This window comes from Hymenobacter sp. GOD-10R (assembly GCF_035609205.1).
GTDB lineage: Bacteria > Bacteroidota > Bacteroidia > Cytophagales > Hymenobacteraceae > Hymenobacter.
Genome location: NZ_CP141186.1, coordinates 57,672 through 115,342, shown reverse-complemented (window position 1 = coordinate 115,342; position 57,671 = coordinate 57,672). Strand labels below are relative to the sequence as shown.

Below are 57,671 nucleotides of genomic sequence, written 5' to 3'. Positions count from 1 at the left end.
CGTTTTTTGCGCAGTTGCAACACGCTCGTTTGGTAGCGTGTTCAGCCTATTCTATAAAGCTTTTCTGTATGCCCTCTGATTTACTGGCCGATCATGTGACGTGGCAATTCCATCCACAGTTTAAGATGTTGATTGCCCGCTGGCAACGCTCGCTTACAGCCGAACAGCAACAGCAGGTATACGCGGCCTTACTGCCGATCGCTCAACAGCATGAGAACTGCCGCTACTGGCTACTGGATGTGCGGCGCCTGGCGGCGGCCCCACCCTTGCTACTGAGTTGGGCCGTGGAGGTGTACCAATCTACCCTCGCCCCCACGCTCGGCGGACCGGTGTATGCCGCGTTTGTGACCGTGCCCCATCAGCAGGAGAATATTGACAGCTCAGCTATGCACACTTTAGTCGCCAAGGCCAACACACACCACTATTATCCAGTGTTCTACGATACAGAAGCGGCGGCTGTTAACTGGCTACAAGTTCAGCAGCAACGTCCCTGAAAGGCCATACACGGCTAGCTTGTTCTCTTGTAAGAAATGTTCGAATTACCCACGAAAAACGGTTCCTAAAATCTGCATTCTAGGGACCGTTTGCTTAGGAACGAAAGCGTTCAGCAAAGTATTGTGACTGTTTTAGAAATCTATTGGTATTCTGAGAAACTATGTTTAATCCATTGTTTACGGAGAACAAGGGCAGCAAGGTCTATTTTAGCCTGTTTCAAACGCTTTTCTGTCCAGCAGATTCCCTATTGAGCGTTCTGCAACAGCCATGTTAATTTAAGTGAACAAGACAGTTGAAAATAGTCCTCTAGTTGAAAGAGAGCTGTTTTTGTTCGGCCTAGCTGGTAAAGAGCCGTAGCCAGTGTTAAATGCCGCCTGCATCTTAGCTTTTTACCTTGAGCGCCTTGACACTCGCGCCGGCTTTCGCCTCGATGGGCGTGCGTCCTTTGCCCGCCTCGGTGCGAGCGGCGGTAATCTTTTCGGTGCGGTTGCCGCTCACGCTGAACAAAGCCTGGTTAGTAGGCGCGTTTACTTGCATGCCGTCGAAGCTGATGTTGCGGCTGTTTTCCACGTACACCACGGGTGCTGCCGCTTTGGTTTCGAGCCGCAGATTGCTGATGCGAATGTCTTGGGCCTCAATCAGCTCCACACCCTTGTTAACCTTTAAGACGAGGTGGTCGAGGCTGATTTGCCGGACGCTCATTTCGGGCAGGCCCCGCAGGAAAATGCCACGCTCAGCCCCGTCGCACACGACGTTGCGGATGGTGAAGTTCTGAAAGCGCGGGGTGGCTTCCGTCACAGCCGGAACCGACTCGGGTGCTGCTTGGCCGTCGGCTAGCTTAGCGGGCGGCTTCATGAAGTAGTACATGTCGAACAAGATGGCGTCGTGCACAATGTCCTTCATGGCGATGTTGCGCACGTGGATGTTCTCCACCACGCCGCCCCGGCCGCGGGCCGTTTTGAAGCGCAGCCCGATGTCGGTGCCCATGAAGGTGCAGTTCTCCACGAACAGGTTGCGGGCCCCGCCCGACATTTCCGAGCCAATGACGAAGCCGCCGTGCGCCCGGTACACCACATTATTGCGAATCAGCGCGTTTTCGGTGGGGATGCCACGCTTGCGGCCTTCCTCATCTTTGCCCGATTTGATGCAGATACCGTCATCGCCTACGTCGAAGGTGCTGCCTTCCACCAGCACGTTGCGGCACGATTCGATGTCGAGCCCGTCGCCGTTCTGGGCGTAGTCGGGGTTGCGGACTAGCGCGTTGCGCACGGTCAGGTCTTGGCACATGATCGGGTGCAGGCACCAGGCCGGCGAGTTCTGAAAGGTCACGTCCTGAAGCAGCACCTTTTTGCAGCTGGTGAGCACCACCATGTTGGGCCGCAGGTAATCCTTTACGGCCTCGTACTCGGCTTTGGTCCGGCCCGGCGCGCTAGCATTCGGGGTTTTGGCACCGAGCCGCGACTTTTCCGAAGGGTACCACACCTTGCCGTCCTCACTGACCGAGCCACCCGAGGCTACCTTGCTTTTCCACTCCCGTTCCGTCAGCTTGTCGCGGCCCACCATGCGCCAGGCATCGCCGTTGCCATCGACGATGCCGTGCCCGGTAATGGCCACGTTCTCCAGCCCCGTGCCCGAAAGCGGCGACTGGTTGCGGTAGGAAGGCTGGCCTTCGTAGCTGCCCAGCACCAACGGGTACTGGTTGAAGTCGGCGGAGAACTGCAACACGGCGGCCCGCACCAAGTGCAGGTTCACGTTGCTTTTCAACTCAACGGGCCCCGTCAGCCACAATCCTTGCGGCACCAGCACCACGCCTCCGCCCTTGCTGCTGCAATCGGCAATGGCGGCGTTGATGCTTTGCGTGTTCAGCGTGAGGCCGTCGGGCTTGGCGCCGTAGCGCGTGATGTTGAACGTATCGGCTTTGAAGGTGGGCTGCTGCGCCGTCGGCAGGTGCGACCAGGAAAACTCGGTGGACGACTGTGCGTGAGTTGACTGTGCAGCGCCTAACAGCGCGGCCGTCAGCAGCGCCACGGGCAGGGAGAGAGAAAGCTTCATGGCGAAAACCTAGGTTGAGCTATTGCTGGGCAGCCGTTGAGGACGGCGTTGGTTTTGTTTCGGGCAGCCAAGGCTCAGCGCCCGCGAAGATGTTTTTGAGCGTGTATTGTTTGGCCTCCTTGTTGGTAAGCTGTTTGCTCCACTTCACTCGGTCTTTGGTGTTAGCACCGGGACCCTTCGACTGGTACTCGGCGTAGTAGGCAGTCTTTTCATTGTCAGGCTGGAGATGCTTCAACAGGCTCAGCATGACGGACAGTTGACTAACCTATAAAAGCTAGGTTAGTCAATTGGGCCTATTGATAACCAAGATTTTGCGTGAACTCACTCTTGTTGGTCACGGCATCTAGCTGCGTTTGCGGAATGGGCCGTAGCGTGTGATAGGATTGAATGTTCACCGCATTATCTGGCGAGTAGAGTTTGATGCGGTCCACTAGCTTGCCGGTGCGCTTTAGGTCAAACCAGCGGAGCTGCTCGCCGGCCAGTTCACGAGCCCGCTCATCCAGCATAAAGTCCAGGGACATTTGCGCGGCATTCACCTGCATGGCGGCGGCGCGGCCGGGTTTGGCGGCGCGGGTGCGCAGCACGTTCACGTAGTCGGCAGCGGCTTGCGTGTTACCTAGCTTCAGCTGCGCTTCGGCGGCAATCAGGTACACTTCGGCCAGTCGGATGACGAATACGTCGCGGGCACTTTGCGCTTCGTTCAAGCTGGGCCGGGTGGGGTCCATAAACTTGGTGAGGCTAGGGTAGCGCAGGCCGTCTTTCACCGTGCCGTTGGCGTTGTAGATCTTGCTGCGGTCCACCGTCTGGTACTTGCGGGTGGCCTCATACGCATCCGGAACTTCGCGGCGGGTACAGTACACGGCCGTGTCGCCCAGGGCCATGCCGGCGGGCCGGGTGGTAGAGTTGGCGTACCACACCTCGTTGAAGGAACCTTCGTAGCGGGCGTCGTTGGTGCTGTACAAATCGAGCAGGAAGCGGGTGGGCATGTAGCGGTTGAAGGGACGCCCGTTCGGGATGTCGCGCACCATGCCGGGCCGGTCGTCGTACTTCATGATGTACAGCAAGTGGGCGTTGTTGCCGCCTCGGCCGTGTCCGTAGGGGTTAAACGTGGTGTTAGCGAGGTCGTTGAGAGCTAGGTTAGACGAGTAATCCACGACGTAGATGGCTTCCCGGGTTTTCAGATTGCTCATCTTCCACAGGTCAGCGTAGTTGGGTTCGAGCCGATACGCAGTGTTGGCTATTACCGCCTGGGCCATAGTCAGGGCTTCCTGGTTCATGCCCCGCGTCAGGTAAATGCGCGCCAGAAAGGCCTGCGCGGCGCCTTTGGTCACTTTGCCATATTGCGGCTGGGTAGCGGGCAGCTTGTCGACGGCTGCGAGTAAGTCTGAGATAATCAGCTCGTAAAACGTACTTTCGGGCGTGCGGTTAGCGGTAGAAACTACCCCACTGGTTTCCTCAGTGGTGAAGTGCACGCCGCCCCAGGTTTCCACGATGTGCCAGTAGTAGAAGGCGCGCAGAAACCGCAGCTCGCCCTCCCGAATGGGCCGCAGCGTGGCCGAGAGGCCGGCTTTGTCAATGCGGGCTAGGCCGCCGTTGCACAGGTTCACGGCCGCGTACAGCTCGCGCCATTCGGTGGCCAGGTACGTATTGGTGCCTTGCAGGTTGAGGTACTGGCTCAGGCCTCGGTCGGTGTCACCAGAGGCACTGGTCCAGATGTCGGTGCCCATTTCGGCAATGTTGTGGGCTTCCTCCTTGCCGTACCACCAGCGCTGGTACGAATACGCCGCATTGACCAAGGTTTCGAAGCCCTCGGGCGTGGTGTACACGGTGTCGGCGGTCAGCCCGCTCGGGTTATATTCCTCGAGCGTTTTGTCGCACGAAAACAGCGTGAGCAAGGAGAGGGTTAGCACCCCCTTTTTAGTGAAAAAAGCTTTCATGGGATGGATGGGATGCTAGGGTTAGAACGTGGCATTCAGACCAACTACATACAGCTTGGTCATGGGGAAGCTTTCGCCGCCGCCCCGCTCCGGGTCGTAGTTTAGCTTGGTGAAGGTGTACAGGTTCTTGCCCGTCACGTACAACCGAACCCCGCTAATCGCCTTGGGCAGCAACGTCTTAGAGAAGTTGTAGCCGATCGTAACATTCCGGATGCGGCCAAACGAGCCGTTCTGGTAAGCCAGCGTGGAGAGGTATTTCCCGCCCCCGTTCTTGTTGGGGCGCGGGTAGGCATTGGTCGGGTTTTCGGGCGTCCAATAGTCGAGGCCGGCCGTGCTGTTGCCAATGCCCTGGTAGTCGAAGCGCGCCGAGCGGTCGGAGTTAATCATCTGGCCGATGCGGGCGTAGATGAAGAAGTTCAGGTCAAAGCCCTTGTAGCGTATCGTGTTATCAAGACCGCCGCTCCACTTCGGGCGCGGGCTGCCCAAGATGATCCGGTCGTTGATGGCGTCAATCTTGCCGTCGCCATTCTGGTCCTTTACCTTGATTTCGCCCGGCACCTGGGTGGGCTGGATTTTGGCGGCCTGGTCGGCTTCATTAGTTTGCCAGATACCTAGCTTCTCGTAGTCGTAGTGCACGCTGATGGGCTGCCCGATAAACCAGCCATTGCCCACGTCGTTGCCATTGGTTACGAGTTCGGTAATCTCCTCTTTGTTGCGCGTAAAGGTGAGCGTGCTGGTCCAGGTCAGGTCTTTGGCTTTGATGTTGGTGCTGGTCAGCGAGACTTCCACGCCCCGGTTGCGCGTGCGGCCGATGTTCTGCTTCACCGTGGTTACGCCCGTCGTGGGAGGTAGGCCCCGATCCAGCAGCAGGTCGCGGGTGCGGGTGTCGTAGTAGTCGACAGAACCCGCCAGCCGGCCATTGAATACACCCACATCTAAGCCGATGTTCTTGGTGTACGACAGCTCCCAACCGAGGGCCGCGTTGCCCACGTTGCGCGAAAACGTGTAGGCCGGATACGGCACGTCGTCGTAGCCAAAGGCAATGCGCGTGAGCGTGGTCTGGGTGGCATAGGGCCCGGAAGGGTCGTTGCCGGCCACGCCGTAGCTGGTGCGCAGCTTTAGGTCGGTCAGACCTTTGATACCCTGCATAAACGGTTCATCCACAATACGCCAAGCGAGGGCGGCCGACGGAAAGAACGTCCATTTGTTGCCCACCGCCAGCTTCGACGATCCGTCTTCGCGGGCCGTCACCGTCAGCAAATATCGGTCGCGGAAAGCGTAGTTGATGCGTGCCGCAAACGATACCAGGTTGTTCTGCGAATAAGCCGAGTTGATCTTGATTTCCTCGGTGGCGCTACCCAGCGCGTAGAAAAGCTGCGAAGGCAGCAACTGGTTGACGCCCGAGGCCGCTGCGTTGTCGGAGGTGTTACCTAGGTAGCTGGCGATGCCCGTCACGGTGAGGGCGTGCTTGCCAAACTCCCGCTGGTAAGTAGCCACGTTTTCCCAGTTGATGCCACGGCTGTTGCTGGTGTTGTACGTAGCCAGCGACTTGCCCGAGAGTGACCGGTCGATGGATTTGGGCGACATATACGCGCCGTCGCGCGCCGACGACAGGTTGACCCCTAGCGTGCTGCGAATCATGAGGCCCTGCACGGGCGTCAGTTCCACGTAGCCGTTGGTCAGCGTGCGCGTGGTCAGCACCTGCCCCTTAAACACATTCGGTTGCTCGTCCGAAAGGGGGCTGGCGGTTTGGCCGTCCAGCATGATAAAGTTGAAATTGCCGTTGGCGTCGTAGAGCGGACCTAGGGGACTGATCTTGTTGGCTTGGTTCAGCGGGTCGCGCCGCACGCTTTGGTTGTAGTACGTCAGCTGGCTTTGCAGGCCCACCTTCAGCCAATCGGTGGCGATGAAGTCGACGTTGAGGCGGCCGGTGTAGCGCTTCAGTTCATCCATTTTCAGGATACCCTTTTCGTTGAAGTAGTCGACGGAAACGTACCCCTTCAGGCGGTCGGTACCGGCCCGCACGCCCACTTGATAATCTTGTTGGAAGCCGTTGTGAATGAGCTCATCCTGAAAGTCCGTCCACACGCCATCCTGCAACGCCTGGTACTCGGCTCCGTTGGTGAAAATGGCGGGGTCGTCGGCCGGGCTCTTCCACACGCCGGCCGCGCGCCACGCTTCGCGCTTCAGGTCACGGTAGCCGTACAGGTCCATGGCCTTTGGGTACATCGTGACCTCCGAAACGCCCGCGTAGGTGTTAAAGGAGATTTCCGGCTTGCTCGACTTGCCCTTTTTGGTGGTAATCAGAATGACGCCGTTCGAACCGCGCGAGCCATAAATGGCAGTCGACGAGGCATCTTTCAGCACGTCCATCGTCTCGATGTCGTTGGCGTTGATGTCCTGCAGACTGTTGTACTGAATGCCATCGACAATAATCAGGGGCGAGTTATTGCCGCCGATAGAGCGGTTGCCGCGGATATTAATGTTGACGGCCGCCCCAGTCTGACCACTGCTCCGGGTGATATCGGCCCCCGCAATCTTGCCCTGGGCAGCTTCTAGCACGTTGGCGGCCGGAATTTCCTTCAGCTCCTCGCCCTTGAGTTGGGATACAGCTCCGGTCAGGTCCTTCTTGCGCACGGCCCCGTAGCCGATTACCACGACCTCGTCGACGGCATTAGTGGAGGGAGCTAGGGCCAGTGTAATCGTTTTCCGATTGCCGACCACTATGTCCTGGCTTTTGTAGCCGATGTAGGAAAAAGTAAGCACCACCTCGCCGGTTTCGGGCACCGTCACCTGAAACTTGCCGGCTACATCGGTGGTCGCGCCCTGCTTTGTGCTTTTTACCACGACGGTCACGCCGGGCAACGGCTCATTTTTCTCGTCGGTCACAAAACCGGTTATCACCCGGTCAGCGAATGAATGGGCAGCCTCTTCGGCTGCCCATTCATTCGCTTCGTGGCTGCCACGCGCCAGCGAAACCGACGGGCAAGTAGCCACCAAAAACAGCGAAAGAAATGATGTACAGGTTAGGTTTCGCCAAGCTCCCGTGGGGCGAGCAGGCGTTAGCCTCATTGGTAAAAGTAGTTTTCTTCTCATAATAGTGGGGATTTTAGTGGGCGCTGTGTGTGAGAAAGATTGTTAGTGTCGATACCGGCCCCATTATAGCTTAGGCGATTTTCGCGAATCGCGCAAGCTATTAGAGCTGTAGAAGAGCCCAGCTAGGCTTAAAAAATAAAAGGCAGCCTTATAAAGAATTCCCTTACAAGGCTGCCTAGGTAGTGGCTTTCCTGCGTCCCACCGCGAGGGCCACTAGTAGCCGTAGTTCTGCTTCAGGTTCGGATTGGTATCCACGACGGTCTGTGGGAAGGCGAGCAATTCGTCGCCGGTGCCGGGCACGTAGGCCGAGGCTACGTCGGCAATGCTGGTGGCCGTCACGGCTTGTCGCCAGCTCACGCGCCGAGCGGCGTAAGTCGTGCCGTTCACGGTCACGTTGAAGGTAGTGGCCGTGCTGGGCGCAGGCCGGTATAAGGAACGGGCGTAGCGCAGCTGCTCCGGCATGATGTTGTACTCATACAGGTACTGCGGCACCCTGGCGTAAGCCCCCGTGCCACTCATGAAGGCAGTCAGGTTGGCTTTGGTCTCAGCAATCTTGGTAGCCAGCAAATTCCAGCGAATCAGGTCGTACTTGCGGATGCTTTCCCCGCCAAACTCCAGCCACCGCTCGTTCACCAGCGCTGTGAAGAAGGCATCTTTCGTTCCCGTCTGACTAACGGGCAGCGCCTTGTAAGTGGCGGCAGGGAAGGCTCTTTTCCGAACTTCTTCCAAGGCTTGCACCGGCGTGGTGCCATTGTAAGCCGCCGTTGGGCCGGCCAACTCATTTTGGGCTTCGGCAAACATCAGCAGCACATCGGCAAAGCGCACCACGGGCCAGTTCATCCCTAGGTTCTGTGAGGTGCCGGACAGCAGCGGCACGCGCCAGTCGCGGCGGAACTTGCCGTCAGTGATGCTAGTGGCCGTCACGCTGTTGAGGGTGTTGGGCGTAGCATCCACGGACCGGTACAGGGTGATGGTCACATCCCGGCGGGTGTCGGTGGAGTCGAAGGCGTAGAAGTAGGTGGGCAGAATGCTGATGGCCCCACCCGTCTGGCCCCAGCGCGAGAGCTGCGAGAGACGCGGTCCGTTGTTGAAACCTAGCTTGCTGTCGGAAGCCGCCGAGCCCGAGCCCATGGCTACCTCAAACATGATTTCGCCGTACTGCGTGTCAAACTTCAGCCCCGAAACGTTGCGCCAGATGGTTTCAAAGCTAGGATTGAGCGTATGCTGGTCGCGGTTGCGGATGAGCGTATCGCACTCGGCCCGCGCAACGCGGTACGCATCAAGGTAGTCGCCGGCGCGCACCATCTTGCCCTCCCGCGACTGGTAGCCGCCGCGGTATAAGGCAATGCGTGCGCGCAAAGCTTTCACGGCCCCTTTCGTGAAGCGTTCATACGCATTATAATCAGCCTGATTGCGCCAGGGCAAGTAGCGTGAAGCTAGACCTAGGTCGTCTAGTAGTCGGTCGTAGATGATGTTGCGGTCGGTAGACGCAATGGCGACATCACCGTTCAGTGGCGCCGGCTCGAAAGGGGCCGGCACATCGCCCCAGTTGCGCGTAATTTCCAAGTAGTAGAGTGCGCGCAACGCCAAAGACTCAGCATACAGCCGGCGTAGCTGCTGTTGCTCCTGCAGCGTGCCGCTCGTAAACAGGGCCATTTTGGGAATCTGCTCGATGCAGATATTCGCCCGCTCCACACCTTGATACAGGGTGTTAAACGGCGCCGTTAGCTCTGTGGTACCAGCCGTGACTCGGTAACGATTCACGTCGCGGCTGCCACCGTCTGGCGCGCCAGCGCGGTTCTGGCCTTCATCGGTGTCATAGGCATAGCCCGTTGAAAGCCGCACGCCGTAGCCGTTGTCGCCAGAAAGTGGGTCGTAGGCTCCGATGACGGCGCTATTCACGTTGGAGACGCTGTTGAACGTCATCTCGTTTGTGTAGGCCGAACCCGGAAGAACGTCGAGGTAGTCTTTGCAGGAGAAAGTGCCTGCTGCCGCCGCCAAGGAAGTCGCAGCCAAGAGGGCGCGGAAAAAATAACGTTTCATATGAAGTAGCGGTGGGAGCTTACAGGGAAAGGTTCAGACCAAAGAGGTAGCCACGGCTGCGGGGGTAGGCCGCATAGTCGACGCCGGGCGTAAGTGGTGTGCCGCGGCGGGTGTTCACCTCGGGGTCGAAGCCCGAGTAATTCGTGAAGGTGTACAGGTTGTTCAGCGTCACGTAGAAGCGCAGCTGTTGAATCTTGGCGCGAGTGGTCAGCGCTTTCGGCAGGGTATAGCCGAGCGTGATGTTGTTCACGCGCAGGAACGAGCCATCTTCGATAGCCCATGAGTGGAGCAGGTAGCGGCCCCGGGTAGGGCGCCAGATCTTGGCGTCTTTGTTCAGCTCACGTAGCCCGTCGGGGTCGTTTACCGCCACGCCATCCGCGTTGACGGTGCGCCACCGGTCACGCACCAAGCCTAACATGTTCTGGTTGGGCAGGTAAGCGCTGGTGAAGTCTATCTTGTTGGCGTTGTAGATATCATTGCCGTACACGAAGTTCAGGAACACGCTGGCATCAAAGCCTTTGTAGGTAAACTGCTGGTTCAGGCCACCCGTGAACTTAGGGTTGGCGTTCCCAATAATGGTGCGGTCATTGGTATTCACGACTCCATCACCATTGATATCCTTGAACTTAATGGCTCCCGGCGTGGGCTGAATAATGCCATTCACCGAAGTACCGATGTTGTCGGCCACTACGCCGTTGTTGCTTGGCACCCCTTCTTTCAGCACGTAGCTCCAGGTGCCGTTGGTGGCCTGCGTCGCGTTGAAATCATCCACCGTGTAGAAGCCATCAGAGACGTAGCCATACATCATGCCCACGGGCTGGCCCGGGGCTACCCAGTAGTCCTGGCCCGTGTCGCTGGTCCAGCCGGAGTTGATACCGGGCAGGTAAGGCTGACCACCTAGGTCTTCCACCCGGTTCCGGTTGAACGACATGTTGTAGGTAGCCGTCCAGGAGAACTCCGGCGTCTGGATCACGTTACCGCTCAGTTGCAGCTCAAGCCCTCGGTTCGACGTTTTGCCAATGTTGCGCAGCTGCGAGGTGTAGCCTGAAGTAGGCGTAATGGGCTGTGCCACTAACAAGTCGTAGGTGTGGTTCAGATAGGCATCGGCGGTAAACTGCACCCGGTTATCGAACAAAGCTAGGTCGATACCTACGTTGCGAGAGGTGGTGCTCTCCCATTTCAGATCGCTGTAAGCCAAAGAATTAGCTGCTAAGCCCGGCGTGCGCCCACCATCAATAGCGTATTCAACCCCGCTGGTGGTGAAGCTGCGTTGGTAGAGGTTGCTGCCAATGCGGTTGTTGCCAGCTAGGCCATAGCTTAGGCGCAGCTTGAGGTCCGACACTTTGGTGAGCGACTGCATGAACGGCTCTTTGGAGAGGCGCCACGCTACCGAGGCCGCCGGAAAGACGCCAACTTTATTGCCGGGACCAAACTTAGAGGATCCGTCGGCGCGCATCGTGGCCGTTATCAGGTACTTGTCGTCGAAGCTGTAGTTCAGGCGAGTAAAGCCGGATAGGATGCGGTTGGGCTCGTCGCTGGTCGTGGGCGAGGGCTGAATGAAGCCCGCCGGAGCCTGCGCTTGGTTGAGGTTCGCAAACACGCTCGTGGGCGTGATGTCCAGGGGTAGGTAAAACACCGAAGCATTCAAGCTCGTGCTTTGCGTTTGGTACACCTCATGGCCCACCAGCGCATCAAACGTATGTTTGCCCTTCTGGATGTTGTAAGTCAGAACGTTAGAGTTGTTGAGCGTCACCTGCGAACCGGTGTTCAACGACGCCGTCGGGAAGCCCCCGTTCTGCCGGGCTACGCCAGTGGTTTTGTTATTAAACGCTTCGGCACGGCTATTTAGGTAATCAATGCCTACCGTCGAGCGAAGCGTCAGGTTCTTGAGAATGTTGAAGCTCGCAAACGCACTGGCGTTGGCTAAGCGCGAGTTGTTCCGCCGGTACTCGGATTGCGCTATCACAATCGGGTTGATTAGCCCGCTTGACCCGCCGCTGAGTAGATAATATTCCTCATCGGGCTGCGTGGGGTCGATGCTAACCCCCGAACCTAGGTTGTTAGTGAAGGGACGGTACTGCACCGTGTTTTTCAAGCGTGAAGAGCTCGACAAGCCGCCGCTGGCCGTGCCTGCACCGAGCGTATTTTGGTCGTTGGCGCGCACGTTGAAGCCGAAGCGAAACTTATCACTGGCTTTGTGGTCGAAGCGGAAGTTGACCAGCTTGCGGTTGTAGTCGGATTGCAGCTGTATCCCTTGCTCCCGGTTGTAGGTCAGGCTCAGCGAAAAAGTGGTGCCTTTACCCCCACCGGCTACCGTCACGTTGTGGGTTTGTTGGAAGGCATCGCGCCCAAACACCTCCTTTTGCCAATCGGTGAATGGCGACTGCCGGGCGAGGTTCAGTGTATCACCTGTGTAGTTGCGCGAGCCGTAGAGGCTACGGAACGAAGCTAGGTCGGCACTGCTGCGCGAGGCCCGTTCGTACTGTAAATCAATGAATTCGCCCGGCTTCAGGACGTCCAGCGTTTTCGTGATTTTGCGGAAGCCGGCGAAGCCGTTATACGTAACGGTGGTGCGCCCTTCGAAGCCTTTTTTGGTGGTGATGATCACGACGCCATTCGCCCCGCGGGCGCCGTAAATGGCCGTAGAAGCCGCATCCTTCAGCACGTCGACCGACTTGATATCCTGCGGCGAAATCACCGACAGTGCATTTTCCACCTGGATACCGTCGACCACGTACAGCGGCGAGTTATCCTGCGTGATCGAACCGCCACCGCGTACCCGTACGCGTGCATCAGCCCCGGGCGTGCCTTCAGAGGTAGTCACCTGCACGCCGGCAAGGCGACCAGTTAGGGCTTCCGCCGCTGAGTTGACGGGAATATCCTTTATCTGCTGCGCGTTTACTGAGGATACTGCACCTGTTACCTCGCTACGGGCAATTTCACCGTAGCCAATAACCACCACATCATCCAGTGTCTTACTATCCGTTTCGAGTTTGATAGTGAAATTGGTTTTATCACTCAACTGCACATCTTGGCTGACGAACCCAACATAGCTGATACGCAGGGCAGTAGCACCTGCTGGAACAGACAAGTTGAATTGCCCCTTACCATCGGTAGTGGTACCAACCGTTGTGCCCTGCACGACAACCGTTACCCCGGGTAGAGCTTCGTTTCTGTCGGCAGAGGTAATCGTACCTTGGATGCGCCGTGTCTGCTGCGCCGACGCCAAGGTGGCGACACACACTAACGGGGTAAGCAAGAGTAAGTGGTTTCTCATAAGTGGGAACAGGTGGGAAAAGAGATAAAGAATGAGAAAGAGACGCGAGAAAGAGCTAGGTGTTTTTCTGAAGGCTAAGCTCTGGAAGTGAGACTTTAGCGAAGAAAACCAACAGGCTCTGGGCCGTGGAATAAATATCTCTGCTTGCTCGGTAGCAGCGTGATCAAGAAGCCGGCATCACTGCTACCATTCCTTGGTGACCTAGTAAGTAGTTTAATGGCTGTCATTACCACTATTAGCTCTTCGGTTGGTCAGTCCTCTACTCAGCCGGGGTTTGATTATTTATGGTCGTACTGACCTCAGTATCCAGCTCCAGATTCAAGTGAGTTGGTGGAATTACTTGGCTCATCACGACTAGAGTAACAATGGGCGTGTCACCCCTAACTCAGCTCAATTAGTCTCGTTAAGGTTGTGGTACTTTTATTACGTGTGCAGATACACGTGCAGAAAAGCTACTGTCTGCGTGGTATGTGTATGCTTATTAATCAAGGTTTTTGAAGAGGAGAAAAAACAAGTACTTCTGAGCATTAAATGCATCATAGAAAACCTAGAAATACTATAAAAGAAAACTATACCGGTATCGATTCCGATACGACAATATGAATAGGACTTATCCTTTTGTCAACTGTTTACTGTAAATAACTTTCGGCATCGTTCCCGGGAACGATGCCGAGAGTTAATCGCAAGTGTATAATATGTCATTTTAATCTTGTTTTAACATGCTTTAAAATGTCTTATTTATCGTGATTTATTATATAATTGTCTTTATATAAGCAATTTATGTATAAGAAGAAGAAAGTACACATTTGCCAATACAGCCAGCTATTTATCATTATATACTTGAAAATATTCAATTTGGCTGTACTCTGCCTTGAGCATATAGAAGCTCGCTTTAAGATTGCGCATACTGTATTATGATTGCAGCGGTATCGATTCCGAATAGGATTTATCAACAGTAATCGTTTACCTTGCCCAACATCCTTGACGATCTTTTGAAAAATCGAGTTTACTCCATGCACAGCATACTTATACATCCTCATACAAACCCTATCTTTGATTGGAGAAGGCTTCTCAGCTATCTGAGCCGCTTACTTGTTGGCGCTATTTGCACTTTAGTATTGCCCTGTAGCACTCAAGCGCAAACCCAAGCCGCATCAACGTTGTCGAAGGTGTGGGTGCCGGACCTCGGCAATGGCACCTACAAAAACCCGGTGCTCTACGCTGATTACTCCGACCCGGACGCCATCCGCGTGGGCGAGGACTTTTACCTGACGTCTTCTAGCTTCAATGCCGTCCCCGGCTTGCAGATCCTGCACTCCAAGGATCTGGTGAACTGGTCGCTGATCGGGGCCGTGTTCCAGCAGCAGCCCCCGCTGGCGCGCTACCGAGAGCCGCAACACGGTAATGGCGTGTGGGCCCCTGCCATTCGCTACCACCACAAAAAGTTCTACATCTACTATCCTGACCCGGACCTCGGCATCTTCGTCACCACGGCCACGAACCCGGCCGGACCCTGGTCAACGCCGGTGTGCCTGAAGGAAGCCAAGGGCTGGATTGATCCCTGCCCACTCTGGGATGAAGATGGCAACGCGTACTTAGTACACGGCTTCGCCGGCTCGCGCGCCGGCATCAAGACGATCTTGGCTGTGAGCCCGATGTCGCCCGACGGCCTGCACCTGCTTGGCGACGACCGGCTCGTGTTCGATGGCCACAAAGACCAGCCCACGCTGGAAGGCCCCAAGTTTTATAAGCGCAACGGCTACTACTACATCTTTGCCCCGGCCGGTGGGGTGCCCACCGGGTGGCAGCTGGTGTTGCGTTCCAAAAATGTGTATGGCCCCTACGAGGAGCGCATCGTCATAGACCAGGGCAAAACGCCCATCAATGGCCCGCACCAAGGCGCCTGGGTCGATACGAATACCGGTGAGGACTGGTTTCTGCACTTCCAGGACCAAGGTCCGTATGGCCGGGTGGTGCACTTGCAACCCATGGTGTGGAAGAACGACTGGCCCATCATCGGGGAAGATCCGGACGGCGACGGCAAAGGCCAGCCCGTGCTCATGCATCGCAAGCCCACGATCAAGGGCAAGGCGCAGCCGCTGGCCACGCCGCCTACCTCTGACGAGTTCAGCAGCAATACCCTAGGTCTGCAATGGCAGTGGCATGCTAATCCGCAGGACTACTGGGCCTACCTGAACGGCCCGCTGGGCTACTTGCGCCTCTACTCCGTCCTGTTGCCGGAGAACTATAAGAACCTCTGGCAGGTCCCCAACTTGCTGCTGCAGAAGCTGCCGGCGGAGGTGTTTACCACGACCACCAAGCTCACCTTCACCCCGCGCGTAGAAGGCGAGAAGCTCGGGTTGGTGATTATGGGGCTAGACTACGCTTACCTGAGCCTCACCAGCCAAGGCGGCAAGCTCTACGTGAGTCAAGCGGTGTGTCAGAACGCGGATAAGCTCACGGCGGAAACAGTTTCGGCACCTCTTGAACTGCCCGCTGCTGCCGCGGGTCAGCCGATTTACTTGCGGGTGGCCGTGCAGGCGGGAGCCAAGTGTCAGTTCAGCTACAGCCTGGATGGGCAGCGTTTCCAGCCGGTAGGAAGCATGTTTCAGGCCCGGGAAGGTAAGTGGATCGGGGCCAAAGTGGGCCTGTTCTGCACCCGTGCCGCCAAGTTTAATGATGCTGGCAACGCCGATATTGATTGGTTTCGGGTGGAGTAGGTAGCTTCGCCGCTGAAAACGGGAAGCCGGCCATTCTCAGCGGATGCTAGGAATACCTGAGAAACCTTCCTACTTGCTTTTCGAGCAAGTTGCTACGTGGGTAAGGAAGAAGCTGAACTTGCTTCTAGACCAGCAAAGGCGGAGAAGAACGGGCATGCTCTCTTCAAAACAACTACCTGATTATCACTAATCGCTACCATGTTTTATCACCGCTTTGCTTACGTGTTAGGGGTTTCGCTTTCCCGCCTGCTGCCGCTAGTTGGCCTGTCCTTGTTGAGTGTAACCGCCCAGGCGCAATCGGTCCGCGTCGTGCAGGACTTGTCGAATCAGGATTGGCGGCTGTGGCTGGACCGGGCCGCGCCGTGGGTACAAGACCGCCTGTATGCGCCACCGGTAAACGTAGCCAAGCTGCCCATTAACCCGCCTACGGGCGGCTGGGGCGTGCTGCAAAGCACCTCGAATCCGATTGTGCACTTGCCCGCTACGGTGGAGCAATATTACTGGGGGGCCAACGGCAACACGTTCGGGCTGAGTGGCAACTACTTAGGGGTGTCGTGGTTTAGTACCAAGCTGGCCGTACCGGCCACGATGCAGGGCAAGCACGTGGTGCTGCGCTTTGAGAGCGTGCGGCTGCGGGCAGAGGTCTTTGTCAATCAGCAGCTCGCGGGCTACGACCTGGTCAACAGCACGCCGTTTGAAATCGACATCACCAAGTTCGTGCGCTACGGGCAGGACAATGAGGTGGCCGTGCGCATCACGGACCCCAATGGCAACTTCGATTGGCGCGACTCGCAAACTTTCATGTGGGGCGATTACCGCATTCAGCCGACGCACGGCTTTGGGGGCATCACGGGCAAGGTCGAACTCGTGGCTACCGACCCGGTGTACGTGCAGGACGTGTTCGTGCAGAACAAGCCTAGGCTCGACGAAGTAGACGTGCAGGTAACCACGGCCAATCAGACCAAGAAGCCGACCGCCGGCACCCTGCACGTGGAAGTGAAAGAGCAAGGTGGCGTGCAGCAAACGGTGTTTGCCCAGGACTACCCGCTCACGCAAGTCCCGACGGGGCTCAGTACCAATACCATAACCGTGCGCGTGAAAAACGCCAAACCGTGGAGCATTAACCAGCCTAACTTATACATGCTGACAGCTAGCTGGAAGGGCACCGATAACACGCAGGACAACTACCGGCAGCGGTTTGGCTTCCGCTGGTTTGAAATCCGGGACGTCGTCGGCGGGGATAGGCAGTTCTTTCTGAACGGCAAGCGCATCGTGCTGCGCACCTCCATTTCGTGGGGGTTCTGGCCCGTCAACGGCATTATGCCGAGCGATGCACTTGCCCGCAAGCAAGTAGAGACGGCCAAAAAGCTAGGGTTGAACATGCTCAACTTTCACCGCACCATTGGGCAGACGAACGTGCTGGACTACGCCGACGAGCTAGGTCTGCTCTACTTCGAGGAGCCGGGCGGCAATCAGTACCCAGCCAACGGGTTCAACCCCACCGATTCGCTCGGCAAGAAACAGGCAGACTTCTACTTTCCCGCTCGCACAGAGAAAGTGATGCGCATGATCCGGCGCGACCGGAACCACCCATCGCTCGTCATTTACAACCTGCACAACGAGCGCGGGGCGCCGCCGCAAGCCAAGGACAGCACCGAAATGCGCGCCGCGCACCGGCTCGACCCGACGCGCCTACTGACGTATAACTCGTCGAACGGCGACCCCACATTAAAGCCAAATCCGCGCTTCAAGCTGCACTTGCTGCCGTACGATACCACGTTTCGCGCCTACGGCTGGTTCGACCAGCACCACGCGGGCGGCCCAGGAGTGTACCACGACAACCTGTATTCGGGGCCTGGTAAATACCTGCGCTTCACAGATCATAAACATGAAATCGTTTACTATGGTGAGGAAGGGGCCATTGGCACGCCCCCGCGCTTGCAGCTCATCCGCGACGAAATCCTGAGAACGGGCAAAAACATCGGATGGGAAAGCGCCAGCTACCTAGCTTGGTACGATGCCTACGATCAGTATCTGAAGAACACTCCCGGCTTCGCACAAATCTTTCCCACGGTCGACGCGTTGACGACAGCCATGGGCAATACGGCCTATTACTACCAGGGCCGTGCCATCGAGAACATCCGCCTGAACAACACCGTCGACGGCTACGCGGTGAACGGCTGGGAGAGCATGATGCTGGAAAACCACTCCGGTATCGTCGACAATTACCGCAACCCCAAGGGCGACGTGCAGCTGATTGCCCGCTACAACCGCCCCGTGTACGTGGCCGTGAAGCCCACGCGCAAGGTCTTGGGCGTCGGCGACACGTCGCGCGTAGACTTTCACCTTATCAATGAAGTTAACCTGAAAGGCAGCTACCGCCTGCGCGTGCAGGCCACCGATGAGCAAGGCCGCACGGTACTCAATAAAACGCTGCCGGTGCGCGTGACGGGTGGCACCCGGTATGGGGAGCTGCTGTCGGCCGGGTTGCCGCTGATTCCTACTAGTGCGGGCTATACTACCATCAAAGCCGAGCTGCTGCGCGGTAGCAGCATCGTGGCTACCGGCGACGACAAGCTGTACGCCGTAAAGCTCAACACACAAGCAATTCCGGCGGCTGGCATGGTGGCCGATACCAGCGGGGTGCTGGCTAATTATCTGCGCTCAGTGGGCGTGAACTCGTTTAAGGAGTTCAAATCAGGGAGGCCACAGGGCAAGTACTTGTTGGTCGGCGCCTTCAATCCACAGCAAACCGGCAACCCCCTGGTGACCGATATCCTGGAATGGGTGAACGAGGGCAACACGTTGGTGGTGGTCGGCAACCTCGACAAGTGGGCCACGCACCTAGGGCGCAAGGAAGTAGTGGACTACCGCGGCTACAAAGAGCTAGGTACCTCGTGGTACGGCGGCAACTACTTCGCGAAAAGCCATCCGCTGTTCACGGGCTTGCCGCCGGCTGGCGTGTTCAACTGGGAGTACCAGTGCTTCGCAACCTACGACCGCAACCGGCTAGGCCTACGCCTATTTAACGGCGAAACCGTTGTCGGTTGCCTGTCGGACCATAAGAAAGAAGTGTACTCGGCGCTGAGCGTGGTTCCGCACGGCCGCGGCCATATCATTCTCTGCGCCCTCGATATCTTCTCGACCCTGCGGGGTGTGAAGGTGAGCAAGCGGGCCGAAGGCGACGGGGAAAATGCTGCCCTAACCTCCCTCAATGCATCGGGCAGCAACAAGGCCAACATCGTGGGCCAACAACTCCTCTTGAATATGCTGCGCTGGGCAGGCGCGCAGCCGCAATAAGCTAGGTTCAGAACTGTAATAATACAGCGCCGTTTTGCCAACGAAGGCGTACATCGCCCACTTTTCGGCGCTGGAGCGGCGCTGTATTATTACGTACGGATAGGCTACTGGTACTTCTCGGGAGCTAGCTGCCCGTATAGGGACGAAGTTCGGACGACGAGCTTGGGTTTGAGCACAATACGTTGCCCGCTGAAAAAGTCGGTTCGCTTGAGCAATTGCAGGAAGAGCTGGACGGCGGCTTCGCCCATCTGCTTGCCGCGCTGATCCACTGATGTGAGTCGGGGCCGCACCATAGTCGTAAACGGCTCGTTGCTAAAGCCTACCAACGCAATGTCTTCGGGTACCCGCATGCCCTGCTCCTCTAGCACCTCCAAAGCGCCCCCGGCGGGAAAGTCGTAGGCGGAGAAAACTGCATCGGGCCGCTCGGGCAGCGACAGTAGCTGCTGCATAGCCGCGGCCCCATCAGCCGTGCTTGCCCCCTCAAGCTGCACCACGAGGCTTTCGTCGTACGCGATGCCGTGCATGTGCAAGGCATCCTGGTACCCGCGAAAGCGGTTGTGGGTAGTGTTAATATTCTGCGGTCCAGCAAAGTGTGCAATGCGTTGGCACCCCTGCTCAATTAAGTGTTCCATTACTTGCAGGGCGCCGCGGTAATCATCGACTACTACGCCGCAGGCATTGGGCAACTCCGGCATGCGGTCAAAAAAAACTAGCGGCGTACCCTGATCAAATACGCGCTCAAAGTGCGTAAAGTCGGACGTGGTATTGGACATGGACACCAGAATACCATCCACTTGGGCCTTGAGCAACGCCTCTACGTGCTTTTTCTCCCGCTCTACTTCTTCCGTAGACTGACAGATCATCACGTTGAAGCCGGCCTGGCTGGCTACCACCTCAATACCATGTACCACCGCTGGAAAAAAGGCCCCATTGATGTGCGGCACGATAATGCCGAGCACGTGACTGCGGCCACTACGCAACGCGGCCGCTAGGTTATTCGGCTGATACTTTAGTTTCTCGGCCAAGGCCCACACCTGCGCCTTGGTGGCATCGCTCACGTCGGAGGCGTGGTTGAGCGCCCGCGAAACGGTGGATTGGGCCAAGCCTAGTTCTTTCGCAAGGTCAGCAATAGAGATGCGCTTGTTGGCCTTGTCCATGAAAGAAACAAACTAGGTGTGAGTATTTTAAATTGACTTCGATACAGTAGCTAGCTATGCAAGATAGATAAGATTGACTGCTCGACAACCTTCGTAGAATCCTACGCTAAACCTAGGTCTGAAGCAGCAATAATTTACTTGTACGAATGAATGACGGGCAGCCAGCACTCCGCTACACCTAGCTTTCCATCAAGAGAGCTTATAGGCAGGCTGTATGACCAATAAACAACAAAAGTGGTCATGCGGAACCTGCCGAATGACCACCTCAAAGAAAAGCGCTAAGCTGGTTACTGTTTACACCTGCTAGGTCGGACACAACCGCATCACCGTTGAGGGTGCTGTTCATTTCTTTCAGCGAAGACGCTTTTTTGCAAAGAGGACTCGCGGATAAGAAGCTGAGGCTTCAAGGTAATACGTTGACCAGCCTCGTGACCTGAGCGCTTTAGCAGCTGTAAAAATAGCTGGATGGCGGCTTCGCCCATTTGCTTTGCTCGCTGATCGACAGAGGTTAGCCGTGGCTTGAGCATCGTGGTAAAGGGTTCATTGCTATACCCAACGAGGGCAATGTCTTCGGGCACTCGGATGCCGCGGGCGTCTAACACTTCTAGCGCGCCAACGGCCGGAAAATCGTAGGCAGTGAACACGGCATCGGGCCATACGGACTGTTGCAGCAAGGTCGTCATTGCCTGGGCGCCAGCTTCCGTACTTGGGTTGGGCAAATGAATAACTAGCTCCTCCTCATAAGGCAGCCCGTGGGCAGCTAGCGCGTCGCGGTACGCCCGGTAGCGGTTATGCGTCGTACTGACGGTTTGGTGGCCGGCCATGTGCGCAATCCGGCGGCATCCCTGCTTGATCAGATGTTCCACTGCCTGATAAGCCCCCCGGTAGTCGTCGGAAACGACTGCGCAGGCGTTAGCTAGGTCGGGCATGCGGTCGAAGAAAACCAAGGGGATATTTTGGCTACGGACTCGCTCAAAGTGCGCAAAGTCGTGGGTGGTTTTTGACATAGCCACCAAGATGCCGTCGACCTGCCCCTTTAGGAGGACTTCCACCTGCTTTTTTTCCCGGGCTACTTCTTCGCTCGTCTGGCAAATCATCACGTTAAACCCTTCCTTGCTTGCCTCTTCCTCCATGCCGTGCACGACCGCGGGAAAGAAGGCCCCGGTAATGTGCGGCACAATAACCCCGAGCACATTGCTACGCCCCCGGCGCAGGGCCGCAGCTAGGCCATTCGGTTGGTAATGAAGCTTTTCGGCCAGCACCCATACTTGCGCCTTGGTTGCTTCACTGACATCCGGAGCATTGTTCAGCGCGCGCGAAATAGTAGAGGCAGATAACCCCAATTCTTGTGCAAGGTGTGCAATAGACAGGCGCTTATTTCCCTTGGCCATGAAGCAGTCAGTTGTCTTTACTGGCTCAGCTCAGCCAGCTACTAGACCTGCAAGATAGGCAAAGGGGAACCTTCCGAAGCACCCTATTTTTGTCCCTGCTTTGGGCTTGTTATTTCAACATTGTTCAGTAGTTGATGCCAGAGGCAAAGCCAATTATTCTCTTAGCTCCACCATTGCTTTAATAACACCCGTTGCGGGGTTGAGCCAACTGGCAAATTCCTGCTGCACCTGCCCGAACTGCACACGGTGTGTGATGTAGGTGGTAGGGTCGACTTGGCCAGCCTTCATGGAGGCAATGACGTGCTCGAAGTCTTCGCGGGTGGCGTTGCGGCTGCTCATGAGCGTGGCTTCGCGCTTGTGAAACTCGGGGTGCGAAAAGCTGATTTCGCCTTTTTGCAACCCCACCAGCACGTAGCGACCACCGTGGGCCAGGTATTGAAACGCATTGTTAATCGCCCGCTGACTACCCGTGGCATCAATGACCACCGTAGGCATGTCGTCGCTGGTGATTTGCCGGAGTTGTTCGGCTACATCCTTCGCCAGGGCATTCACGGTGTAGGGCACGCGCAGCTTCTCCCGGCAAAAGGCGAGGCGCTGCTCATTGATATCCATGGCAATGACGTGGGCGCCGGCAATACGCGCAAACTCCATGATGCCCAGGCCAATCGGCCCCGCTCCTACTACCAGCACGAACTCACCCGGCCGCACCTGGGCGCGGCGCACGCCGTGGGCGCCAATCGCCAGCGGCTCGACCAAAGCTAGCTCGTCGAAGCTCAAGCCTTCGCCGTGCACCAGCGAGTAGGAAGGCACGGCCAGGTACTCCGCCATGCCCCCATCGATGTGCACGCCGCACACATTGATGTGGGTGCAGCAATTGGGCAACCCCGAGCGGCATGCAATGCAGGTACCGCAGTTGAAATACGGAATAAACGTGACGGCCTCGCCCGGCTCGAAACCCGCTGCGCCGCCCGCATCGACTACTTCGCCAGCTAGCTCGTGGCCCAGCACGCGCGGGTAGGCAAAAAAGGGCTGGGTGCCTTCGTAGGCGTGCAAATCAGTACCGCAGATGCCAATGCGCTTGATCTTTAATAAGCTGTAGCCTTCGGGCGCCACAGGCGTTTCCCGATCCAGGTAGGCGAACCGGCCAGGCTGCTCACACACTAATGTATTCATCATTCTAAGTGCGTTATTGCGCGTTTGCCAAGGCTCGATCTAAATGTACGTAGCCACCATCCACGTGGATAATTTGACCGGTAGTATGGCTGGAGCGCTCCGAAAGTAGAAAGGCTGTGGTGTTGGCAATTTCCTCGGCCGTGGTCATACGATTACCGAGCGGAATCAGGGAAACGATTTCGCGCAGCTTCTCCTCTGGGTCAGGTAGCGTTTGGATCCAAGTGGCGTAGGCTGGCGTCCAGCTTTCGGCTACGACAATGGCATTCACGCGCATGCCGTATTTAAGCAGCTCTACAGCCCATTCGCGGGTCAGGGCGTTCCGGCCACCATTGGCGGCCGCGTACGCGGAGGCATGCCCTTGGCCAGTTTCGGCCGTTTTGGAGGTGATGTTGACGATAGCGCCCTTACTCTTTTTCAACTCTGGTAGCGCGTAATGGGCCATCAGATAGTAATGCACTAGGTTACGGTGCAGACTGAGCATAAACTGCTCATAGCTGCCGGCTTCCAGGCTGCCGCCGTCATTGATGCCAGCGTTGTTCACTAGGCCTTCGATGCGGCTGTACTGCGCCAAAACAGCGTGCACAGCCTGCTCGCAGGCCAAAGGATCAGAAAGCTCCGCCACCACCTGCCAAGCCCGGCCACCTGCCGCTTCAATAGCTGCCATGGTGTTTCGATTGTCTTCTTCATTGCGCCCAACTATTACTGGAATTGCACCTTCCCGGGCAAGCACGTGACTGATGCCCTCACCGATACCTTTGGCCCCGCCCGTCACGATAATTACTTTATCCTGTAGCTCTAAATGCATGTTTGCTTACCGCTTAGTAAATTCCGATAGTGTTGCTACCTCAACAGCGTGCTTGCGCCGAAGGAGTAAGTGGGCCGCAGCTAAAATCAATGTGCTGCGACGAGTTTAACTTTTCTGACATTGATATTCTTCCAAGCGAAATAAAGGACAACCAGGAAGCACAGCCCTGGCACAATGTACGCCACTTGAATCGTGGTAGCGTCGGATACCCAGCCGGCAATCACGGGGAAAATAGCGCCGCCAACAATGGCCATAATGACCAAGGAGGAGCCTTCTTTCGTCTTTGCGCCTAGTCCGCGGATGCTGAGCGAGAAAATGGTGGGGAACATGATAGACATAAAAAATTCCACGCCCATCAGCGCGTACACCGACAGTTTGCCGTGCAGGAGCACAGCCAAGAGTACCAGCCCAAAGTTGATACTACTGTAAAGGGCCAGGAGCCGGGGTGGGGCGATAAACTTCATGAGGAAGGTTCCGATGAAGCGCCCAGCCATAAAGCCTAGCAGCGCGCCGGATAAGTAAAGCGCCGCCGATTTTTCTTCAATTCCTCCCACGCGCTCAGCAAAGCGAATAAAGAAGCTACTGACGCACACTTGCGCCCCAACGTAAAAAAACTGCGCAACTACACCTAGCAGCAGGTTTTTCTCCCGTAGTAAGGAGCCTTCGGCCCTATCAGCCTCTTCCTCCTCTGCTAGCTCGGGCAGTGGCGTGCGAAATAGCAGCAACGCGACCAGCAGCACAATTCCGCCGATGAGCAGATACGGAACCTGTACTGCGGCGGCTTCGCGGTCTAGGTAGTCCGCTACCAGTCGCGGTGACATAGCACTTATCTGGGTAGCCGAGAGACTTTTACCCGATAAGATGAACATGCCACCAAGCAAGGGAGCTAGGGTGGCAGCTAATCCGTTAAATGACTGCGCAAAGTTGATGCGTTGTGCAGCTTCCTCGGGTTCGCCAAGTACAGTGATGTAAGGATTGGCAGCCGTTTCCAGGAAGGTAAGCCCGCAGGCAATAACGAACAGCGCCCCTAGAAAGAAGGTATAGGAGCGGGTTGCGGCCGCAGGATAAAACAAGAAAGCGCCGACCGCAAACAGCAGCAGCCCCACGATAATACCGCCCTTGTAGCCATAGCGCTTCATGAACTGCCCCGCCGGAATGGCTAATACAAAATAGGCAATGTACGAAGCCGAGTCAATGAAGGCAGACTGCGCATCCGTAAGTTGGCAGGCCTTTTTTAGGTGGGGTATAAGAATCGGGTTTAGGTTAAGCGCAAAGCCCCACAAGAAGAATAATGAGGTAATAAGGCCGATGGCAAATACGCTGTTGCGAGGACGAGGCATAGCAGAGAAGCGAGCCGTTTAGCGGCCATTGAGGGTATAAGAAGTGCCCGCTTTGGTAACTAGGTCGTACACAAATGAGGGCTGTAGCGTAGGCTTTTTGACGGCAGCTTTGGCTGACACCAACGGGGCCTTGATTGCCGTGTTTTGGTAGAAGGGATTGGGATTTGCGCCCCGCGTAGCAGCTAGCTTGGCTGTGCCGGTTGCCGTGACGGGGCTGTGCACCCGCAGGCGGCAGTTGCCGCCTAGCTTCGAGGTAATCTGCAAGCGCGTCACTTTGCCTTTGTTCCAGGCTAGGTCGATTACGTATCCACCACGGGCTACTAATCCCTTCACCTCACCAGTGGGCCACGCATCCGGCAGAGCCGGCAAGATGTCGATGGCCCCATCGTGGCTCTGCACGAGCATTTCGGCGATGCCGGATGTGCAACCAAAGTTGCCGTCGATCTGGAACGGAGGATGGGCGTCGAGCAGGTTGGGGTACGTGCCGCCATTCTGGCCGGAAGCTTCCGTGCCAGCCGGATTCAGTTGATCGGCAATGAGCTTGTACGCCCGGTTGCCGTTCAGTAAACGAGCCCAGAGGTTTACTTTCCAGCCCATTGACCAGCCCGTCGATTTATCGCCCCGGTACACCAGTGAGTTTTCGGCGGCGGCAAACAGCTCCGGATTCGCGTACGGAGAGATCTGCTGGCTCGGGTAGAGGCCGTACAAGTGCGAGACGTGCCGGTGCTTATCATCGGGTTTGTCCCAGTCTTGCAGCCACTCTTGCAGCTGGCTGTATTGCCCAATCTGCATAGGCGGCAGGCGCTTGATCATGCCCTGGAGCGTGTCGGCAAAGGCTTTATCGGTATTCAGGATGGCGGCGGCGCGCATAGCATTCGAGAAGACATCAAACACGAGCTGGTTGTCCATGGTGGTGCCGGCCGTGATGCCGACGCCGCTCTGGTAGGTGTTTTCCGGCGACATGGAGGGGGCCACCACCAGCCACTTATGGCTCGGTTCTTCCTGCAAGGCATCCACGTAATACAGGGCCGCGCCTTTCAGCACCGAGTAGTACTCCCGCAAAAAAGCCTTGTCGCCGGTGAAGAGGTAGTGCTGCCAGAGGTGCTGCGTGAGCCAGGCGCCGCCCATGGGCCACATGCCGTAGAACCCCCCGTCCACGTTGCCGGTGATGCGCCACAAGTCAGTGTTGTGGTGCATGTTCCAGCCGCGCGCGTGGTACACCACCGAAGCACTTTCCTTACCCGTTTCGGCTAAGTCCTTGAGCATGCTAAACAGTGGCTGGTGCAGCTCCGTCAGGTTCGTGACTTCGGCCGGCCAGTAGTTCATCTCGGTGTTGATGTTCACCGTGTACTTGCTGTCCCAGGGCGGCGAGAGTTTGTCGTTCCATTTACCTTGCAAGTTGGCGGGCTGGGTGCCGGGCTGGGAGCTGCAAATCAGCAGGTAGCGCCCGAATTGAAAGTACATGGCGGCGAGGGCCGGGTCGTTGCCCGTAGCAAAATCTGCAATGCGTACATCAGTGGGCTTTTTCACTGCGTCGGTGCTGCCTAGGTTCAGGCTCACCCGGTCGAAGTAGCGCCGGTAGCTGGCTACGTGGGCCGCTTTGGCAGTCGGGTACGTTTTGGCCAGGGCCGCCGGCAAGTACGAAGCCGCTTTGGCAGTCTCATCACCCCCTAGGTCCTTATAGCTCTTGAAGTTCGTGCCCATGGAAACGTAGATCGTCGCGGCCGTGGCACCTGTTATTTGCAGGGTGCTATCTGTGGCGGTTACTGTACCACCCTCCACTTTCGGCACGACATGGGCCTGAAACTTAACCTTACCGACCTTATTATCATTGCTGCCACCGACGCCCGCCAGCACGAGCTTGGTCGGCTCCGTCTTGATGCTACGACTGAGCTGCGGACTACTCATGCCGAGTCGGCAAGTAATGCTGCCCGGCTTGCTGGCCGTCAGGCGCACCACGATAACCTGATCGGGCAACGACGCGAACATCTCGCGGGTGTAGGTGACGCCCTGAACTTGGTAGCTCACCTTGGCTACGGCCTGTTGAATGTCAAGGTCCCGGTAGTAGTTGGTAGCCGCCTCGTGGCCGGGAAAGGTCAGCAGCAGGTTGCCCACGGTTTGGTAGGGCATGCCATAGTTGTTGGTAGGCAAAGCCTGGCGCGGAAAGGTCTTGTTCGAGAGGTCTTGCGCCTCCTTATATTTTCCCGCAAAAAGAAGCTTGCGGATTTCCACAATGCCCTCGTACACGCCCGGCACTACGTTGTTGCCGGGCTCGCCGGCCCACACGGTTTCTTCGTTGAGTTGCAGCCGCTCCCGGCCCGGAGTGCCGTAGACCATGGCGGCCAAGCGGCCGTTGCCAATGGGCAGGGCTTCGTTCCAGTTCGCCGCGGGCTTATTGTACCACAACGTCAGCGGATTTTGGGCCCGCGTTTGGAGCGAGAGAAGTAATGAACAGACGACTAATGGCAGATTGGTTCTGTGACGGAAGCGAATCATTTAGCGGGTAAGATTCAGGAGTAACGAGTAGAAACGGAGCAATGCTAGGTAGCCAGTTGCCAAAAATGAGGCTTCTTGGACAACCAAACTACCTAGCATTGCTTATTAACGACGCTGAGCTAGGCTAATAACCATTGTTCTGCGTCAGGTTGGGGTTGATGTCGCGCTCGGCCTGCGGAATGGGTAGCCGGTCACTTACCCCGTCGCGGTAGCCTGTTTTGCCAATAGACTTCAGGTAGGTGGCGGCATCGCCCCAGCGCACGAGGTCGAACCAGCGGTGACCTTCCAGACCTAGCTCGGCGCGGCGCTCATCCTTGATGGCTTGGCGCATTTGACTCTGCGACAACGTGGTAGCAAGCGGCGCTAGCTTCACGTCGGCCCGCGCCCGCACTTGGTTCACTGGGGCGGCGGCTTCGCTGGGCTTGCCTGCTTCGTTCAGCGCTTCGGCGTACATCAGCAGCAAATCGGCGTAGCGCATCAGGATGAAGTTCTTCGGGTCGTCGCTTTTGCCGATGTTGGCTCCTTTCCCGACCACGTATTTGCGAGGGCTGTAGCCCGTGGGAGAAGCCGCCGGGTTGTACGCAATACCCTGGAATACATCCCCTGCCCGGAAGACGCTGTAGCTTAGCCTAGGGTCGTTCGGAGCAAAGGAGTTCACGAAGTTTTTGGTGGGCGACCCGTAGCCGTAGCCCCCGTCGAGCGTGAAGCCCAGGCCACGGGGCGCATCGTAGTTGTTCGTCGCGTTACCGAGGCCCCCTAAGAAGGATGCATATTGAATCTCGAAAATAGATTCCTTGCCGTTCTCGGTAGCTAGCTCGAAGTTGTCGAAGTAGCGATCAAAGAGGCTGTAGGTGTTGGCATCGATGACCTCTTTAGCCTTGGCGGCGGCCTCGGGCCATTGCTTGCGGTACAAGTACACCTTGGCCAAGAACGCTTTGGCGGCGCCTTGCGTGGCGCGGCCTACGTCGGCGGCGGCATACGTGCGAGGCAGGCTGGTTTCAGCTATCTTCAAATCACTGATAATCTGCTGGTACACTTGTTCCGTCGGTGTGCGCGAAACGAGGAATTCTTTTACATCAAACTGGGGCTTGGTGATGAGCGGCACGTCGCCGAACAGCAGCACCAAGTAGTGATAGTTGATGGCGCGCAGGAATGCGGCTTCCCCCAGAATACGCTGCTTCAGACCCTCGTCCATCGCAATAGCGGGCACGCGGTCTAGCACCAAGTTGGCCCGGAAGATACCTTGGTAGAAAGCGTTCCAACTGTTGCGCACATTCTGGTTGTCTGAGGTCACCGTGAACTCCTGAATCTGGCTCCAGTTGGCGTCGTCGTTGGCCGACTGCGCGTCGCCCGACATGTAGTTGCCGTAACGGTCGAGGCCAAATTGCCCCACGCCTTGCAGAGTGAGCGGCTTATAGGCTGCATTAATGGCACGCACGGCGTCGTTGGAGGTTTTGTAGAAGTTATCGGGCGTAACCACACTCAGCGGCTCCTTCTCCAAAAACTCTTTTTCGCACCCAGTGAGTAGCAGGGCGGCCGTAGCAGCTAGTAGGATTCGTTTCATGCTAGTAGTCATCGAGAAAGGGGCACTAGAATTCGAGGTTGATGCCGCCCAAGAAGGTACGGGGCTGCGGGTAAGTCATCAGGTCCGTGAAGTTGTTGTCGCGGCCCTGCCCCACTTCCGGGTCAAACCACGGATAGGGCGTCAGCGTCAGCAGATTCTGGCAGCTCACATACACGCGGATGCGGTTGACGCCGAGTAAGTCTTTCGGCAGCGTGTAACCTAGCTGGATGTTCTTGATGCGCACGTAGCTAGCATCGTAGACGAAGAAATCGGAGGTGCGCTGGTTGTTGCTCGGGTCGCCCCACACGAGCCGGGGCACGTGGTTGCTGGTGCCGGGGCCCGTCCAGCGGCTCAGGTAATCCACGGTGGTGTTGTCGAAGTTGTCTACCAGGCGGCGCCCACCGGTTTTGTCCAAGAACACCTCGCGGCCCTGCACGCCCTGCACGAACAAGCTGAAATCGAAGCGTTTGTAGCTCACGCTGCCGTTGAAGCCGTAGGTCAGGCGGGGAATGGTGTTGCCGATGTAATCTCGGTCGAGGTCATTGATGGTGCCGTCGCCGTTGAGGTCTTTCCACTTGATGTCGCCGGGCTTGGCATTGGCCTGGGTGGCATGGGTGTTAATCTCCTCCTGGGTCTGAAAAATGCCCTCTTGCACGTAGCCAAAAAGGGAGTTGATGGGCTGCCCTTCCGCCGTTTTGAACACGCCCGAAACAATGGGCACGCCAGCCAAAGAAAGCACCCGATTTTTGAGCGTGGAGATGTTTGCGTTGACATCGTAGCGAAAATCTCCGGTGGACTTCTGGTAGCCCACCGCCAGCTCAAAGCCCGAATTGCGCACTGAGCCAGCGTTTTGGTAAGGCGCGGTGGTCACGCCCGTGGTGCCCGGAATGGGCACCTGCACGAGCATATCCCGGGTGGTCTTAACGAAGTAGTCGACCGTCACCGATACGGCATTGTTGAACAAAGCTAGGTCGAGCCCTGCATCTTGCATGGTAGTCGTTTCCCACTTGATGTTGGGGTTGCCGAGCGCGATAGGTGCCGCCCCGGAGGCAATCGTCTGCCCGGTGCCAAGCACGTAGTTCTGCCCTAGGTCCAGGCCGTTGGTGAACGAGTACAAGCCGATTTCCTGGTTGCCAAGCTGCCCCCAGCTGGCCCGAAACTTCAAGTCATTGATAGCGCGAATGTTCTCCATGAACTTCTCGCTCGATAAGCGCCAGCCGGCGGCAAACGAAGGAAACACCCCGTAGCGGTTGCCTGCGCCGAAGCGGGAGGAGCCATCGACCCGCAGGTTGGCCGAGAGCAGGTATTTCTCGTTCAGGTTATAATTCAGCCGACCAATAAAGGAGCGAATCGACCACTCGGAGGCACCACCGCGGGCCCGGTCGTTGAGCGAAGCGGCATCCAGCACCCGAATGTCGTTGTTGGGCAAGCTCTCCCGGTGGGCGCTGATGTTCTCCGACCGGTTCGCCTGCTGCGTCACCCCCACCAGCGCCGACACGTTGTGCCGACCGGCGAAGGTTTTATTATATGATAAGGTATTCTCGTTTAACCACGTACCACTGATGGCGTAGTTCCGGTCGAGGGTACTCAGCGTATTCGTGCGGCTCCCGAAGGTATAGACAGGCACGAAAGAAATACCATCTTCAATGATGAAGTCGCCCCCTAGGGTAGAGCGGAACTTTAAGGCCGGGGTGAAGGCATATTCCGCGTACACGTTGCCCAGAATGCGGTAGCGCGTCAGGTCGTTCTGAAACTGGTAAGCCGCGCCCAGGGGAGCTAGGTACCCTAGCTGCTCGCCGAGGCGGGTAGCGTAGCCGGGGCTGCCATCCGGCATGTACTTCGGAATAGTGGGTGAAAAGCGAATGGCATTGACAAACGTTTCGCTCCACAGCCCACTGCGGCTTGCGCCTCGCGTGAGCGAAAGGCTGTTGCCCACACGCAGCTTTTTCAGAACCTGATGATCGGAGTTGACGCTCAGCGAGTAACGATTGTACTTTACCCCAATGCCAATGCCATCTTGTTTGAAGTAACCCAGGGAAACCGCGTACTGCGACTTCTCCGACCCGCCTGAGAACGACAGATGGTAGTCTTGGATAGCCGCGGGATGAAAGATTTCCGCAATCTTTTCATTGCCGACGCCTAGCGTATCCACGCGGTTCCAGTTGGGCGTCAATCCTGCATTAACGCGGGCTTCGTTCTGCAACGTAGCAAACTCGGTAGCATTAGCCATTTTCGGCAGCCGCCACGCTTTCTGCACGCCCGCGTAGCTGTTGAAGGTCACCCGACCTAGGCCTGCCTTGCCGCGCTTAGTGGTAACGAGCACCACACCATTCGCTGCCCGTGCCCCATAAATAGCGGAAGAAGCGGCATCTTTCAGCACCGTAATCGACTCAATATCATCGGGGTTTATGTTGGCAATGCCACCCGCGGTGCTAGTGCCGCCAGTACTATTGAACGCGCCGGTTACCCCCGTCGCATCAGGGTTCGTAATGACGCCATCAATGACGTACAGCGGGTTGCTGTTACCCGTAGTACCCACGCCACGCACCCGCACAAGGGGCGCATCGCCGGGGCGGCCGGTGTTCTGCGTCACTTGCACCCCAGCGGTGCGCCCCTGCAAGGCCTGACCAACGTTGGTGGTGACGGTGTTTTCGAAGTCCTTAGCCGAAATGGTTGAGACTGCACCCGTTACATCCGCCTTTTTCTGCGTGCCGTATCCTACCACCACTACCTCATCGAGGGCCTTGGTATCCTCGGCTAGGGTCACCGTAAGGCTGCTGGTTGTGCCCGTCACGACCACTTCTTTGCGGGCAAAACCAACGAAGCTGAATACCAGTGTGCTGTTTTCGGGTACTTGCAGGGAAAAGCCGCCATCAGGACTGGTGCCGGTGCCGATCGTAGATCCTTTCACCACCACCGTTACCCCAGGCAGTCCATTGCCTTTAGCATCTACCACGCGTCCTGCTACGGTCACGTCCTGAACTCCGGAATCGATTCCGGAGTCAGTGAAATTTTTGGCCGAGGAGAAAATAACGGCCTCAGTGGATCGGTTTGCCCAATGTGTAAGCGCAGAAGTCTTTTGTGGGAGAAAAGACGAACTAAGCTGATGAACAGAAGCTAGGTACGATGCCGCAGCTGTTGGGCTAGGAGTAGTTGAGAGCAGTATACCAGCTGTTACTGATAATACGCGCGCAAATTGCTCACTAGGTTGGGTAGGAGTTGGATTCATTGGCTGGAATGTGGGAATATGGTGAAAAAGGAATCCAGGCTGTCGCGCAGCCGCCGATAGAAAGCATCAGTAGCCATTCGCAACTCTTCTTTTGAAAGGAGGGCTTTAATTCCCTCAACTGCTCAATCGGATAGTGGCTCTTTTTTGTACCCGTTTTCAGCTTGTGAAAGGGCACTAGAGCGCGTTGAGCACCTAAGTAGTTCGAACAAATCTATTTGCTCAGAGATAGCTCGCAACCAATTAGTTATAAATACTTCCGCAAAGGTTTGCGCAAACCTTTGCGGAAGTATTTAAATCTAGACCTAGGTCAGCTTTTGCAGTGATTCTATGCGTTGCCTAGCTAGGCAAGGGATTCTGAGATTACGTGTCAAATCCAGCTTCTTCTTTAAGTTTAAGGTTTTAAGAAGAAGTCTATGCGTAAGCACCCTGTTTCCCTGAAAACGTTGGCCCAAGCCTTAAATGTGTCGATGTCGACGGTGTCCCGTGCGCTCAAGAACCATCCCGATATTGGCCCGGAAATCACCAAAAAGGTGCAACAGCTAGCGCAGGAGCTCCAATATAGTCCCAATCCGCTTGCCATGGGTTTGCTAAAAAACAAGACCCACATTATCGGCGTGATTGTACCGGATTTGGTGACTTACTTCTTCTCTTCTATCATCAGCGGCATTGAAAGCGTAGCAGAGGAAAATGGCTACTACATCGTAATCCGCTCCAGCTACGAGAGCTACGAGAAGGAGAAAGAATGCCTCGAAAACCTGCTCAAGCTGCGCGTAGAAGGCATCATCATGTGTTTGTCGCAGGAAACAACCGACTACACGCACTTCGACCGCTTAATTGAAGAAGATATGCCGTTAGTCTTCTTTGATCGGGTATGCCGCACAGCCGAAGTGGATACGGTGGTGGTAGATAACCAGGTGGCTGCTTGTCACATCACCGAGCACTTCTTCGAGCGGGGCTACCGCAGAATCGCGCACATCGCCGGCCCAGCGCAGCTCAATATTACCTGTGAACGTATACAAGGCTACAAAGACGGGCTAGCCAACATGGGACTCGACTTCGAGGACGAGCTACTCGTGCACTGTGATATGAGTATAGATAGTGCAACAGCTGCTACTCGACAGTTACTAACGCTGCCGCAGCAGCCTGATGCTATTTTTGGGGTGAATGACACCACTGCTTTTGCTGCCATGAAGGAAATCAAGCGGCAAGGGCTACGTATTCCAACTGATGTAGCACTGGTGGGCTTCAGTGACGAGTTTCACGCAACGGTAGTAGAGCCAACGCTCACTTCTATCATGCATCCCTGCGTTGAGATAGGTCAGGAAGCCGCACACCTCTTTTTGAAGAAGACGCGCGCTAAAACCAAGATGCCTGCTCAGCAAGTAATTCTCAAGACTCACCTAGTTATCAGAGATTCAACGGTAGCAAAGTAAAGGCATTACCCATCTCACCCTTGGCTACCTCGTCCCAAATTACTTATCAAGCAAAACCGTAAGGACCTAGTTCAAAAAAGAAAGGACCGTTTTTACTCTCAAAATGGTGATTTCGCTGAACCATCTACCTAAAAGCTGGTTTCTTGTCACCCAGGTGCGCCTTTTCATCAGGCTTATTTACCGTTTTTCGGTTCACGAAAATGATATAAAGGAGTGACTCAGCGGCGCGGATGTAGGCTGTATCTGTTGCAGATTAGGGTTACTTCTTTGGGTACGGGAGGTGGACTAGGTATGAATGTATACAGTGAGTACAAGGTACTGCCTCGTTAGCTGGAGCGAAGGACAAATCCGTCGCTTCCTGTACTTTCAACACATGGAATTTCTCGCTGCCTATCATTTCTTGCGTGCCCACCTGCAGACCCGCGTGCCGCTGACTGATGACTGCTTCGCCGATTTTCAGCAGTACTTACGTCCCTTCACGCTGGGCAAGCGGCAGCATTTGCTGCTGGCCGGCGAGCCCTGCACTCACTTAGCCTTCGTTACCCAGGGCTGCCTGCGCTGCTACTCGCTCAACATGCAGGGCCAGGAGCATACGCTGCAGTTTGCCCCTGAAGACTGGTGGGTATCAGATATGTACAGCCTTCTGACCCAGCAGCCCAGCAGCCTGAACATCGACGCACTGGAAGACGCGCAACTGCTGCTCCTAGCTCAGGCAGATATGGAGACCATCTACGCACGGTTTCCCGTTTTCGAACGGTACTTCCGGCTCTTGATGCAAAGCCGCTACGTGGCCCTGCAGGAGCGGGTTAATGCGTCGCTGAGCCAGACAGCGAGTGAAAAGTACCAAGATTTTCTGCGCAAATACCCCGGTATTGCTCAGCGTGTACCCCAGCATTTAATCGCTTCTTACCTAGGAATTACCCCCGAATCACTGAGCCGCGTACGGCGGCAATTATAACATCGGATGCTGCGCTGCGCTAGGCGCTGCTCAAATCCAAGGGCACCATGGCACCGGGTCGAAAGCTTCGGCCGTCTGTTCCCAATTTCTTAAGCAAAGCGCCGATCCATAGGTCGGCGCTTTGCTTTTGTGATCGGTGTTTTCGCGCAGAAGATGCTGCTGACGCCAGGGGCAAGAGTTCGAGCTATCCTCATTTCTTATCCTATGATAATGCGCCAAGAGGGAGCCTCGGAAGACCTTTGTCCTGTTCTTTCGCCGTGAGAGAATTCTGACAAGTACTTGTCCTGCTGCATGAAAAAGATTCTGTTGCCCCTTACTTTGTTCGCCATTTCGTTGACGGCCTCGGCCCAGAAAGCCACTACCAAGCCGGCCGCCAAAGCTAACGACCAGGTAGCCCAGCACCTAAAAACCTTCGACGAGCTGGACTACGACGTGTTCAGCAACGCCAGGTGGGATCGGCTGCACGAAAGCCACGGTCAGAACATCATCGTACACTGGCCCGACGGCCACACCACCACCGGCATCGAGCAGCACATCACCGACTTGAAAGCCATGTTCGTGTATGCCCCCGATACTAAGATAAAGCAGCACCCTTTCAAATTGGGCCAGGGCAACTTGACGTCTGTATCGGGAATTATGACCGGCACTTTCACCAAGCCCATGCCCACCGGCGACGGCAAGTTCATTCAGCCTACGGGCAAGAAATTCAGCTTGCCCATGTCCACTGTCGGCGTGTGGAAAGATGGCGTGATGGTGGAGGAGTATCTCTACTGGGACAACCAATCTTTCCTGAAGCAGCTCGGCTTGGGTCAGTAAACCCGCCGGTTGCCGCTGCTTCGTTTGTCCTCACCCGCTACTTCCCGCACTGTTGTGAACACTGCCCTACTTTCGTATTCTTCGCTGCCTGCCGAACGCATCGGCGTGCATCCGCCGGTGGAGCTACCGGCGTCCATTCGCCTGGGTGCCGTGTACTTGTTGGTAGCCAGTTTGGCCCGCTCGCTGGAGTTTTACCAGCACGTGCTCGGGTTTGAATTGCTCAGTCAAGTCCCAGCCACCGAAAACCAAGCCGCCGTAGCCGACCTAGGCGTGGCCGGTAGCCCGCACGTGCTGGTACGGCTGCAAGAACAATCCAATGCCCGCCCTATTCCGCGGCGGGGCCGGTTGGGCATCTACCACTTGGCCGTGCTGCTGCCTACCCGCGCTGATTTGGGTCGATTTTTAAAGCATGTGTGGGCCCTGGGGGTACACGTAGGCTCCTCGAACCACAACTACAGCGAAGCCACTTACCTGACCGACCCCGATGGCTTCACCATTGAGGTATACCGTGACCGGCCTCGCAACGAGTGGCAGGTGAGCGCAGAGGGAGAGATTCAATCGGCCCTCGACCCGCTCGACGAAGCCGGGGTGCTGCAAGCGGCTGGGGTTACGCGCTGGCAGGGATTGCCCGCTGGTACGACCATCGGCCACTTACACTTTTATACCGGCAACCTGCCCGTGGCGGCCGCCTTTTACCATCAGGCCCTAGGCTTCGCCATTGAAACCTGGAGCTTGTCGGGAGCCCTCTTTGTCGGGGCGGGCGGCTATCACCACCACCTGGGTCTGAACGTGTGGGCGGCTGGCTCACCGACCGCCACGGACGCCGATGCGCGCCTATTGTACTGGGAATTGTGGCTGCCCGATACGGCCACCCGTGATGCCGCCGCCGCTCGGCTGCAAGCCGCTGGCTACGCGGTGGATTCAACCCCTGAAGGCCCGATTGCCACTGACCCCTGGAACATCCGGGTGCTGCTGCGCGCCGAAGCTCAACCCCAGGCATGAGCCGTCGATTCTGGCCGTGGCTGGTTGTTTTTCTCTTGCTAATTCCACCAACTTCCATGACGATTGCCGCCACTACGCAGCCCCCGCTGCTCACTAATTTATCCCTGGCTTACCGCCCAGTAAACCCGGCCCAAGCTACCGGGGCCAAAAGACTCCTGCTGCTGCTGCACGGCGTGGGCGGCAACGAACTGAACCTGCTCCCAGTGGGCGAGCAGTTGGCCGATGCCCACACGCTAGTGCTTTCAGTGCGAGCCCCACTGGTGTTTGGCCCCATGGGCTTTGGCTTCTATCAGGTTGATTTCTCGTCGGGTAAGCCCGTCTTCAACCAAGCCCAGCAACTGGATGGGCAGCGGTTACTGCTCAACTTTATGCACGAGGCCTCCGCTAAATATGGCATTCCGACCGGCCAGGTGTATCTGTTGGGCTTCAGCCAGGGCGCCATCATGGCCTACGACGTAGCCCTGACTCACCCGGCGCAGGTGCGGGGCGTGCTGGCTTTCAGCGGCCGCATGCTGATCGAGTCGCGCCAGCACCACGCCCCGGCCGCCGACGTGCAGAAGGTGCGCTTCTTCCTCAGCCACGGTCGCCACGACGACAAACTCCCGGCCTTCTATGCCGATGAGGCCGTGACGTTCCTGAAAGCCCTAGGCATCACCCCGCACTACGAAGCCTTCGAAGGCGGGCACGAAGTACCGGTGAGCGGCTTGGCAGCCGCTCACCGGTGGCTAACCCAGCAGCCCTAACGCGCGACCAAGCTTTCCCTTTCGCTCCTTTCAACTTAATCGCTTTTCACGCAAGAAATCATGAAAAACCTCCTGTTTTCCCTCCTGCTAGCCGCTACCGTACTGTCGGCTCCTGTGCAAGCCGCTAAAGACCCCGCCACCCGTAAGCCGGTTACGGCCAGCGCGGCAGTTGAAACCTACAAAGTGCAGCCGCAACTGAGCTCGCTCGGCTGGACGGGCAAGAAAATCGGCGGCCAGCACGCTGGCACCATCAACCTGAAAGAAGGCACCGTGCAGGTAAAAGGCAGCCAGATTGTGGGCGGCACGTTCGTGGCCGACATGACCTCGCTCAAGAACACTGACCTGACGGACGCCGACTACAACGCCAAACTGGTGGGCCATCTCAAGTCAGACGATTTCTTCGGCGTCGAAAAGAACCCCACCGCTACGTTCGTCATCACTAGCGTCAAACCGCTGAAAGGTGACGCCAACGGCAACAACGCTACCATCACCGGCAACCTGTCCATCAAGGGCAAAACCAACCCGCTCAGCTTTCCGGCCAAAGTAGGCGTGAAAAACGGCGTGGCCGCTGCTTCCGGCACTGCGAGTATCGACCGTACAAAATACAATGTCACGTTTGGCTCAACTCTGTTTGGCACCGCCGCTGACAAAGCAGTCGATGACGTATTCACGCTGAGCTTCAACGTTATTGCCAAAGGTAACGGCGTCGCTACGCGCTAAGCCAATGGGCCGCCCCGGCTTTCTCCCGCCTGGAGGAGAACCGGAGCGGCCTCTGTATTCTCCCCTGCCTTACGTGTCGTTTACTGCTCGCGGGCTGCAAACTGCGAGGGCCGCTGACCGACCAGCTTGTAGAAGGTATTGCTGAACGAGGCCAAGCTATTATATCCCACGGCGTAGGCAATTTCGCTGATGGTCTGCTGGGATTTCAGCATCAACTCCATGGCCGCCATCATGCGCCGGAGTTTCAGGTACTGGCCGAAGGAGATGCTCAGGCACTCCTGAAACAGGCGCGACAAACTCCGCGGGCTGAAGCCGAAGTGCCGGGCCAGTCCGCCGAGCTCCAGCAGTTCGCCGATATGCTCGTAGATATAGCGCAGTACCGGCACCAAGCGCGGGTCTTCCGTCGTAGGCAAGGCCAGTGGTAGCGGATGATGGCTGATGCGGGGCAGTACCAACTTGAGATTCAGCAAAAACAAATAGGGTTCGTACTGCTCAGGCCCATAGTGCCCGTACCAGCTTTCGGTGTAGCCCAGCATCTCGTACAATAGGTCCGTCACCGGGTAGATGCCCAGCTTACCGAAGAACGGGTGGTCGGTGTCGCGAGCCTCAGCAAAGCATAAGCCCGTTATGATATGTTGGGGGGAGTGAAATAGTACGCGGTGCGCTAGCCGGGGCGGAACGAGCACATAGTGCCGGGCCGGCAAAAAGTACGTTTTGCTGGGCGTGATAAGGTAAGCTACACCGCTGCGCACGTACACCAGCTGCGTTTTCTGGTGCTGGTGCAGGGGATAGTTTTCCTCGCTGTGCTGCTGCTGCACGAACATGGTTTCAGGTCGGCTGTCGATGTTTTCAAGTTCCACCAGAAATTCCTGGGTCGTGAGCATACGGTTTGACTTGTTTGAACAAATGTATGGCTGGTTTGCAAAATAAAGCTCCTTCCTCATTAGGTAGTTTTACTTGTTTACTAACCGCGCCCCCCTTTTACGGGCAAGCTAAGGGTGAACTCATTTCGACGTTTCGCTCGACTCGTCAATACTCGCGCTGGGCGACGTTCTTTTTCTCATCTCAATCCAACTATTCCCATGAAGATTACAGCTGCTGTCGTCAAAGAAAAAGGCGGCTCATTTCTGCTCGAAGAAGCCGAACTGGACCAACCACAACCCCAAGAAGTGTTGGTGCGCATCGTAGCCACCGGCATTTGCCACACTGATATGGTGATTCGCAATCAGCAGATGGCAGCGCCCCTGCCTATGGTACTCGGCCACGAAGGCGCGGGCGTGGTGGAAGCTATCGGCAATGAAGTGACGGAAGTAGCCGTGGGTGACCATGTGGTCCTCACCTTCGGCTACTGCGGCAAGTGCAGCAGCTGCCGGGAAGGATTCCCTACCTACTGCGAGCACATGCTGGAGCACAACTTCGCCGGCAGCCGCCCTGATGGCACGCACCGCATTCATCAGCACAGCACGCCCGATTTGCACGACAGCTTCTTCTCGCAGTCGTCGTTTGCTACCTATGCCGTGGCCCACGAAAACAACACCATCAAAGTGCCTAAGGACGTGCCGCTGGAGCTGCTCGGGCCGTTGGGCTGCGGCATCCAGACCGGGGCCGGTGCCATTCTCAATAGCCTGAATGTGCATTCCGGCGCCAGTGTTGCCGTTTTTGGGACCGGAGCCGTAGGATTGTCGGCCATCATGGCCTCGCGCGTGGCTGGAGCCACGACTATCATTGCCGTAGACATCAACGAGGAGCGCTTAGCGCTGGCCAAGGAACTAGGAGCTACCCATACCATCAACAGCAAGACGGGCAACGTGGTGGAGCAGATCCAGCAGCTCACGGGCCCGGGCACGCACTTTGCCTTCGACACCACCGGCCGCCCCGAAATCATCCGCACGGCCGTACAAGGGCTGCGCACCCACGGCGTGTGCGGTTTGGTGGGCGTGACGGCTCCTGACAAAGAACTGAGCTTTGGTCCCAACGACATCATGGTGGCCGGCCGGACTCTTAAGGGCATTCTGCAGGGCGATTCGGTGCCCAGCATCTTCATTCCGCGCCTGATTGCCCTTTACCAGCAAGGCCAGTTTCCCTTCAACAAGCTGGTGAAATTCTACGAGTTCGACCAGATAAATCAGGCTGCCGAAGACTCGGAAAAGGGCATCACCATCAAGCCGGTGCTGCGCATTGGCAAGGTGGAGGCATAAGCCACGCGCAACACGTAGCCGGCGGCAAGAAGGGGTTAAGTGGGCTGCCACCAAGCCTTAAGTATATTGAACAACTACAAATCAACAGGACCAGCTAAGCCCCGAAAACGGACTGAGGTGGTCTTGTTGATTTATAAATGTGCCAGGGACAAAAAATGGCATGGCTGGTTTGAACAAGATTATGACTAATATGATAAAATGAGCCGAGCAGTGGGGACGTACTTTTGTGCCGTTACAAAGAACTCCTCATGAACTCTCGAAGGTGGCTGCGGTTAGGTGCCGCAGCTTTTTTACTAGCAGTCCCTTACCTGGTGGCCGCGCAAATGGCCGGCAATACGGTCGAACCTCTGACCTTGGAGCAGGCCTGGGCGCTGGCCACTGCGCGCAATAAGGAAGTGCAGATGCAGCGGCAGCAGGTAGCACAAAGCGCTGAACTGGTCAAGGATCGTCAAAACGAGCGCCTGCCCCGCGTGACGACCAGTGGCAGCTACGCCTATCTAGGGGGCTTGACGGCCTTCGAGCCCTACGCCGGACTACAAAACCCCGAGCGGCTCGCCGTGCCACCGAGTCCCCACGCTTACCGCCTCGGCGTAGCGGCCGATTGGGAAGTGTACACCGGCGGGCGCATCGACAACCAGATTGCCACTCAGGCCGTCAACGAAGTGCTGGAAACCGAGCACTTAGCCCTGACAGCCAGTGAAGTACGGCTGCGCGTGGTCACCGCTTACCTGGACGTGCAGCGCAACCGCGAGTACCAAGCCTTGACCGTTAACAACGTGAAGGAATCGGAGCAGCGGCTGAAGCAGATTCAAGCGCTGTACAAGAATGGGGTGGTGTTGCGCAGCGACCTGCTGCGGGCTGAGCTGCAACTCTCGCGGCAACAGTTGTTGCTCACCGAGATCGGGAACACCCTCACGCTCACCAACCAGCGCCTGAACCTGCTGCTGGGCACCCCCGAAGACCAAGTCAACCAACTCGCTCCAGTGAGCCCACCGGTAGCGGTGCTGGATAATTCCTACGCTGACTACCTTAACCAGGCTCAGGCAAAAGCCCCGGAGTTACGGGTGGCTAGGCAGCAAACCCGCCTGAGCGAACTGCGACTGGAGGCCACCAAGGTGAGCAAGCGCCCACAAGTGGGGTTGTTTACGGGCTACGCCTACACCTACCCTAATCGGCTGGTATTCCCTAACGTGTCGCAGATATACGGCGTGGGCGAGGTCGGCGTGCGGGTATCCTACAACATTACGGCCCGCTGGCTGGACCGCCACGCTGAGAAGGCCGCTGAAATTGGGATAGAACACCAGCGCATTGGCCAGGAAAAAGTATTGGATGACAAGCGCCAAGAAGTGAAAACGGCCTACGTGCGCTACCAGGAAACGCTGGAGCGCATCCGCATTGCCGAGCAGAGTATCGGGCAGGCCACCGAGAATTACCGCATTGTGAACAGCACTTACTTTAACCAACTGGCGCTGCTCACCGACTTGCTCGACGCGGACAACCAGCTCCTGCAAGCCCGCTTCGACTTGGTGACAGCCCAAACGCAAGCCGCCACCCATTACTATCAATTGCAAAAAGCCATCGGCCTCCTTTAAATTATGATTCAGCCGACGACCTCACCGCAACGCACTGATCGCCTCGTGGCGCGCATTACGACCACCATAGCCAGCCTGCTGGTACTGGCCCTGCTCGTGTGGGGCAGCCGCATTGGGTGGCAGATGCTCCACTACGAAAGCACCGATGATGCCCAAGTGGAAGAATACATCAATCCAATCAACAGCAAGGTTAGCGGCTATATTCGCCAGATTCGCTACGCCGAGAACCAGGCCGTGAAGGCTGGCGACACGCTGGTGGTGCTCGATAACCGCGACTTCGAGGTGCCTGTTGCCGAGGCGAAAGCCGCCTTGGCTAACGCCCAGGCTCAACTGCTCAACTTGGCCAGCACTGTGCAAACCTCGCAACGCAGCTCCCAAGTAAGTCAAAGCCAAATTGGCGCGGCTAAGGCCCGGCTGGTGCAGCAGGAGCAGGACTTTGCCCGCTACCAGCAGCTGCTGGCCGATGAGGCCGTGACGCGCCAGCAGTTTGAGCGCCAGCAGTCAGCCCTTGCTGTAGCCCGCTCCGACTACCAAGCTTTAGCCGGCAGCTACCAGACGTCCCTCTCGCGGGTGAACGAAAGCCAGGGCCAGCGCGCCGTGCTGCAAGCCGAAATCCGGCGGCGGCAGGCCCTGCTGCGCAAGGCTCGACTCGACCTTTCCTACACCATCGTGACGGCGCCCTACACCGGCGTGATGGGCCGTCAGACCATTCAGGAGGGCCAGTTGATTCAGGCTGGGCAGCCGCTGGCCTATATCGTGAACCGGCAAGCGGGCAAGTGGATAACGGCCAATTTCAAGGAGACCCAGCTATCGTACCTGCACGTAGGACAGCCGGTGCGCATTATTACCGATGCTTACCCCGACCAAACATTTGCGGGTCGTATTGAATCGCTGTCGCCAGCTACGGGCGCGCGGTTTTCGCTGCTTCCGCCCGACAACGCCACCGGCAACTTCATCAAGGTGATCCAACGCCTGCCTATCCGCATCCAGCTCATCGACCAGCCGGCGAAGACCGCGCAGCTCGCGGCGGGCATGAACGCCACCGTGACGGTGGCCAAGTAACTTCCGCTACCTGATGAAAAAAGCTGAACCACTGCCGCTTTTCAAGACGTGGGTGCCCGAGTGGGTTATCCGAGCCGTACTCTTTTGGGCGCTGCTGCCACCGTTTCTGCTGCTGGGTCTCTACGCTGGCAGCGCGGCCGAGGTGGCGGGCTACTACGGGGTGGAACCGGCCGACGTGCAGTTTTCGATATTACTCTACTACGCAGGCCTAGTGGCGTTTCTGCCCTTCGACCCGCATCTGGGTAGCTACCTGCGCCTGCGCGACTACTTGGCGTTGAGCGTAGTATTATTGGTGACATTAGTGGGCCTGGCTGGCTGGGTGCGCGATTTTCGGCTGCTGTTGGTGCTGCGCTTTTTGCAGGGCACCGTGGCCTGCACCATCGTCACGCCGCTGCTGTCGCTGATTTTTTCGCGGCTGCATACCACCCGGGCCCGGGCCATGGGCTATGCCATTTTCTACGGGGGACTGCTGGCCTCGGCACCGCTGGGCACCATACTGAGTTGGTCGGTGCTTGACCGCTACCCCGTGCCGGCTCTCTTTCACGTATTTCTGCTGCTGGTAGTGCCCGGTGCGCTACTGTTGCTGCTACTCCTCAATGGTGTGCGCACCCGCCGGCGCCTACCGCTCACTCAATTGGAGTGGCCTAGCTGGGTGCTGCTGAGTGCCGCGCTGCTGGGGCTATCTTATTTGGCTTCCTACGGCCAGCAGCTTTACTGGCTGGAAAGCCCGGTGGCTTGGCTAGCGCTGGGGCTAGTCACGGTAGGCGGCGGAGCCTTCGGGTGGCGGCAATGGCACCTGAAGCGGCCCTACATCCACCTTGGCGTGTTTCGCTACCGTACCTTTCGCGTGGGGCTGGCGCTGTTCATGGTGTTCTACTTTTTTCGGGGGACCACCAACATTGCGGCAGCCTACTTCACCGGAGTACTGCACGTTGATGCCCGGCAGATGGTGCTGCTACAAGCCGCCACGCTACTTGGTATTGTGCTGGGGGTGAGTGTGGTGGTTCGTTTCGTGCTGCTGGGTACGCCCTTGCGTCGGCTGCTAGTCGTGGGATTTGTGCTGCTGCTCACTCACCACGTGTGGATGTACTTGCTCTTTGGACCGGCGCAGGGGCTAAGCGTTTTCCTGCTTCCCATGTTGCTGCAGGGCTTGGCCGTGGGAGTTGTGCTGGTCCCACTGGCTTTGTTCACGATGGGCGGGCTGCCGCCGCAGCTGGCCACAGCGGGCACCTTCGCGGCGGTGGCGTTTCGCAACTTGGGCTTCGTAGGCTCACTGGCCGTCACCAGCGTGTTGCAGCCCTACTGGCGTACGGCCCAGCTTGACCGGTTCCGGGCCGATTTGCTGCCCAGCGCCAGTGAAGTGGCTGTCCGCGTGCAAGGCCTGCAGCAAACCTTGCAGGGCAAGGGGCTGGCCTTGGAAACGGCCCAGCGCGGTGCCACCAGCCTGCTAGCCCGCACCCTCGAAACCCAAACCCTACTTCGCTACTGCTTGAATTACTTCGGCTTGGTCAGCCTGGGTATTATGGCCCTGCTCGTGGTGCTGCTGGTGCTGCCGCCGCTACACCGGCAGGCCGTCACGTTCCGGCAAAGGCCCTTGTAGGGCGGCGTACCGGGTTCTTGATCATCTCTTCTACTTCATTCTCTGCTCCGCTCCTCGCACTATGTCCCAACACAAAGAAGTTAAGCTCATTACCACCCACCAGTTGCAGGCCATGAAGCAGCGCGGCGAAAAGATTTCCATGCTCACGGCTTACGATTACTCAATGGCCCGGATTCTCGACGAGGCTGGCACCGATGTATTGCTCGTCGGCGACTCGGCCGCCAACGTCATGGCTGGCCACGAAACGACACTGCCCATCACCTTGGACCAGATGATCTATCACGCCCAAAGCGTGGTACGCGGCACCCAGCGGGCCTTTGTGGCGGTGGACTTGCCCTTCGGCTCCTACCAAGGCAATTCGTCGGAGGCCCTGCGCTCGGCCGTGCGCGTGATGAAGGAAAGCGGCGCGCACGGCCTGAAGCTGGAGGGCGGAGCCGAAATTAAGGACAGCGTCCTACGCATTCTAGCGGCGGGTATTCCGGTGATGGGCCACCTGGGTCTCACGCCACAGAGCATCTATAAATTCGGCACCTACACGGTGCGGGCCAAGGAGGAAGCCGAAGCCCAAAAGCTCCTCGAAGATGCCAAGCTACTCGAGGAACTGGGCTGCTTCGCCGTGGTGCTGGAAAAGATTCCAGCCGCGCTAGGCCGGCAGGTAGCTGAGCAGCTGACCATTCCCGTCATCGGCATTGGAGCCGGCCCGCACGTAGATGGGCAGGTGCTGGTGGTGCACGACGTGCTGGGCATCACCAAAGAATTTAAGCCGCGCTTCCTGCGTCGTTACGCCGAGCTGGGCGACCTGATGCACCAAGCCGTGACTCAGTACGTCAGCGACGTAAAAAGCAGGGCCTTTCCCTCGGATGCGGAAGGGTATTAACGCAGGCTGTTGACAGGAAGCTTAACCTAGATTAAGTCCATTTCTTACGCTAGTTCAACGGCTTGCCAAGCTCTGGTGCGGGACCTTTGCCCTATTCAATCCAACTTCTAGCGTTCAACCCTATATGAAGAAATCCTCACTCATTGCCGCCACGCTTCTCCTGTCTCTAACCACTGGTTTCAGCCACGCCAACGGCCGGTCAGATAAGCTACCTGCTGCGGTAACAGTTGCCGACAACGACAAAGCAGCCATCGAGAAAGTCATTACTGCCTACCGCGACGCGCTGAAGGAAGCCAACGTGAGCAAAGTTGTGGCGCTCTACACCAAAGACGCCGTGCTGATGCCGCCCGCCGCTCCCACCGCCGTGGGCCAGCAGCAGGTGAAAGCCACCTACGAGTACGTGTTCAATGCCATTAAGCTGGACATCAACTTCACCATCGACGACATCGTGGTAAACGGCAACAACGCCTTTGTTCGCTCCACCTCGAAAGGCACGGCGACCGTCAACGCCAACGGCCAGACCGGGCCGGAAGAGAACCGCGAGCTGTTCGTCTTCCAGAAGGTAGGGGGCCAGTGGAAAATTGCCCGCTACATGTACAACAAAACGAAATAGTCGGCCCCAAGCCGGCAAGTTACTAGCAGCCTGCCCTGCCGCGCCTGCATTGCCTTTGACGGGCGGTGCAGACGCTTGCAGGGCAGTTTTTTTTTGCGGCCGGGCGTGCTTTCTTACCCTAGGTCAAGGTTATGGCCTGTTAGGGCGGGTAGTTTTGGGCTTTGATTCAACCCTCCTCTGCCCCTCATGCAACGCCGTTCCGTTCTCAAAGCGCTGGCCCTGGCTCCGTTGCTACCATCGGCCCGGAACCTGAAGAACCTGTTTGCTGCCGCTGCCGCTTCGCCGCGCACGGCTGTAATGCCGGTGCTGTTTGTGGGGCACGGCTCGCCCATGAATGCCCTTGAGGACAATGCCTTTACACGTAGCCTGCACCAGCTAGGCACACGCCTCACGCCGCCCAAGGCCATTGTCGTCATCTCGGCGCACTGGCAAACCAAGGGCACGTTCGTGACCAACAACTAGCGCCCCCCGACCATCCACGACTTTGAGGGCTTTCCGCCGGCACTGGAACGAATGCAGTACCCCGCACCGGGCAAGCCCGATTTGGCGCAGGCCATCGTGGAGCACGTGCATGAGGTACACGGCGCGGCCGACTGGGGCCTTGACCACGGCACCTGGTCTATCCTGCACCACTTGTACCCACAGGCCAACATCCCGGTGGTGCAACTCAGCCTCGACTACAGCAAGCCGCTGGCCTAGCACTTTGACCTTGCCCGGCAACTCCAGTTTCTGCGTGAGCGGGGCGTGCTACTCATTGGCTCTGGCAATGTGGTGCACAACCTGCAACTAAGCATGTCTAAGCTCATGGCTGGTGACGACAGCGCCTTCGAGTGGGCCACGCAGTTCGACCAGTGGGTGAAGGGCCGACTCGACCAGCGCGACTTCAAGAGCCTGCTGGCCTACCAACAAACCGGCCGCAGCGGTGCACTGGCGGTGCCCTCGCTCGATCACTACCTGCCGCTACTTTACAGCGCCGGCCTGGCCCACCCAACCGAGGCTATCACCCATACGTTTGAGGACGTGACGTTCGGGGGCATCAGTATGCGCACGTTTCAGGTGGGTTAACACCCAGCTAACTCGGCGCTATGCCCGGCGCCACCCATCTACTACTTTGCCAGCAACTTGGATACATCTCCTTCTCCGCTCAAGGCGCTCAGCCAGTATTTCCGCAACGACTATTTTCCCCTCACTCAACAAGAAGAAGAGGAGTTGACGCGGCATTTTACGGAGCGGAAGGTGAAGCGCCGGAGCTTCCTATTACAGGAGGGTGAGGTGTGCCGGTACGCCAGCTTCGTAGTGGCCGGGTGCTTTAAACTGTACGCCGTCGATAAGAGCGGCAAGGAGCACAACCTGCTCTTTGCCGTGGAAAATGAATGGATCACCGATTTGGCCAGCTTTTACGCCGAGCAGCCCACCCGTGTGTACATCGAAGCCGTGGAGCCGGCGACGGTGCTGCAAATCAAGCGCGACGATCTGCTCGACCTGTTCACGCGCTACCATAAGTTCGACCGCAACTTTCGCATCCTCGTCGAGCGAGGGTACATCGACCTGCAGAACCGCATACTGCAAAGCATCAGTGCCACGGCCGAGGAGCGATATCAAAACTTCCTAACGCAGTACCCCCACTGGGCCAACCGCTTACCCAACACGCAGATTGCTTCCTATCTCGGCATCACGCCGGAGTTCCTTAGCAAAGTCCGCAAAGACCGGGCTACCAAAGCCTGAACGCTTAACCTAGGTTAAGGGTATTTCTTACGCTAGTTTATTCCGGGACGGGGGGTGGCAAACCCAATTTTGCATCATCATTTTCACTCGCCATTCTCTGTTCGTTATGTCACGGCACCTGCTGTTTTTCTTTCTTCTCCTAACCACTGTCGCCTTCGGCCAGCAACGGCCGGCCAAGCCCCTACGGGCTTTTATGCAGGCCACCCCCTCCCCAAAGGGCGCCATTCAGTACGGTAATAATCCCAAGGCCGGGCACTACGCCCAGGCTGGCGATGCCAAGATTTACTACGAGGTGTACGGCAAGGGCCGGCCCTTCGTGCTGCTGCACGGCGGCATGCTAGGCTCGACCTACGAGATGCACCAGTTCATCGACAGCCTCTCGCGCAAATACCAGGTGATTGCCATTTCCACGCGCGGCCACGGCAAGTCGGAGTTGGGCACCGCGCCGCTCACCTACGAGCAGCGGGCAGGCGACGTGCTGGCCGTCCTCAAGGCCACCACCCGCGACAGCGCCATCGTGCTGGGCTTCAGCGACGGAGGCTTCGCGGGCTACAAGCTAGCCAGCATGTACCCCGAGCGGGTGCGCAAGCTCATCACCATCGGCGCCAGCGAGGTGACGGCCGGCCAGCGGCAGTTCGACTTCAGCCCCCAGCAGGCCCTGGCCCTCGACAGCGCCTACGTGCGCCAGCAGCAGTCGCTGATGCTTCAGCCGCAGCGCCTGGGCAAGATGTTTACCCAGGTGGCCACCCTGTACAACCACCTGACCGTGGACCGCGCCCTCATGCAGTCCATCCAGTGCCCGGTGCTGGTGATGGCCGGCGACCGGGACGAAGGCAACCCCGTGGACCGGATGTACCGCACGGCCCAGGACCTACGCCGCGGCCAGCTCGGCATCATTCCGAACGCCGGACACGGCGCCTTCCTCAGCAACTTCCCGGCCGTGTGGGCCGGGGTGGTACCGTTCATTAAGTAAGTACTCCGATGCGCGTTTCCTTCTTCCAACACCTCGCCGCTACGGCCTTGCTCGTGGCCAGCAGCGCCCTGGCCACCCAGGCGCAGGACTACATCTCGCTCACCACCGGCAAGCCCGTGGAGCTGGGCAAGGCGCCTAACATGAAAGTAAAGCTGCTAAGCACCAGCGGGCAGGTAAAAACCTACGTGCTGATTTTCTCGAAGGGCGACGAAATCGTGTCGGGCCTGACGGAGTTCGCGCAGAAATACAACGTCAAGAGCGCGCACTACCAGGCCATTGGCGATGCTCTATCGGTCAAGGTGGGAGTGTTCGACTACGGCCGCAAAGCCTTTAAGGTCATCCCCTTCAACGATCCCATTGAGGTGACCTCGCTAACGGGCGACGTGGCCGTGTACAACGGCAAGCCGGTGGCCCACACGCACGTTAACCTAGCTACGTTCGATGGCCTCCTCCACGGCGGGCACCTGTTCGAGCTGGTTTCCGGCCCCACCGTGGAGCTATTTGTGACCGTGGAGCCCACGCCGCTCTACAAGAAGCTCAATACCGAGTTCGATGCGGCCATCATTGATCCAGAATTAACCAAGTAATCTTCACCAGCCCCGGTTTTCGGCCGTGGGCTTTCTCCCCTCTCCCGAGACCAGAATTATGCAACCGCACTCCCCCACGCAGGCTGCCGAGCAACTGCTGGCCCAGTACGCCGAGGCCCTAAATACGGCTCATCCCCTCCTGCTACCCGCCCTCTACACCGCCGACGGCGTGTTTATGCCCAATGGCGTGGCCTCGCTGCCCGCCGGCGTGTTGCCGGGCCAGGGCGAGAAGTTCTTCGCCAAGTCGCGCCTGCACATCCGCTACGCGGTGGAGGAGGTGACCGGGAACGGCGAGTATGCCTTCGTGCAGGCCACGGCCCGCACCGCCACTACGGACCTAACCACCGGCCAGGAAGTGACCCGCACCAGCCGGGACTTCTTCGTGCTGCGCCAGGAAGGCCAAGACTGGAAAATCTACCGCTACCTGTTCAACAGCGTACGGGAGTAGGCAGCAGCGGCTCCGGCTTTTGGCTGGGGCCGCGCATTGATCGGTTGTTTTTATGACATTACGAGAAAAGTATCAGCACCTGCGGGCACGCACCGAAGCCATTTGCCAGGGACTGGAAGCGGAGGATTTCGTGGTGCAGCCCATTGGGGACGTGAGCCCACCGAAGTGGCACCTGGGGCACACCACTTGGTTTTTTGAAACGTTCGTGCTGCTGCCCCACGCGCCGGGCTACGCGGTTTTCAACGCGCAGTACAACTACGTGTTCAACAGTTACTACGAGACGGTTGGGGCCCGCGTGGTACGCACCGACCGGGGCAACCTCAGCCGCCCGACGGTAGCCGATGTCCGCCGCTACCGTGCCTACGTGGACGACGCCATGGGCGTGTTTCTGACCACTGAGCAGGCCTTTAGTTCCGCGTTGCGCGAGCTGCTGATACTTGGTTTGAACCACGAGGAGCAACACCAGGAACTGCTCATCACGGACATCAAGTACATCCTGGGCCACAACCCCTTGCTGCCCATGTATCCCACGCATTACGACAAGCCGGCGGTACCGGACGTGGCAGCCGGGCAGTGGGTGAGCGTGCCGGAAGGCGTGTACGAAATTGGTGCTACGGGCCAGGAGGACTTTTGCTTTGACAACGAGCTAGGCCGCCACAAGGTGTATCTGCCCGCCTATCAGCTGCAGCGCGAGCTGGTCAGTAACGCTGAGTACCTAGCCTTCATCGAGGCCGGGGGGTACGCCGATTTTCGTTACTGGCACGCGGCCGGTTGGGAATGGGTGAAGGCGCAGGGAATTCAGGCTCCGCTCTACTGGCATCAACTCGCTGGCCAGTGGCACTACTACACGCCCGAGGGTCTTGCCCCGCTGTCTCTCGGCCAGCCCGTGTGTCACCTCAGCTACTACGAAGCCTGGGCCTACGCGCAGTGGCGCGGCCTGCGTCTGCTCACCGAAGCCGAGTGGGAAGTAGCCGCGCCACTGCTTAACTGGGGTAGCCGCTGGGAGTGGACGGAAAGCGCCTACCTCCCCTACCCGGGCTTCACCAAAGCCGAAAGTGCCATTGGCGAGTACAACGGCAAGTTCATGGTCGACCAGCTGGTTCTGCGAGGGGCTTCCGAGGCCACCACGCCAGGCCACAGCCGCCCCACGTACCGCAACTTTTTTCAAGCGCCGGCGCGCTGGCAGTTCACGGGCCTGCGCCTGGCTAGGTACAACTAATCTGCTGGCCCCTAAGTCCTTTTTTATGTACGATACCATCGTGGAATCCGCTTTTCGCCGGGACGTAGTGCAGGGCCTGTCCGCCTCGCAAAAGACCTTATCCTCCAAGTATTTCTACAACGCCGCTGGGGACGAGCTGTTCCGGCAAATTATGGCCTGCCCGGAATACTACTTGAGCCGGGCAGAGGAGCAGTTGCTACGCGACCACAGCGCGGCTATGGTGCGCGCCTGCGCCAAACGCCTCGGTTACTTCGACATTGTCGAGTTAGGGGCTGGTGACGGCTCCAAAACCGTCCATTTGTTGCGCGAAGCCTTGCAGCAAGGCTGCATCCACCAGTATATCCCAATTGATATTCCAGCCAGCAGCGTGGACTACCTGCTCCACACGTTGGCTCCGCAGCTCCCAGGGCTGGCTATCGAAGGCATTGTAGGCGAGTATCTACCAGCTTTAGACCAGGCCTTGACGGCCAGCCAGCGTCCCAAGCTCGTGCTATTTCTCGGCGCCACCATCGGCAACCTGCTGCCAGCCGAGGCGTGGGCGTTTTGCTGGCAGCTGCGCGAGCGGCTGCGTCCCGGCAACCTGCTGTTAGTGGGCTTCGACCTGAAAAAAGATCCGGCTACCATTCTGGCCGCCTACAATGACCAGGCGGGCCTCACCAGCGCCTTCAACCTGAACCTGCTCCAGCACATCAACGACGAGCTAGGGGGAAATTTTGAGGTAGGCGCCTTCGCGCACTACCCGGTGTGTGACCCGGCCACGGGAGCCTGCAAAAGCTATCTTATCAGCCAGTGTGCGCAGCGCGTCACGCTAGATGACGGCACCGCGTTTGAGTTCGCGCCGGGTGAGGCCATCTACATGGAGGTATCGCAGAAGTACAGCGTGGCGGAAATAGAGGAACTAGGCCGAACGGCCCGTTTCCTTTCCGTACACACCTTTTTCGATGCGCAACAACGCTTCGTCGATGTACTATGGCAGCGCGGCTAAGTCGTTGGCCGCATCCGTCTTGTCTCCTGTTTTTCCCTTGGTTATGAAAGCAGCTGTTTTATATAGTCCCGGTTCCGCCGAGCAGTTTCGCTTGGAAGAGCGGCCAGTACCGGTGCCCGCTGCCGGGCAAGTGCTGCTCCGGGTGCGAGCCTTCGGGCTAAACCGCTCGGAGCTGATGACTCGCAAAGGCCTGTCGCCGGGCGTGCAGTTTCCCCGCGTGCTCGGCATCGAATGCGTCGGCGAAGTGGTCCAGGATCCTTCGGGTACGTATCAGCCCGGCCAGCAGGTGGCAGCGCTGATGGGCGGCTTGGGCCGGGACTTCGACGGCAGCTATGCCGAGTATACGGTCGTACCCAAGACCATCCTGTATCCCTTTCGTAGCCGGCTACCTTGGGCCCAGCTCGGAGCCATCCCGGAGATGTTTCAGACGGCGTATGGCTCGCTGCACTTGGCCCTGCAAATCCAGCCGGGTCAGACGTTGCTCATTCGCGGGGGCACTTCGTCCGTCGGCCTGCTAGCCACGCAGTTGGCAAACCTCGATGGCCTCACGGTGTTGGCTACTACCCGCCGTGCTGATCGGGCGGCCCTGCTCACGGCCAACGGCGCGGCCCACGTGCTGGTCGATGATGGCCAGCTGCGCGAGCAGGTGCGGGCCTTGTTTCCACAAGGCGTTGACCGCGCGCTGGAACTAGTGGGGGCCACCACCCTGCGCGATACGCTCACCAGCCTGAAGCCCGGCGGCGTGGGCTGCATGACGGGTATGCTCTCCGAAAGCTGGACCATTCCCGACTTTGCCCCGATGGAGTTCATCCCGGCCACGGTGGGGCTGACCATTTATGATAGTGGTCAGGTAACGGCTCCCGCCGAGGCGCTGCAGGCGTTTATCGACTCCGTCGAAGCGGATCGGGTGCAGCTCGGCATCGGGCGCACCTTTTCACTTGACGACCTGGTGGCCGCCCACCACCTGATGGACAGCAATGCGGCCGGGGGCAAGTTGGTCGTAATTCCCTAACGCGGCTTCGGGCCGTGAGCCGACAACTAGTATTTGCTTTTTGACCGCATTATTTGTTTCTCCTATGTCTCTGCCATTTTTAACACCGCTGACGCTTTGCTTTGCGAGCTTGTTAGGCCTGGGTAGCTCGCGTCCTACATCCTCCCCTACCGACCGCTTCGAGGCTATCAATGTGCTTACCACCCGCGAAAAGCTGGCGGGCAAAGTAGTGCAGAAAGTAACCAAGAGCCCTACCGTGACGGCGTTCGACGAGGCCACCTTTGCCCGGCTTATTGGCAGCAGCTTTCACAACGGCACCATTGAGGTGAAGGTACTGAGCCGGCTTCTACCGGGTGCTCCGGCGTTGGCTCGCGGCTTCATTGGTCTCGCCTTTCGAATCAATGCGGCTAACTCGCAGTTCGAAAACGTATATATCCGCCCAGTTAATGGACGGGCGGCCAATCAATTGCAGCGCAATCATTCCGTCCAGTACTTCTCGTACCCCGATTATCGTTTCGAACGACTGCGTCAGGAAGCCCCCGGGGCCTACGAGTCATATGCCGATATGGGTCTCAATGAATGGATACGCTTGCGACTGGTGGTGCATGAAGCGCAAGCGCAGTTATTCCTTAATGATAACAAGCAGCCTACCTTACTCGTCAACGACCTGAAGCACGGGCCTGCTGCCAACGGCGGTATCGGTCTGTGGGTTGATGTGGGCACGGAAGGCTTTTTCTCCGATTTGAAGATTACCCCAACTCCCTGAAGGTCCTGCCTGGCTAACCTTCTTCATTTTTTCATTTACCCATGACTACCCCAACTAAAACGGCCGTCGTAACCGGCGCGAATAGTGGCATCGGCCTAGCCCTCACCCAAAAATTGCTGGCCGAAGGCTACCGTGTTGTCGGCACCTCCCGCTCGGGCCAGATTGCCGATTTCAGCCACCCCAACTTATCCGTTGTAACCCTGGACGTAACCAGCGATGAGAGTATCGTCCAGGCCGTGGCCGCAATCGGCCAGCTGGCACCAAGCATTGACGTGCTCGTAAACAACGCCGGCGTAGGCTCCGATCTAGGCACCATCGTGCCGGAGCGTCAACTCCTGCGCGACACCTTCGCCACGAACGTGGACGGCACCATGCTCTTCACCGAGCCCATGCTGCCGCTGGTGCGCGACGGCGGTCAGATTATCTTCCTCTCTTCCAAGATGGGCCTGCCCGCCTTCGCTGCGCCCGATAGCCCGGCTTATCGCGTCTCCAAAGCGGCCATCAACATGTACGCGGCCATCTTGGCCGAGCGCGTGGCCGAGCGCGGCATCACCGTGACGCCCATGCACCCAGGTTGGGTGCAGACCCGCATGGGCGGCGACAGCGCCCCCTTTACAGTAGAGCAATCGGCCGCCGGGCTGTTCCGCGGCATCCAGGCCCGGCCCGAAAGCGGCAAGTTCTGGAACATCGAAACTGACAGCTTAGTCGCTTAAGTGAACTGAAGCAGCAGGTCCCGCAACGTCCGCTGGATGCGTCAACATACTTCTTGCTTGCAAAACAGTTGGGCCACAAAGAGAATTGCTCTTTGTGGCCCAACTGTTTTGCAAGTGAAGGAAACCTTCGTTACCCCATCCTCACTCTGCATACTTGTTCATATTAATGGTGCTTTAAAATAAGCTGATATACTGTGAATGGTGGTGGCTGTTGCAGAACTCTATCTGTATTCCAGAGAAGCTCTCTTTTACGGAAAATGATGGGCGCAGACGGGCTCTTTAGCCTGTTTTAGACGCGGGTTCTATTCAGCAAATTCACGATTGGGAGTTCTGCAACAGCCACGGTGGTTTCTAACATGTAAAACTTGGAAGATTATTCTGTCCAATCGTTGAGAACAGGGTAATTAGCTCTCCACCAAGCTCGCACGTAAGGCGATACAGAGAAACCATACACGTCCAAATCTTGCTCCTTGTAACCCCAGATGCACCAGTACTGCGCAGTGGAGGCATGTAAGTGAGGGTTTTGGTTTAGGAGTGCTTCTACTTTCACCCAAGTAAGGCGTAATTTCTCAGCGTTAGGTTGCTCAGTAGCGGCTTGTAAAAGCATCTCCATAATCACTACTCGTTCTGCATCAGCAGCACGGGCGTACAGTTGGAGGTAATCGTCTAAGTGTTCTGAATCAGCAACTTCCCAAGGCCAGTCCTGCATGCCAGTGTGATAAGGAAGATTCAATTGCTCGGCAACCCATTGCCGAGCTTCTGAGGTTTCCCATTGAGGTGCAGGTATCGGCTTTATCAAAGCAAAATCTAATTTTAAACGAAGACAGGAAGGTCATGAAAATCGTCACTTTTCCAAAAAGTGTCTGAGAAGCAACTTTATCCTATGTTCGCCTACCCGCCGTAGGGAGGCTATTGAGAAGGAAGGAGAAGGCGTAAGATCCCTCAACCTATGGGGCGGCTCTGCCAGCCCGTCTAAAATGACAATCCCCTTCTTCTTCTAGGGTTACTTTGGACAGTTCCATAAGGCCGGCGAGCCTGTATCAGGATAGATAAAGACTCCCTAGAACTCCTTTTCGCCCTTTCTGTTCATCTTTTCAGCCTTTCAGCATGAACCTGCCATCGCCTATGCCTGTCGTCGGTATTGATGTGAGTAAAGCCTCGCTCGCGGTCTGTTATCAGGTCGGTCAGCAGCTGAAGCATGTAGAAGTACCCAACACCAAAGCGGGCTTTCAGCAGCTTGTGCAGGCTTGTGGTACGCACTGCGTATTCGTGTTAGAAGCTACCGGCAGCTACTACCTCGCCCTAGCGTATTATCTGTATAAGCAGAAAGGACAGGTGGCGGTACTCAACCCGCTAGTGATCAAGCGCTTTATCCAGATGCACCTGGGCAAAGGCAAGAGCGACCGCAAAGATGCGCAGTGGCTGCTGCGCTACGGCCAGCAGCAGGTGGTAAAGCCCTGGCAGCCCGATGAAACCGTGTTAGTAGAGTGCCGACAGCTGGAGCAAGTCAGCGAGCAGCTACTCAAACAGAAAACCATGATCAGTAACTCCTTGGAAGCCTTGCAGCAACAACCCGTGGTGAGTAAGCTCGCGCTCAAACGGCTCCAGCAAATTTGGACACAACTCGATCAGCAGCTCCACGACATTGAGGCGGAACTACTGCGGCTGTTGGAGCAACACTATGCCCAGGAGATGACTCTGTTGTGCTCCATTCCGGGTATTGGGCGCAAGACGGCGGGCCTACTGCTGTTGTTTGCGGGCGGCTTTGCCCGTCTCGACAACTATCGCCAGCTCATTGCCAAAGCGGGTCTCTCCCCTCGTGAGCACAGTTCGGGCACCAGCATCCGCGGAAAGGTACGCATCACCAAGATGGGTGGGGGCTTGATTCGCAGTAAGCTGTTCATGTGCAGCTTTGCGGCTAAAAAACGGATACAGCCTGTCAGGCCTGGTATGATCGACTCGTCGCGAAAGGCAAGAACGGTAAAGTGGCTTTGATTGCTGTCTGTAACAAGCTGCTCAAACAAGCCTTTGCCATCATCAAATCCGGCGTACCGTATCAAGCTGATTTTACCTCTAAACTTGCCTCGAACTCTTGACTTTTAACACAGTTCATTTCAGGACAAGACAGTCGCACGCACTACCTGACCAATGTGCGCTTTTTGCGCCGTTATACCGGCCCGCACGTGTACGTTACGCAATCGGACCAGAGCCTGTTGCTGCACTTGCTGGGCGACATTCGGGACACCACAGCAGAAGAGCTCCTGCTCATGACCACGACGATGGTCGGGCTGACCGCCTTCGTTCCCCGTACCAGCGTTACTTAGGTTAAGCGCACTTGGTAGATGCGTTCGTCCGGGCAAGCGGGGTCCTCAAGCAGTTCGAGGGAAAAGGCCGGAAGAAAGGGACCTTTTGCTTCAATAAGTGCTTTCTTGTTGTCGTACAATCGAGGGAGGGGCGCCGGGCAAGGGCTGCTCGAAAATACCCACGTGGCGCAATGGGGGATGGCCAGGAAGAATACTGTTACGAAGCTGAACATGATGCAAAAAGAATGTTGCGGTCGACAGGGCCTACGGTGGCTGGATCCCGGAGAGGACAAGACGGGCAATGTCTGATGTATCTGTCTATAGCTGTTCGCTCGCTTTTGGAGTACCGGTCTTTTCGTCTATTCAGGCTCGGTCACCCTGCCTGATTATCGCTCCGTGAGACGTTTATTCTCCCGGAACGGCTCAAGCTTCTTTTCTCGCTGTTCGGTGGCCCGTGCGTCCTTCCCCGTCGTATCTTCGGCGTTCTCTCCCATCGTCGTTAACTTATCCTTGGGCTTGGTCATTTCCTGCCCCTGCTTTTTCATTTCCTCTACTTTCTCTTTCTCGGCACGGGCTTTCGCGGCGCGGACTTGCTCCCGCGCCGCACTGCCGCTCATTTCCTGGCCCTGCTTTTTTAGTTCATTCGCTTTCTCCTTGTCGGCGCGGGCTTTCTCCCGCGCCGCACTACCCGTCATCTCCTGGCCCTGCTTTTTCATGGCCGTCTGTCGATCCCCATTTTCTTTCGGGGTAGCTGGATTCGCGAGAGCTTCGCGTCTAAGCGTGAAAGAAGGTTCTTTTGGGCGGGGGGCATCGGATACTTTGGTTTTTTGCTCCAGTATTTGGCCGGTCGTTCGGTCACGGTAGACTCTGGCTTCTAGGCCAGCGGACGATTTAGAGGCAACCTTTTGAAAGGCATCTCCCGGCCTGTTATAGGTGCGGATCAGCCGGGCCTCATCGTGGATTTTCGTGTCGGAGCCGAACCCCGCGATAACTTTGCCCCCCATATGGTCGAATTCGCGCAAACTTAAATTCGTTGTGGGATTACCCAGGTCATCAACCGGCAGGCCCGGAATTTGGCGGAAACTATCCTTTTCCCATTTGCCAAATTTCTTTCTCAAGTCGGCCAGCGGTTTGCTGCTAGATGGATGCTTGCTCATTGGAAAGGATTTACTTTAACGAATACCGGGTTATCGAGCTGTTCATCGAAGATGATAGCCTCCCCTGTCTTCAGGTTATTGACGTAGTTCTTTTGCTGGTCATTCATGCTCATCG

48 protein-coding genes (1 of these 48 only partly in view) are annotated in these 57,671 nt (G+C 57.3%); 29 read left to right on the top strand and 19 right to left on the bottom strand.

The genetic code is table 11. The features are described from left to right. Positions 1–68 precede the first annotated feature (68 nt). Complete coding sequence (locus SD425_RS28100) at positions 69–494, top strand: hypothetical protein (protein WP_324680042.1); 426 nt, start codon at positions 69–71, stop codon at positions 492–494. Positions 495–876: 382 nt separating this feature from the next. Here SD425_RS28100 and SD425_RS28095 read toward each other — a convergent pair whose 3' ends face one another. The 6 genes from SD425_RS28095 to SD425_RS28070 all read right to left on the bottom strand — a co-directional run bounded on the left by SD425_RS28095 (position 877) and on the right by SD425_RS28070 (position 12,900). Next, positions 877–2,547 carry a glycoside hydrolase family 28 protein gene (locus tag SD425_RS28095; protein WP_324680040.1) on the bottom strand — a complete coding sequence of 557 codons (1,671 nt, stop codon included), beginning with the start codon at positions 2,545–2,547 and terminating at the stop codon, positions 877–879. 19 nt (positions 2,548–2,566) lie between these two features. Next, positions 2,567–2,794 carry a pectinesterase family protein gene (locus SD425_RS28090; protein ID WP_324680039.1) on the bottom strand — a complete coding sequence of 76 codons (228 nt, stop codon included), beginning with the start codon at positions 2,792–2,794 and terminating at the stop codon, positions 2,567–2,569. A gap of 46 nt (positions 2,795–2,840) precedes the next feature. Further along, a complete protein-coding gene (locus tag SD425_RS28085) occupies positions 2,841–4,484 on the bottom strand; it encodes a RagB/SusD family nutrient uptake outer membrane protein (RefSeq protein ID WP_324680037.1) in 1,644 nt (547 codons plus the stop codon). A gap of 21 nt (positions 4,485–4,505) precedes the next feature. Next, positions 4,506–7,556: a TonB-dependent receptor gene (locus SD425_RS28080; protein WP_324680035.1), complete on the bottom strand. Its 3,051-nt coding sequence runs from the start codon at positions 7,554–7,556 to the stop codon at positions 4,506–4,508. Positions 7,557–7,793: 237 nt separating this feature from the next. Beyond that, positions 7,794–9,623 (bottom strand): RagB/SusD family nutrient uptake outer membrane protein, encoded by a 1,830-nt coding sequence (locus tag SD425_RS28075; protein WP_324680033.1) that lies wholly within the window; start codon positions 9,621–9,623, stop codon positions 7,794–7,796. A gap of 19 nt (positions 9,624–9,642) precedes the next feature. Further along, a complete protein-coding gene (locus SD425_RS28070; RefSeq protein WP_324680031.1) occupies positions 9,643–12,900 on the bottom strand; it encodes a TonB-dependent receptor in 3,258 nt (1,085 codons plus the stop codon). Between the two features lie 1,118 nt (positions 12,901–14,018). Between SD425_RS28070 and SD425_RS28065 the strand changes: the two genes are divergently transcribed. Beyond that, on the top strand, positions 14,019–15,620 hold the full coding sequence (locus SD425_RS28065; protein WP_324680029.1) for a glycoside hydrolase 43 family protein: 1,602 nt from the start codon (positions 14,019–14,021) through the stop codon (positions 15,618–15,620). Positions 15,621–15,818: 198 nt separating this feature from the next. Continuing rightward, the gene (locus SD425_RS28060; protein WP_324680027.1) at positions 15,819–18,920 is read left to right on the top strand and encodes a glycoside hydrolase family 2 protein; all 3,102 of its coding nucleotides are present in this window, start codon (positions 15,819–15,821) and stop codon (positions 18,918–18,920) included. Positions 18,921–19,024: 104 nt separating this feature from the next. Here the strand turns inward: SD425_RS28060 and SD425_RS28055 are convergent, their stop codons facing one another. The 8 genes from SD425_RS28055 to SD425_RS28020 all read right to left on the bottom strand — a co-directional run bounded on the left by SD425_RS28055 (position 19,025) and on the right by SD425_RS28020 (position 32,075). Then, on the bottom strand, positions 19,025–20,077 hold the full coding sequence (locus tag SD425_RS28055) for a LacI family DNA-binding transcriptional regulator (RefSeq protein ID WP_324680025.1): 1,053 nt from the start codon (positions 20,075–20,077) through the stop codon (positions 19,025–19,027). A gap of 323 nt (positions 20,078–20,400) precedes the next feature. Continuing rightward, the gene (locus SD425_RS28050) at positions 20,401–21,468 is read right to left on the bottom strand and encodes a LacI family DNA-binding transcriptional regulator (protein ID WP_324680023.1); all 1,068 of its coding nucleotides are present in this window, start codon (positions 21,466–21,468) and stop codon (positions 20,401–20,403) included. Between the two features lie 153 nt (positions 21,469–21,621). Beyond that, positions 21,622–22,641 (bottom strand): zinc-binding alcohol dehydrogenase family protein, encoded by a 1,020-nt coding sequence (locus tag SD425_RS28045; RefSeq protein WP_324680282.1) that lies wholly within the window; start codon positions 22,639–22,641, stop codon positions 21,622–21,624. A gap of 13 nt (positions 22,642–22,654) precedes the next feature. Then, positions 22,655–23,446, bottom strand: a complete 792-nt coding sequence (locus SD425_RS28040; RefSeq protein ID WP_324680022.1) for an SDR family oxidoreductase — start codon at positions 23,444–23,446, stop codon at positions 22,655–22,657. Between the two features lie 86 nt (positions 23,447–23,532). Further along, complete coding sequence (gene fucP / locus SD425_RS28035; protein WP_324680020.1) at positions 23,533–24,786, bottom strand: L-fucose:H+ symporter permease; 1,254 nt, start codon at positions 24,784–24,786, stop codon at positions 23,533–23,535. A gap of 18 nt (positions 24,787–24,804) precedes the next feature. Continuing rightward, complete coding sequence (locus SD425_RS28030; protein ID WP_324680018.1) at positions 24,805–27,282, bottom strand: glycoside hydrolase family 95 protein; 2,478 nt, start codon at positions 27,280–27,282, stop codon at positions 24,805–24,807. A gap of 124 nt (positions 27,283–27,406) precedes the next feature. Continuing rightward, positions 27,407–28,846, bottom strand: a complete 1,440-nt coding sequence (locus SD425_RS28025) for a RagB/SusD family nutrient uptake outer membrane protein (protein ID WP_324680016.1) — start codon at positions 28,844–28,846, stop codon at positions 27,407–27,409. A gap of 25 nt (positions 28,847–28,871) precedes the next feature. Next, positions 28,872–32,075: a TonB-dependent receptor gene (locus tag SD425_RS28020; protein WP_324680014.1), complete on the bottom strand. Its 3,204-nt coding sequence runs from the start codon at positions 32,073–32,075 to the stop codon at positions 28,872–28,874. 413 nt (positions 32,076–32,488) lie between these two features. Between SD425_RS28020 and SD425_RS28015 the strand changes: the two genes are divergently transcribed. The 6 genes from SD425_RS28015 (at position 32,489) to SD425_RS27990 (ending at position 37,747) form a co-directional block, all read left to right on the top strand. Then, positions 32,489–33,508: a LacI family DNA-binding transcriptional regulator gene (locus SD425_RS28015; RefSeq protein ID WP_324680012.1), complete on the top strand. Its 1,020-nt coding sequence runs from the start codon at positions 32,489–32,491 to the stop codon at positions 33,506–33,508. A gap of 373 nt (positions 33,509–33,881) precedes the next feature. Then, a complete protein-coding gene (locus SD425_RS28010) occupies positions 33,882–34,466 on the top strand; it encodes a Crp/Fnr family transcriptional regulator (protein ID WP_324680010.1) in 585 nt (194 codons plus the stop codon). 291 nt (positions 34,467–34,757) lie between these two features. Continuing rightward, positions 34,758–35,282 (top strand): ester cyclase, encoded by a 525-nt coding sequence (locus SD425_RS28005; protein WP_324680008.1) that lies wholly within the window; start codon positions 34,758–34,760, stop codon positions 35,280–35,282. A gap of 54 nt (positions 35,283–35,336) precedes the next feature. Then, positions 35,337–36,284, top strand: a complete 948-nt coding sequence (locus tag SD425_RS28000; RefSeq protein ID WP_324680281.1) for a VOC family protein — start codon at positions 35,337–35,339, stop codon at positions 36,282–36,284. Next, positions 36,281–37,027: an esterase gene (locus tag SD425_RS27995; RefSeq protein WP_324680279.1), complete on the top strand. Its 747-nt coding sequence runs from the start codon at positions 36,281–36,283 to the stop codon at positions 37,025–37,027. The genes SD425_RS28000 and SD425_RS27995 overlap by 4 nt, the downstream gene beginning before the upstream one ends. Positions 37,028–37,087: 60 nt before the next feature. Then, positions 37,088–37,747 carry a YceI family protein gene (locus tag SD425_RS27990; RefSeq protein WP_324680277.1) on the top strand — a complete coding sequence of 220 codons (660 nt, stop codon included), beginning with the start codon at positions 37,088–37,090 and terminating at the stop codon, positions 37,745–37,747. Positions 37,748–37,827: 80 nt separating this feature from the next. Here SD425_RS27990 and SD425_RS27985 read toward each other — a convergent pair whose 3' ends face one another. Continuing rightward, positions 37,828–38,631: an AraC family transcriptional regulator gene (locus tag SD425_RS27985; protein WP_324680275.1), complete on the bottom strand. Its 804-nt coding sequence runs from the start codon at positions 38,629–38,631 to the stop codon at positions 37,828–37,830. A 198-nt stretch (positions 38,632–38,829) separates the two neighbouring features. Here SD425_RS27985 and SD425_RS27980 point away from each other — a divergent pair, with 198 nt between their 5' ends. From SD425_RS27980 to SD425_RS27900, 18 genes are all read left to right on the top strand, one after another. Beyond that, positions 38,830–39,945, top strand: coding sequence for an NAD(P)-dependent alcohol dehydrogenase (locus tag SD425_RS27980; RefSeq protein WP_324680273.1), 1,116 nt, complete (start codon positions 38,830–38,832; stop codon positions 39,943–39,945). 248 nt (positions 39,946–40,193) lie between these two features. Then, positions 40,194–41,537, top strand: a complete 1,344-nt coding sequence (locus SD425_RS27975) for a TolC family protein (protein ID WP_324680271.1) — start codon at positions 40,194–40,196, stop codon at positions 41,535–41,537. A 3-nt stretch (positions 41,538–41,540) separates the two neighbouring features. Then, positions 41,541–42,599 carry an HlyD family secretion protein gene (locus SD425_RS27970; protein WP_324680269.1) on the top strand — a complete coding sequence of 353 codons (1,059 nt, stop codon included), beginning with the start codon at positions 41,541–41,543 and terminating at the stop codon, positions 42,597–42,599. Between the two features lie 13 nt (positions 42,600–42,612). Beyond that, positions 42,613–44,199: an MFS transporter gene (locus SD425_RS27965; protein ID WP_324680267.1), complete on the top strand. Its 1,587-nt coding sequence runs from the start codon at positions 42,613–42,615 to the stop codon at positions 44,197–44,199. A 61-nt stretch (positions 44,200–44,260) separates the two neighbouring features. After that, complete coding sequence (gene panB / locus SD425_RS27960) at positions 44,261–45,076, top strand: 3-methyl-2-oxobutanoate hydroxymethyltransferase (protein WP_324680263.1); 816 nt, start codon at positions 44,261–44,263, stop codon at positions 45,074–45,076. A gap of 124 nt (positions 45,077–45,200) precedes the next feature. Continuing rightward, entirely contained in the window at positions 45,201–45,689 is a 489-nt protein-coding gene (locus SD425_RS27955; protein WP_324680261.1) for an SgcJ/EcaC family oxidoreductase, read from the top strand. Positions 45,690–45,875: 186 nt separating this feature from the next. Further along, positions 45,876–46,151: a hypothetical protein gene (locus SD425_RS27950; RefSeq protein WP_324680259.1), complete on the top strand. Its 276-nt coding sequence runs from the start codon at positions 45,876–45,878 to the stop codon at positions 46,149–46,151. 51 nt (positions 46,152–46,202) lie between these two features. Beyond that, positions 46,203–46,388, top strand: a complete 186-nt coding sequence (locus SD425_RS30100; protein WP_416381049.1) for a hypothetical protein — start codon at positions 46,203–46,205, stop codon at positions 46,386–46,388. A gap of 93 nt (positions 46,389–46,481) precedes the next feature. Then, positions 46,482–46,754, top strand: coding sequence for a hypothetical protein (locus tag SD425_RS30095; protein ID WP_416381048.1), 273 nt, complete (start codon positions 46,482–46,484; stop codon positions 46,752–46,754). Positions 46,755–46,811: 57 nt separating this feature from the next. Then, positions 46,812–47,414 (top strand): Crp/Fnr family transcriptional regulator, encoded by a 603-nt coding sequence (locus tag SD425_RS27940; RefSeq protein ID WP_324680257.1) that lies wholly within the window; start codon positions 46,812–46,814, stop codon positions 47,412–47,414. Between the two features lie 106 nt (positions 47,415–47,520). Beyond that, on the top strand, positions 47,521–48,387 hold the full coding sequence (locus tag SD425_RS27935; RefSeq protein WP_324680255.1) for an alpha/beta hydrolase: 867 nt from the start codon (positions 47,521–47,523) through the stop codon (positions 48,385–48,387). An 8-nt stretch (positions 48,388–48,395) separates the two neighbouring features. After that, positions 48,396–48,974, top strand: coding sequence for a PPC domain-containing DNA-binding protein (locus SD425_RS27930; RefSeq protein WP_324680253.1), 579 nt, complete (start codon positions 48,396–48,398; stop codon positions 48,972–48,974). A 58-nt stretch (positions 48,975–49,032) separates the two neighbouring features. Beyond that, complete coding sequence (locus SD425_RS27925; RefSeq protein WP_324680251.1) at positions 49,033–49,422, top strand: nuclear transport factor 2 family protein; 390 nt, start codon at positions 49,033–49,035, stop codon at positions 49,420–49,422. Positions 49,423–49,474: 52 nt separating this feature from the next. Beyond that, entirely contained in the window at positions 49,475–50,641 is a 1,167-nt protein-coding gene (egtB, locus tag SD425_RS27920; RefSeq protein ID WP_324680249.1) for an ergothioneine biosynthesis protein EgtB, read from the top strand. Positions 50,642–50,666: 25 nt separating this feature from the next. Beyond that, positions 50,667–51,626, top strand: coding sequence for an L-histidine N(alpha)-methyltransferase (locus tag SD425_RS27915; protein WP_324680246.1), 960 nt, complete (start codon positions 50,667–50,669; stop codon positions 51,624–51,626). Then, the gene (locus SD425_RS27910; RefSeq protein WP_324680244.1) at positions 51,583–52,638 is read left to right on the top strand and encodes a zinc-binding alcohol dehydrogenase family protein; all 1,056 of its coding nucleotides are present in this window, start codon (positions 51,583–51,585) and stop codon (positions 52,636–52,638) included. Before SD425_RS27915 ends, SD425_RS27910 begins: the two co-directional genes overlap by 44 nt. A 64-nt stretch (positions 52,639–52,702) precedes the next feature. Beyond that, complete coding sequence (locus tag SD425_RS27905) at positions 52,703–53,383, top strand: hypothetical protein (protein ID WP_324680242.1); 681 nt, start codon at positions 52,703–52,705, stop codon at positions 53,381–53,383. A 41-nt stretch (positions 53,384–53,424) separates the two neighbouring features. Further along, positions 53,425–54,096: an SDR family NAD(P)-dependent oxidoreductase gene (locus SD425_RS27900; RefSeq protein ID WP_324680240.1), complete on the top strand. Its 672-nt coding sequence runs from the start codon at positions 53,425–53,427 to the stop codon at positions 54,094–54,096. 373 nt (positions 54,097–54,469) lie between these two features. Here the strand turns inward: SD425_RS27900 and SD425_RS27895 are convergent, their stop codons facing one another. Continuing rightward, on the bottom strand, positions 54,470–54,805 hold the full coding sequence (locus tag SD425_RS27895) for a hypothetical protein (protein ID WP_324680238.1): 336 nt from the start codon (positions 54,803–54,805) through the stop codon (positions 54,470–54,472). 398 nt (positions 54,806–55,203) lie between these two features. Here SD425_RS27895 and SD425_RS27890 point away from each other — a divergent pair, with 398 nt between their 5' ends. Together SD425_RS27890 and SD425_RS27885 are read left to right on the top strand one after the other, a co-directional pair. Beyond that, entirely contained in the window at positions 55,204–56,091 is an 888-nt protein-coding gene (locus tag SD425_RS27890; protein ID WP_324680236.1) for an IS110 family transposase, read from the top strand. Between the two features lie 155 nt (positions 56,092–56,246). Continuing rightward, positions 56,247–56,420, top strand: coding sequence for a hypothetical protein (locus SD425_RS27885; protein ID WP_324680234.1), 174 nt, complete (start codon positions 56,247–56,249; stop codon positions 56,418–56,420). Here the strand turns inward: SD425_RS27885 and SD425_RS27880 are convergent. From SD425_RS27880 to SD425_RS27870, 3 genes are all read right to left on the bottom strand, one after another. Beyond that, positions 56,417–56,632: a hypothetical protein gene (locus SD425_RS27880; protein WP_324680233.1), complete on the bottom strand. Its 216-nt coding sequence runs from the start codon at positions 56,630–56,632 to the stop codon at positions 56,417–56,419. The genes SD425_RS27885 and SD425_RS27880 overlap by 4 nt on opposite strands. Before the next feature lie 153 nt (positions 56,633–56,785). Then, the gene (locus tag SD425_RS27875; RefSeq protein WP_324680231.1) at positions 56,786–57,556 is read right to left on the bottom strand and encodes a hypothetical protein; all 771 of its coding nucleotides are present in this window, start codon (positions 57,554–57,556) and stop codon (positions 56,786–56,788) included. Next, positions 57,553–57,671, bottom strand: the 3' end of a protein-coding gene (locus SD425_RS27870) for a hypothetical protein (RefSeq protein ID WP_324680229.1). 2,515 nt of this gene lie beyond the right edge of the window; the window shows 119 of its 2,634 coding nt (coding positions 2,516–2,634); its start codon lies off the right edge, out of view — the gene reads right to left on this strand; its stop codon occupies positions 57,553–57,555. Before SD425_RS27870 ends, SD425_RS27875 begins: the two co-directional genes overlap by 4 nt.

What these genes read in the sequence shown, in the direction of transcription:
- SD425_RS28060 (WP_324680027.1), top strand. Translation starts at nt 15,819, where the DNA reads ATGTTTTATCACCGCTTTGCTTACGTGTTAGGGGTTTCGCTTTCCCGC.
- SD425_RS27980 (WP_324680273.1), top strand. Translation starts at nt 38,830, where the DNA reads ATGAAGATTACAGCTGCTGTCGTCAAAGAAAAAGGCGGCTCATTTCTG.
- SD425_RS27970 (WP_324680269.1), top strand. Translation starts at nt 41,541, where the DNA reads ATGATTCAGCCGACGACCTCACCGCAACGCACTGATCGCCTCGTGGCG.
- egtB (WP_324680249.1), top strand. Translation starts at nt 49,475, where the DNA reads ATGACATTACGAGAAAAGTATCAGCACCTGCGGGCACGCACCGAAGCC.
- SD425_RS28075 (WP_324680033.1), bottom strand. Translation starts at nt 9,623, where the DNA reads ATGAAACGTTATTTTTTCCGCGCCCTCTTGGCTGCGACTTCCTTGGCG.
- SD425_RS30100 (WP_416381049.1), top strand. Translation starts at nt 46,203, where the DNA reads ATGCAGTACCCCGCACCGGGCAAGCCCGATTTGGCGCAGGCCATCGTG.
- SD425_RS28055 (WP_324680025.1), bottom strand. Translation starts at nt 20,077, where the DNA reads ATGGACAAGGCCAACAAGCGCATCTCTATTGCTGACCTTGCGAAAGAA.
- SD425_RS27955 (WP_324680261.1), top strand. Translation starts at nt 45,201, where the DNA reads ATGAAGAAATCCTCACTCATTGCCGCCACGCTTCTCCTGTCTCTAACC.
- SD425_RS28005 (WP_324680008.1), top strand. Translation starts at nt 34,758, where the DNA reads ATGAAAAAGATTCTGTTGCCCCTTACTTTGTTCGCCATTTCGTTGACG.
- SD425_RS27890 (WP_324680236.1), top strand. Translation starts at nt 55,204, where the DNA reads ATGAACCTGCCATCGCCTATGCCTGTCGTCGGTATTGATGTGAGTAAA.
- SD425_RS27965 (WP_324680267.1), top strand. Translation starts at nt 42,613, where the DNA reads ATGAAAAAAGCTGAACCACTGCCGCTTTTCAAGACGTGGGTGCCCGAG.
- SD425_RS27900 (WP_324680240.1), top strand. Translation starts at nt 53,425, where the DNA reads ATGACTACCCCAACTAAAACGGCCGTCGTAACCGGCGCGAATAGTGGC.
- SD425_RS27985 (WP_324680275.1), bottom strand. Translation starts at nt 38,631, where the DNA reads ATGCTCACGACCCAGGAATTTCTGGTGGAACTTGAAAACATCGACAGC.
- SD425_RS27950 (WP_324680259.1), top strand. Translation starts at nt 45,876, where the DNA reads ATGCAACGCCGTTCCGTTCTCAAAGCGCTGGCCCTGGCTCCGTTGCTA.
- SD425_RS28080 (WP_324680035.1), bottom strand. Translation starts at nt 7,556, where the DNA reads ATGAGGCTAACGCCTGCTCGCCCCACGGGAGCTTGGCGAAACCTAACC.
- SD425_RS27935 (WP_324680255.1), top strand. Translation starts at nt 47,521, where the DNA reads ATGTCACGGCACCTGCTGTTTTTCTTTCTTCTCCTAACCACTGTCGCC.
- SD425_RS28050 (WP_324680023.1), bottom strand. Translation starts at nt 21,468, where the DNA reads ATGGCCAAGGGAAATAAGCGCCTGTCTATTGCACACCTTGCACAAGAA.
- SD425_RS27905 (WP_324680242.1), top strand. Translation starts at nt 52,703, where the DNA reads ATGTCTCTGCCATTTTTAACACCGCTGACGCTTTGCTTTGCGAGCTTG.
- fucP (WP_324680020.1), bottom strand. Translation starts at nt 24,786, where the DNA reads ATGCCTCGTCCTCGCAACAGCGTATTTGCCATCGGCCTTATTACCTCA.
- SD425_RS27880 (WP_324680233.1), bottom strand. Translation starts at nt 56,632, where the DNA reads ATGTTCAGCTTCGTAACAGTATTCTTCCTGGCCATCCCCCATTGCGCC.
- SD425_RS27925 (WP_324680251.1), top strand. Translation starts at nt 49,033, where the DNA reads ATGCAACCGCACTCCCCCACGCAGGCTGCCGAGCAACTGCTGGCCCAG.
- SD425_RS28015 (WP_324680012.1), top strand. Translation starts at nt 32,489, where the DNA reads ATGCGTAAGCACCCTGTTTCCCTGAAAACGTTGGCCCAAGCCTTAAAT.
- SD425_RS27915 (WP_324680246.1), top strand. Translation starts at nt 50,667, where the DNA reads ATGTACGATACCATCGTGGAATCCGCTTTTCGCCGGGACGTAGTGCAG.
- panB (WP_324680263.1), top strand. Translation starts at nt 44,261, where the DNA reads ATGTCCCAACACAAAGAAGTTAAGCTCATTACCACCCACCAGTTGCAG.
- SD425_RS28095 (WP_324680040.1), bottom strand. Translation starts at nt 2,547, where the DNA reads ATGAAGCTTTCTCTCTCCCTGCCCGTGGCGCTGCTGACGGCCGCGCTG.
- SD425_RS28040 (WP_324680022.1), bottom strand. Translation starts at nt 23,446, where the DNA reads ATGCATTTAGAGCTACAGGATAAAGTAATTATCGTGACGGGCGGGGCC.
- SD425_RS30095 (WP_416381048.1), top strand. Translation starts at nt 46,482, where the DNA reads ATGTCTAAGCTCATGGCTGGTGACGACAGCGCCTTCGAGTGGGCCACG.
- SD425_RS27895 (WP_324680238.1), bottom strand. Translation starts at nt 54,805, where the DNA reads ATGCAGGACTGGCCTTGGGAAGTTGCTGATTCAGAACACTTAGACGAT.
- SD425_RS28090 (WP_324680039.1), bottom strand. Translation starts at nt 2,794, where the DNA reads ATGCTGAGCCTGTTGAAGCATCTCCAGCCTGACAATGAAAAGACTGCC.
- SD425_RS28020 (WP_324680014.1), bottom strand. Translation starts at nt 32,075, where the DNA reads ATGAATCCAACTCCTACCCAACCTAGTGAGCAATTTGCGCGCGTATTA.
- SD425_RS28030 (WP_324680018.1), bottom strand. Translation starts at nt 27,282, where the DNA reads ATGATTCGCTTCCGTCACAGAACCAATCTGCCATTAGTCGTCTGTTCA.
- SD425_RS27910 (WP_324680244.1), top strand. Translation starts at nt 51,583, where the DNA reads ATGCGCAACAACGCTTCGTCGATGTACTATGGCAGCGCGGCTAAGTCG.
- SD425_RS28085 (WP_324680037.1), bottom strand. Translation starts at nt 4,484, where the DNA reads ATGAAAGCTTTTTTCACTAAAAAGGGGGTGCTAACCCTCTCCTTGCTC.
- SD425_RS28010 (WP_324680010.1), top strand. Translation starts at nt 33,882, where the DNA reads ATGGAATTTCTCGCTGCCTATCATTTCTTGCGTGCCCACCTGCAGACC.
- SD425_RS27995 (WP_324680279.1), top strand. Translation starts at nt 36,281, where the DNA reads ATGAGCCGTCGATTCTGGCCGTGGCTGGTTGTTTTTCTCTTGCTAATT.
- SD425_RS28070 (WP_324680031.1), bottom strand. Translation starts at nt 12,900, where the DNA reads ATGAGAAACCACTTACTCTTGCTTACCCCGTTAGTGTGTGTCGCCACC.
- SD425_RS27875 (WP_324680231.1), bottom strand. Translation starts at nt 57,556, where the DNA reads ATGAGCAAGCATCCATCTAGCAGCAAACCGCTGGCCGACTTGAGAAAG.
- SD425_RS28100 (WP_324680042.1), top strand. Translation starts at nt 69, where the DNA reads ATGCCCTCTGATTTACTGGCCGATCATGTGACGTGGCAATTCCATCCA.
- SD425_RS28025 (WP_324680016.1), bottom strand. Translation starts at nt 28,846, where the DNA reads ATGAAACGAATCCTACTAGCTGCTACGGCCGCCCTGCTACTCACTGGG.
- SD425_RS27930 (WP_324680253.1), top strand. Translation starts at nt 48,396, where the DNA reads ATGCGCGTTTCCTTCTTCCAACACCTCGCCGCTACGGCCTTGCTCGTG.
- SD425_RS28045 (WP_324680282.1), bottom strand. Translation starts at nt 22,641, where the DNA reads ATGAATACATTAGTGTGTGAGCAGCCTGGCCGGTTCGCCTACCTGGAT.
- SD425_RS27990 (WP_324680277.1), top strand. Translation starts at nt 37,088, where the DNA reads ATGAAAAACCTCCTGTTTTCCCTCCTGCTAGCCGCTACCGTACTGTCG.
- SD425_RS27975 (WP_324680271.1), top strand. Translation starts at nt 40,194, where the DNA reads ATGAACTCTCGAAGGTGGCTGCGGTTAGGTGCCGCAGCTTTTTTACTA.